The sequence below is a fragment of the Clostridium sp. N3C genome, assembly GCF_900095445.1.
GTDB lineage: Bacteria > Bacillota > Clostridia > Clostridiales > Clostridiaceae > Clostridium_AU.
Genome location: NZ_FMJL01000003.1, coordinates 57,672 through 115,342, shown reverse-complemented (window position 1 = coordinate 115,342; position 57,671 = coordinate 57,672). Strand labels below are relative to the sequence as shown.

Here is a 57,671-nt window from a genome sequence, read left to right as displayed (position 1 = left end):
GATTCACCTGAATATCTTAAATAAGATAATCCCAAATCATTTTTTACTTTTTTACATAGATCCTCTAATAAAATAGGATCTTTAAGATCTATCAACCTTCCTATACCAACTTTTTCATTATCTGGTATAACACAACTTTTTTCCATAACAATGCCTTTATTAAAACCCAAAAGCCTTACTATAAGATCATTTATCCCATCCTCTACTACATCTAGATTGGTATGACTAGCATAAATATTTATATTATTCTTAACTGCCATTCTAATTTTTTTCCCTAGCAAAGTTTCCTCTGTAATAGAGTTAGGCTTTCTAAATAGCAAGGGATGATGACTTAGTATAAGTTCACAGTTTTTCTCTTTTGCTTCTTCTATAACCTCTAAAGTACTGTCCAAACTCACTAAAACAGAAGTTATATCTGCATCCATATCTCCTACCATTAAACCAACATTATCATAACTTTCTTTTAGCTTTGTTGGTGCAAATTTTTCAATTACCTTTATCACTTCAGATAACTTTACAGACATGTTAACAGCTCCTTTAGCTTCTCATTTATATTAATAAGCTCCTCTTTTCGCTTATTAGCCCCCTCTGTATCTTCATTAATATTACAAAGGATTTTGTCATTACTATGTATTTTCTTGCCTAAGTACTCCTTGAGAAGACTATGCTTCTTTTCAATAAGAAGGGGACTGATTTCGTAATATATATCTTCTAAATACCTATTTGTCCCATCATAGCTTGCCTTAATTATTTCATAATATTTTCCTTCATCATAGCATAAATCCTCATCTATTATTTTATACCCATTTTCATAAAGATATTTTCTTAAAACCTTGCTATGTTGTACTGGTTGTAAAACTATTGACTCTAGCTTATGGGCTATAATTTCTTCCTCTTCAAGTATGGATATTATTAAATGTCCTCCCATACCAGCAATTACCGCTGTTTGCACCTCACCAGCCTTTAGTGTTGAAAGACCTGGCCCCTGCCTACATTCAATTTTATTTTCTAAACCGTAATATTTGATATTTTCTTCAGCTCTTTGTACCGGTCCCCTATTAATATCTGAAGCTATAGCTCTTTCACAAATTCCATTTATAAGAAGAAAAATAGGTATATACCCATGGTCAGTACCAATATCCGCCATGGTTTTACACCTATCCACCATGTTAGCAACTCTTGTCAATCTATCACTTATGTTCATATTACCACCTATTATTTAAAAAAGCTTTTAATCTATATATTTCCAAACCTGCTTAATATTCTAATTTGAATCACAAAAAATACCATAACAATAATTAAACTTATGTATATATACCTATAAGCGGTCTTTCTATCATATTTTGCACAGAAGTATGCAGCGTAATACATGCAGAATAATATCACCATGTTCATTACTCCATAGGCCATCTGCTTAAATACGAATTCCTTAACCGTTCCGTATTCTATAGGAATAAAAGCAGCATCAAAGGATAAGGGCATACTTACTGGTAAACTTCCTCTAAGATATAAAATGGCAGGTATAACTATCATTAAAACAATAATGAGAGCAACCATAGATAGGAGTATAAGGAACTTTTTATCCTTATGTAATTCCACCTTTGAATCTTCATTATATTCATCTATATAATTTGGAATGTTGCAATTTATTAAAGCTTCTTCGATAGGTTCAATTTGCTCTGGTGAAATAGCATAACACATTTTACTGGTTTTAAAAAACATAGTGCTTTTTTGGCAAGATACAAACATTCGCACTATACCAATCTTGTCTATAATATCCCTACCGTAAGAAAACTTACTATTTCCCATACCAGCTAGCTTTATTCCATGTATAGGCTCCTTAGATATCATATAGCCTTCTATATCTTTAAAATCCACATCAACTTTTTTCAAATTCCAAAAAGATTTAATAATAATGTGATTATCAATCAAGGTATATTTCATGGTCAAGTCTAAGAAAAAATAGTATAAGAAATACAAATCTACTATTACCAAAGTTACTAGCAAAATCGTACTCAATAAGTATGTATTCACAAAGAAAAATAGCAGACCTATTATTACATTTGTAATTAAAGCAATAGAAAACATATATAATGTAGCTATACCTCTTATGGGCTTAATATCCATATCTATATCACCCCTGTATATTCATTATAGCATAGGTTAACTACTTTAGAAACTCCAAAATGCTAACTCAATGAGTTAGCATTTTTATTGAAAGGTACTTTGAAATTTTAATCAAGATAGTCTTTTAATTTTTTACTTCTACTTGGGTGTCTAAGTTTTCTTAGTGCTTTAGCTTCTATCTGTCTTATTCTTTCTCTTGTTACATTAAACTCTTTACCTACTTCTTCGAGAGTTCTTGCTCTTCCATCATCTAAACCAAATCTTAATCTAAGTACTTTTTCTTCTCTAGGAGTAAGTGTATCTAGTACATTTATCAACTGCTCCTTTAACATTGTAAAAGCTGCAGCCTCTGCAGGAGCTGGAGCTTCATCATCCGGAATAAAGTCGCCCAAATGACTATCTTCTTCTTCTCCTATTGGAGTTTCTAAGGAAACTGGCTCTTGAGCAATTTTCATAATTTCTCGCACTTTGTCTACAGGCATTTCCATAATCTGCGCAATTTCTTCTGGCAGAGGTTCTCTACCTAATTCCTGTAACAATTGTCTTGAAACTCTAATAAGTTTATTTATAGTTTCAACCATATGCACTGGTATTCTAATAGTTCTAGCCTGATCAGCAATTGCTCTAGTTATTGCCTGTCTTATCCACCATGTAGCATAAGTACTAAACTTAAAGCCTTTTCTAAAATCAAACTTCTCTACTGCTTTTATTAATCCTAAATTTCCTTCTTGGATTAAATCCAAAAATAACATGCCTCTACCTACATAACGCTTAGCTATGCTTACAACCAATCTAAGATTAGCTTCTGCTAACTTCTTCTTAGCAGCTACATCTCCCTGTTCAATCCTAATAGCTAATTCTATTTCCTCTTCTGATGTTAACAAAGGTACCTTACCTATTTCTTTTAAATACATTCTTACGGGATCATCTATGGCTATACCTTCTGGTATGGATAAATCAAGATCCTCCTCGGTTACTTCCATGTCTCCCATATCCCCTATAACGTCTATCCCCATGGATTCTAAAACTTCATATATTTTTTCAATTTGTTCAGGGCTTAATTCAATCTCATCTAATTCATCCATGATTTCTTTATAAGTTAGTGAGCCATTCTTTTTTCCTTTATCAATAAGTTTCTTAACGATAGCCATTTTAGCATCTTTGTCTTTCATATTGTAACCTCCTTCCGCAGAACTACGACTTTTCCATTTTTCTTTTGATTTCTATTAGTTCCTGTGCCAGTTTTAAGGATTCTTCTATCATGCCCTTAGCTTCGCACTCTCTAATTTTTTCAATAATTTGCTTTTTTGAGTTTTCAAGTTGATATCTTTTAATTTCATCAATGTAATCTATAATAAGTTGCTTATTTTCATAATCATCTTCTATTAGTTCTAAATCACTTATTTCAACCCATTCCTTAGAACTTTCAGCATCATCGCATCTATCTTCTACATATTTATTAAGATCAGTTACTTCATTGTTTTTACCTTCTACTATTAAATCAAATATTTTTTTATGACCCTCCATTATAAACATATCTTTACTTAAATTCTCAATTATATACTTACAACATTCATCATTAATGCTCATCAATTTTAACAAATTTCTCTCCGCCTTGATATGAGCCGGTTCCACATATAATTTTTGTCCAAAAGATGGTATAGTATTCATACTATTAGCTTCATCGGAACCGTTATTTAATTGTCCTTTAAGCAAATCATAAATAGCCTGTTCTTTAATTCCTGTATCCTGAGAAATCTTTTTTATATAAACATCTTTTTCCACAGGATTCAATTCCGCTAATACATCTGTCACTTTTTTAATATACTTGATTACTTCCTCACTATCGTTAAAATTAACTCCCTCTGCTGCCTTTTTAATTTTGTAATCAAGCAAGGGCAAAGCATTGTCAATTAGCCTTAAAAAGGCTTCCTTTCCATTGGCTCGTATAAATTCATCAGGATCTTTTCCAGAAGGTATCGTTAATATCCTAACATCAAGCCCTTCCTTTCTTAAAACTTCCATTCCCCTAATAGTGGCAGCCTGGCCAGCACCATCTGCATCATAAGACATAATAATCTTATCTGCGTATCTTCTTAAAAGCTTTGCTTGCCTTTCAGTTAGTGCCGTTCCTAAGGATGCTACAACGTTGGTTATACCATATTGGTGCAGAGAAATACAGTCCATATATCCCTCCACGATAATAAAAGTTCTATCTTTGTTATTCTTTAATGCAAAATTAAGTCCATATAGATTTACGCCTTTTTGAAATATTAAGCTTTCAGGAGAATTAAGATATTTGGGCTTAGAATCATCCAGCACTCTTCCTCCAAAGCCTATAACCCTACCACTATAATCAAAAACTGGAAATATAACTCTATTTCTAAACCTATCATACATATTTCCCTTTTCGCTTTTAATTATGAGTCCTAGGTTTAACATATCAAGTTCAGTATAACCTTTTGCCTTAAGCGCATTATGCAAGCTATGCCAAGAATCTGGTGCAAATCCTAATCCAAATCTTTTCATAGTACTTACAGAGATACCCCTAGCCCTAAAATATTCTTGAGCCTTTTTACTCTTCACCAAATTGCTATAGAAGAATCTTGCTGCTTCTACATTTAGCTTGTAGAGCCTATTTTTTTCTTGTTCAAAAGCTCTTGTTTTGTCATCATCATACTCAATAGCTATATTTGCTCTGTCAGCCAAATATTTTACTGCTTCTATAAAGTCCATATTTCTATACTTCATTAAAAAGGTAAAGACATTACCGGTTTCACCACAACCAAAACACTTATAAATTTGTTTATCTGGCGAAACACTAAAAGAAGGGGTTTTTTCTTTATGAAAAGGACATAGCCCCATATAGTTTCTGCCACTTCTTTTAAGTCTTACAACTTCTGAAACTATATCGACCACATCATTTTCATTTTTAACTTTTTGGATTATTTCATCAGGTATCCTCAATGAAACCTTTCCCACCTATCTATTAAAATTAGGAACTAACCCACAAGTTTTATTATATTCGACACAAAAAGCTAGATTCCTTCTTTATAAATTATTTTTTATATTTCATAATTTCTGTTCGATTAATATTAATAAATAAAACCACATTGTATTATATTATTGCCATCAAATAATATCACTCAGATTATATCTTTCCCTCTAAATACTATAAAATATTCCTAATTTTTAGTATATAACTAATTTAGGAACATAAATATCGTTAAATAAGTACAGACAATAGTCATCACTCATTCCTGAAATATAATCTGCCACTCCTTGATGTAAGCCTTCTTCCTTGACAATTTTCTTATAAAAATCCGGCAACTTTTCAGGGTTTTTGTAAAAAAATTGAAATACTTGAGATAGAACAAATTTAGCTTTGTCTCTCTCTACCTTTAATGTGTGCCCCTTGTATATATTTTCGAATAAAAAACTTCTCAATGCTATGAATTCTTTTTCAATGTTATTACTAAGACCTACCTCAAAAATACCTTTCTCTATATTTTTTAGGGTGGTATAAATGCAATCTTTTACTAGGGTATCAATTCTTTTGCTGTGGGTATCTCCAAGTGTATTTATAATACTTGCTGGCAAGTCTTCTATTTTTAGCAGTCCTGCTCTTATGGAATCATCTATATCATGATTTACATATGCAATCTTATCGCTATACTTAACCACTTGCCCCTCTAAGGTGTAAGCCTTTTTACCTTTGCCGGAAAAGCCGCTATGATATAAAATTCCATCTAAAACCTCTGGTGTAAGATTTAACCCCAATCCACTGCCTTCCAGCTTTTTTAATACCCTTACACTGTTTTCATTATGTTTAAATCCATTGGGCAACAAGCTGTCAAGTACTTCTTCGCCATTATGAGCAAAGGCAACATGTCCAATATCATGACCTAGAGCTATAGCTTCTATAAGATCTTCATTTAATCCAATAGCTCTTCCTATAGTTTTCGCAATTTGTGCTACTTCTAAAGTGTGGGTAAGCCTAGTTCGATAATGGTCTCCCCAAGTTTTTATATAAACTTGAGTTTTATGCTTCAGACGCCTAAAGGATTTACTATGAATTATTCTATCTCTATCCACCATATAGTCAGTTCTAACTTCATCTTTTTCTTCTTCCCGTTCTCTAGGCCCCGCATTGCAAGAAAGTTGAGCAACCTTGCAACAAGATAATTTTTCAGCTTGTTCAATCCTCTCCCTTATGCTCATTAAACCACCTCAATTGAATATTCGCTAAAAAGGCTAAAAGTCCTCTTTTTTTTACATCAAAACTATTAACAACTTTATTTGTTAAAACCATTAATAATAACTATTATTCCTCTTTTGCATATATGAAATTTTCTATTAATAAGGACTTTTAATATTTTTCCACAAGATTATGTATATTACCATGAAAGCCATAATATCTTAATAATATAATCCTTTATAGGAGGTTTTTCTATGCCTAATGAAGCTCATTCATACAACTATAGCGACTTTTCTGAAGGCACTTTAAAAAGCCAAGTACTTACTCATTATGGCCTTCAAAGGGCTGAAATAGAGCAAATTAAGTTTAAAGATTCCATAAGACAACGAGCTGTATTTAAGGTTATGCATCTTAATGAAATCTACTGCCTAAAAAAAGTATATTTGAGCAAAGAAGAATTACTTTTTGTATATTCAGCTATAGAATGGCTTTATAGAAATGGTATAAATGTTCCAAGACTACTTCCTACAAAATCTAATAGTAGATTTGTAGAGTTCAATGGAATGCTATTTATTCTTACCCCTTGGATTGAAGGGACAAAATGCAGCTACGACATCCCAAATAATATATTTGACTCTATTTCATTATTAGCAGACATCCATAACAGTACAGAAAATTTCATACCTATTGAAGGAAGTGCCCCTAGAAAAGCTTGTGATAATTTAGGTATATCTATTCAAAAACACTTTAATCAATTACTTAACTGTTCCAACTTAGCCTTTAAGTACAAGGACCGTTTTTCGAAAACCTTTTTAAACAGCTTTGATAATAATTTATTACTTTCTAAGTTAGCAGTAAAGCTTTCATCTACTATAAATCAGAAAGACATGTATACTTGTTTATGTCATTTAGATTATGTTAATAAGAATATTATCTTCGATAGGGAAAATAAGATTTGGATTATAGATTTTGATAAATGCAAAGTTGATTATGCTATTCATGATATATCCTATTTCTTAAGAAGAATACTAAAAAGAGACAATACTAAATGGAATTTAGATCTTGCTATTAAAAGTTTAGAAATTTACGAAAGTAAAAGACCTCTTTGCATAGATGAATACAAGTACCTTCTTTCCTATCTTGCCTTTCCCCAAAAATATTGGAAAATTTCTAGAGATTATTATAACAATATAAAAAAGTGTAATAAGAAGGCCTTCCAAACTTTAATAAATAAAACCGTTGAAAAAACAGAATATCAGGTGCAATTTATAAGAGACTTTCAACAATACATAGAAAGTAAATTTCACACTAAACTACTATAGCTAATATGAGATTTGAGATTTGTAAATTTATAATCATATAAAAAGAGACTAAAGCCTTAGCTCTAGTCTCTAAATTGTTTAAATTACTTTCTTGGGTTCTTAACCTGTGCTTGTGCAGCAGCAAGTCTAGCAACTGGTACTCTGTATGGTGAGCAGGATACATAGTTTAATCCTACATTGTGGCAGAACTCAACAGATGATGGATCTCCACCGTGCTCTCCACAAATACCAAGCTTGATATCTGGTCTTGTAGACTTACCAAGTTTAGCTGCCATTTCAACTAGCTTACCAACACCAGTCTGGTCAAGCTTAGCAAATGGATCTTGTTCGTATATCTTCTTATCATAGTAGTAGTTCAAGAACTTGCTTGCGTCATCTCTTGAGAATCCGAATGTCATCTGAGTTAAGTCGTTAGTACCGAATGAGAAGAACTCTGCTTCCTTAGCGATTTCATCAGCAGTTACAGCAGCTCTTGGTATTTCGATCATTGTACCAACTTTGTACTCAATCTTCTTACCTTTTTCAGCCATAACAGCTTCAGCAGTATTAACAACTACATCCTTAACAAACTTAAGTTCTTTTACTTCTCCTACAAGAGGAATCATTATTTCAGGTACTACATTGTATTCTGGATGCTTTTCATTAACTGCTAATGCAGCTTCGATAACGGCTCTAGTCTGCATTTCAGCTATTTCTGGATATGATACAGCTAGACGGCATCCTCTGTGACCCATCATTGGGTTGAATTCATGTAATGATTCTACAGTAGCCTTCAAGTCTTCGAAAGTTAATCCCATTTCCTTAGCTAAAGCTGCTATTTCATCATCAGCATGTGGTAAGAATTCATGTAGTGGTGGATCCAAGAATCTGATAGTAACAGGTCTTCCTTCCATTGCCTCATAAAGACCGATAAAGTCTTCTCTCTGCATTGGAAGTAACTTAGCAAGAGCCTTTCTTCTTTGCTCTTCGTTCTTAGCAGCTATCATTTCTCTAACTGCTGGTATTCTGTCTTCAGCAAAGAACATATGCTCAGTTCTGCAAAGACCGATACCTTCTGCTCCAAACTTAACAGCAGTCTGTGCATCATGTGGTGTATCAGCATTTGTTCTAACCTTTAATGCTCTTATTTCATCAGCCCAAGCCATGAATGTTCCGAAGTATCCGGAGATTTCTGGCTCAACTGTAGCAATAGCTTCTCCATAAACATTTCCTGTAGTTCCATCTATAGAGATCCAATCATTTTCAGTGTATTTCTTTCCACCAACTTCAATGTATCTTTCTTCTTCGTTAACCTTTATGTCACCGCAACCAGCAACGCAGCATGCACCCATACCTCTAGCAACAACTGCAGCGTGAGAAGTCATACCACCTCTTACAGTTAGTATACCTTCAGCAGCAATCATACCTTCGATATCTTCTGGTGAAGTTTCTAATCTTACAAGAACAACCTTTTCACCAGCTTCATGTCTTTCCTTAGCTTCTTGAGCTGTAAATGCTATCTTACCAGCAGCTGCTCCTGGTGAAGCTGGAAGTCCCTTAGCTATAACTGTTGCTTTCTTTAATGCATCAGCATCAAATGTTGGGTGAAGTAATGTATCAAGTTGCTTTGGATCAACCTTTAAAATAGCTTCTTCCTTAGTGATTAGACCTTCTTCAACTAAGTCAACAGCTATCTTTAATGCAGCCTGAGCAGTTCTCTTACCATTTCTAGTCTGTAGGAAGTAAAGTTTACCTTCTTCAATTGTAAACTCCATATCCTGCATGTCTTTGTAGTGTTGTTCAAGCTTATTTACGATAGCCATGAATTCATCGTAAACAGCCTTATTTCTCTTTTCAAGAGTTGAGATATCTTCTGGAGTTCTGATACCAGCAACAACGTCTTCTCCTTGAGCATTCATTAAGTATTCAGCATAGATTTTCTTTTCTCCAGTGGATGGGTTTCTTGAGAAAGCAACACCTGTACCGGAATTTTCTCCCTTATTACCGAATACCATCTGCTGAACGTTAACAGCAGTTCCCCAGTTTGAAGGAATGTCATTTAATCTTCTGTAAACATTAGCTCTTGGGTTATCCCATGATCTAAATACAGCAGTTACAGCTTCTATTAACTGTACCTTAGGATCTGTTGGGAACTCTTCTCCCTTTTCCTTCTTGTATAATTCCTTAAACTGTTTTACTAATACCTTTAAGTCATCAGCAGTTAAGTCTGTATCTAACTTATATCCATTTTCCTCTTTCATTTTATCAAGAAGATCTTCGAATAATCTCTTCTCAACGCCCATAACAACGTCTGCAAACATTTGGATGAATCTTCTGTATGAGTCATAGGCAAATCTTGGATTGTTAGTTTTAGCAGCTAAAACTTCAACAGTTTCGTCATTTAATCCAAGGTTAAGGATTGTGTCCATCATACCTGGCATAGAAACTCTAGCACCAGATCTAACGGATACTAATAGTGGATCGTTAGTTCCACCAAATTCCTTTCCAGTGATTTTTTCTAGTTCTGCCATAGCAGCATAGATCTGATTTACAACTTCATCAGATATCTTCTTACCATCATCATAATACTTGTTACAAGCTTCTGTTGTAACTGTAAAACCTTGTGGAACTGGTATACCTAATTTTGTCATACCAGCAAGATTAGCACCTTTTCCGCCTAAAAGTTCCTTTTGATCTTCGGAACCTTCACTAAAAAGGTAAACATACTTCTTGTTTTCCATTATAACACTCCTCCGATATGTAATAATCTATATACTAACGGGACGTGTTTAGTCCCGGTTAGCTCAAACTTAACCTACTTATTTTGTCCCAGTGTCACAAATAATTTTGTTATATTGGTTTTTGATACTTTACCAACCACTTTATAGGTTTCTTTTGTACCATCAAACTCCCTTTTCACTACTGGTAAGCTATCTACTTCCCGATCAATAATTCGTTGTGCAGCTAAATAGGCACTATCTTCTTCTTCAATAAAGACTATATTAGGCATCCTTGTCATTATTATACCTACAGGAACTTTATGAATATCTGTATTTCCTATTGCTATTTTAAGAAAATCCTTTCTTGAAACTGCTCCTATAAGTAACCCCTTGTTTACTACAAACAAAGTACCTACATCATTCAAGAATAGATGAACTATAGCATCGTATATGGTAGCTTCTTCGCTTACAGTAACAGCCTTTGACATAATGTCCTTTACTTTTATGTTCATAATACAATCAAGTAAGGGATTCCCCGCTTGCTTTTCAGAATATATGTACCCTACCTTAGGTCTAGCTTCTAATATGCCGCTCATGGTCAAAACTGAAAGGTCTGATCGAAGAGCAGATCTTGTTAATCCTAACATAGTCGCTATAGCTTTGCTAGTAATAGGCCCATTATTCTTAACAATAGTAATTATTTGTTCCTGCCTAGGTGTATAATTAATAACTGGCACCTTCCTTTCAAAAGCCTTAGCCTCATAATTCCAAGAGAAAGTTATAAAAACACTTTCTCTTGGAAAGTTTTGTTAACAATTATCTAATTACTATTCTATTATATCACGTAATTGTGATTAATCTATAGTAATTATTGAATTTTAGGTAATTTAAATTTACCACCTTTAATTATATACAAATTAGTTTTGTTTGTCACTTTCTTCTTCATTGTTCTCTTCAACTTCTTCAAAATCCACAGTATATTTATAGACATTTTCTTCGGAAATATTATCATCCTTGATATTATTACCCTTATTCTTTAATTTCTCCATAATATCATCGGCTACATCGTTAATAACGCCCTTAACTTCTTCTGCTACCCCACCTAGCTTTTCTGAGAGATTTCCAATCTTATCCTTAACATCTCCCACTGTACTCTTTATATACTTATTTACTACTTCAACGGATCCATCCTCTTTAGTAATTTCTACTGTTACTTTGGTTACAACAGCACTAACTACACCTATAGCTAATAGTGGTGCAGATAGTATAGCTGTCAATCCAGTAACGGCTATACCTGCTGTAACCGGTAAATCTACTATAACATTATCATCTTTTTTAATTCTAATTCTAGTAACATTTCCCTTATTAATTATGTCCTTAATCCAATTTATAAATTCTTCTTTTGTTTGATAGAAGGCCCCTTTGTTCTTTTTCTTGTTTTCAATGTAAACCAATGCATCTACTACATCGCCATCGCTGGCTTCTAGAGCTTCTTTTGCTTCTGTATAAGAAACTCCTGTTCTTTCTTTTACTAAGTCTACTTTCTCAAGAGTAATATCGCTCATTATCTTCACTCTCCTTTATAAAATTAAGAATTTGTAGGCTTTTTGGTGCTCTAGAAAAGTTATTAGTAATAAAAATTTTGAGTAATTTTTCTAGTTCTTTTTTTATATCCTTAGGTATTGTTAATCTATATATATTTTCAATTGAAATGTTATTTAACACCTTTAAAACCTTATAGGCAGGTTTACTTATTTTAAAGCTCATGTCTTTAGGACATTCATAACAAACTCCACCATGATATTGTAAGCTGATATATTCACTTTGCTCTATCTTCTTCCTACATATGCTACAATTATCTAAATTTATTCCATATCCTGTAGCTTTTAATACATTTAATTCATAAACTCTAAGCAAAGTATCTATATCCACCGCTTGGGTATTAAGTAAGTACAAGGTGCTCACAAGAATTTTAAATAAGTAACTATTGCTTTCCTCATCTACAGTTGAAATATCTATTAGCTCACACAAATAAGAAGCGTAGGTTAAAAGATCTAAATCCTTCAAAAAACCTTGAAAAGATTCAATAATCTTTCCTTCAGTTAACACATACATACTTTTACCTTTGTATAAATTATACTCACCAAAACAAAAAGGTAGGGTAATAGAAAATAATTTACTTTTACTTTTTTTAGCCTCTTTTGCAATAGCAGATATCTTTCCAAGCTTATCAGAGTAAAGCCACACTATTTTATCATTTTCCTTATAATCAAGTTCCTTTAATACAACTGCTTTGCAACTAAATACCGACAGAAAATCATCCCCTAGTTAATCATTAAATGTAAAATTCTATTTCTTTAGATTATATCCTAAATCCTTTAAATATGCGGGATTATCTCTCCACTCTTTTCTAACTTTTACCCATATATTTAAGTTGACCTTTCTTCCTAAAAGCTTTTCTATATCTGCCTTTGCAGTCTTCTTTATTTTTGCAAGCATTTTTCCTTCTTTTCCAATGATAATGCCTTTATGAGAATCCTTCTCACAAAGCATATTCACCTCTATATTAATTTTGTTGTTTTCGTCCTTTTTAAAAGAAATTATCTCCACTGCAATGCCGTGAGGTACTTCCTCGCTCAAAGATCTTAAAGCCTTTTCTCTTATAATTTCAGAAATAATAAATCTTTCTTGCACATCTGCTACCATATCTTCAGGATAATACATTGGTCCCTCTGGTAGATTATCTACAATAAGATTAATTAGAGTATCCACATTTTTACCCTTCAATGCAGATATTGGTATAAACTCTTTAAAGTCAAAATAATCACCATAAGTTTGTAAAGTTTTAGCTACCCTTTCTGGGGTATTTTCATCTATTTTATTCAATACTAAGAAGACAGGTTTATTAATTCCTCTCAATTCTTCAAGAATCATAGAGTCCCCTTTTCCAATTTCAACATCGGGAGTGGTCAAAAACAGTATGAGATCTACATTTTTTAGTGACTCCTTAGCACTTTTAACCATAACCTCTCCAAGCTTATGTCGTGGTTTATGCAAACCAGGAGTATCCACAAAGATAATTTGATAATTTTCTTTAGTTAATATGGTATGTATATTATTTCTAGTAGTTTGAGGTTTATTAGAAACAATAACTAATTTTTCCCCCATTATCTTGTTTATTAAAGTAGACTTACCAACATTGGGCCTGCCTATAATTGTTACGTATCCTGATTTAAACATTAGTCTCTCTTCTCCTTATCCAGATCCCTTTTAGTAAAGGCTCCCGGTAAAATTTCTTTTAGTTTTACTATTATATATTCTTTTTCATTTTTCGCCAATATTATATCTATATTTTCATCTAATGCAAACTCCACAATAACTTGCCTACATATACCGCAAGGATAGGTAAAACTATTTAAATCTCCTACTATAGCCACAGCGGTAACAGTTTTACTTCCTTCAGATACCGCTTTAAATATAGCAGTTCTTTCAGCGCAATTTGTAGCACCATAGGAGGCATTTTCAATATTACAACCGGTGTAAATTTTACCATCCTGTGTTAAAACTGCAGCTCCTACATAAAAATTTGAATAAGGCGCATATGCTCTATTTCTAGCTTCTATAGCTTCTTTTATCAGTCTTTCGTAATCCATATAAACACCTCGTTGTTTAAATTATAGCACTAAATGAAATCTTTGCAACTTCTTATGAAACTAAGTAAATATCCTGAATATAAACAAAGTTAGTAGTGTTCCAAATAAAGCTCCTACTGTAACTTCCAGTATAGAATGAGTTTCTGAATCAACCCTGCTTTGTGCTACTATAAAGGCTAATAAGTAACTCAACATTATACATAATGGTTCCTCAGTAATCAAAGCAATAATAGTAGCTATAGAGAAAGAAATTGTGCTGTGTCCACTCGGCATACCACCTCGAAGAGGCGTTCCTTCTCCATAGATAGCCTTTACAACTATAGTAGCAATACACACTATTACTAATACTAATAAAATCATATAAGGATTAGACTGCTTTATTTTATTAATAACCACAAAAGTTATAACTGTAAGTTTATCCCAAAAGATTATATATCCTACGATAACTGCATTTATAGCTGTGACTAACACTGCCCCTGCAGCAGTATTTTTTGCAATCTTTGCTAATGGATGATAATAATTGGTGGTGGCATCTATGGCACTTTCTATTGCTGTATTTATTAGTTCCGCTGCAATTACCATAGTTATAGTAATAGCTATAATTAGCAATTCCATTTTGTTAAGATCATAAAAGAAACAAGCAGTCAATACGCACAAGGCCACAGCCATATGTATCCTCATATTTCTTTGTGTCCTTACTGCATATATTATTCCCTCAATGGCATAATTAAAACTATCTACAAGCTTTTTAATCTTCATAGCAACTCCTCATACATCAATCTCTATAAATATTAAACCTAGATAATATATATTCTTCTCTTTCTCTCATTCGCATCTTATCCTCTTCTTTTATATGATCATAACCTAAAAGGTGCAAAACAGAATGTATAACTAAATAGGAAATCTCCCTTTTAAATGAATGCCCATACTCAACACTTTGCTCCATTGCCCTTTCCAAAGAAAGAACGATATCACCTAGAACTAGCTCTCCATCATCCAACATACTTTCATGAAAGTTATTACTTCCATATATTTCTTTAAAAACCTTTCCCTCTGGATAATCTAAAAGCGGGAAAGACAATACATCCGTAACCTTATCTATTTTTCTATGTTTGCCATTAATGTCTTTAATTTCATCATTATTCACCAACAAGACACTAACCTGATAAGGATGATTTAATCCTTCTTCTCGTAAGGCAAAATCTATAACTTCTTTAAGGTTAATTTCTTCTTCCTCACTCCAATTAATTTTATTTTGCATGTTTTCAACGTATATCATTCTTGTCCTCCTCAGTTTTCAACATTCGTTTGTCTTCAGGGTATTCTATTCTTTGATGATACATACCGGTTAATGTTTTTAGAAAGACTTTCTTAATTTTTTCTAAATCTAAAAAGGTTAAATCGCAACCATTTAACTGTCCATCATTAAGCTTATCTTTAAAAATTTTATCAACCATATCCTTAACCCCTTCGCTAGAAAAATCCTTTAAGGATCTAACCGCTGCTTCGGTGCTGTCTGCTAACATTATGATAGCTGCTTCTTTGGATCTAGGGATTGGACCTGGGTATCTGAAATCCTCCTCTTTTATATCCTCTATATTTTCAGCTACATTTTTTGCAGTAATATAAAAATACTTAACCAGTGTATTTCCATGATGCTGCTCAATAATTTCTTGTATGCTAAGAGGTAGTTTATATTCCTTAGCCAGCTGCAATCCATCTTTAACGTGAGAAGTAATAATTAATGCACTTAAGTTTGCGGCTATTTTATCATGCGGATTTTCCGTCCCCATTTGATTTTCTTTAAAAAAGTATGGTCGCTTCATTTTGCCTATATCATGATAGTAAGCGCCTACTCTTGCTAAGGTAGAATTGGCTCCTACTTCCTCCGCCGCAACTTCTGCTAAATTTGCTACTAGTATACTATGATAATAGGTTCCTGGTGCTTCTACTAATAGTCTTCTTAATAAAGGCTGATTAGGATTTGCCAATTCTAAGAGCTTCATATCCGTTACAATATTAAAGGTAACTTCAAAGAAAGGCAAGAGTCCCACTGTCAAAACTACAGAGGTTAAGCTACCTACCGCTGCAAAACCACCTCTCTTTAATACTTCAACAAAATTATTACTTAATATAGATCCTATACTCAAGGTGCATATGACATTAACTACTAATATAAGTATAGTTGAATAAAAAATATTGTTCCTGTTTTGCACCTTCTTTAAAACTATAGCTCCTAAAACAGTATTAACTATAGCTAATATAATGGCTTCTACATTAAAGCCCAAGCTACAACTCAGTAATATTATATTTAAAGCATTTATTACTAGTGACACTTTATAGTTTACAAGTAGCGTCATTAAAAGCGGCCATGCAGTGAAAGGAATTAAAAATGGTGATGCTATACCAATTATTCTTGCTAAAATTAGAGAAAAGCAATTCAACCCATTTATTAATATTAAAATCTTATTTTCTCTATATATGGAATTAGAAAAACGATATATATAGTACCACTGCAATATCATTACGCTAAAAATAAGTACACTTAAGCTTAAATACAAACGCCATTGGATTAATGAATTATTGTTTAACAACCCTAATTCCTTTAAAACTTCTATTTGATTTTCTGTAACGGGCTCTCCATACTTAACTATCAGCTGATCTTTTTTTATTATCACCGGCTCAACATTTTTTAAAGCTTCACTCACTAGTTTTTCTGTTGCTTCTTCATCTATATAGAAATTTGGTTTAATAAAATTGTCACTTTCAACTATAGCTTTACCCAAGTTCTTCAAAGACTGTGATAAATTCGAATTATCCAACTTGTTTAATACATCATTAATAGCACTTTTTAACTCTTCATCCTTACTTTCTATATTACTATAGTCATAAACCTCACTTATGGCTGAAACTAAAGCACTTTGTAATTCTTTTTGCTTATCATCAGTAAGTTCTAATAATTCAATGTATAATTCATTAGGTAAATCTATATTGGTTTTATTTTTCAATTCATTAATTTTAGAATTATTATCAATGGTAGCTGATTGTAGCCCCTTAAGAGTTGTAAAAAGCAAATTTATATTTTCTGTGATTTTGTTTTTAACTTCATTATCCTTAGTATACTGTGGATTAATACTTTTTTTAATCTGTTCATACTTCTCTTCTGTAGCTATTTTATCTTGAACTTCTCTAGGTGCCTTAATATCTGCTTTAGCAATATCCCCAGCTTCTAAGGTATACTTAGGCGAAATTAAAGAGGTTATTAATGTGACAAACAGTACTATAAAAGTTAATATAAAAATAGTTATTTTATTTATGAAATTTAGTTTATCTCTTTTCTTCTTTTTTCTTACCTTCACCTTTTCACCTTCTCTTGCTTTTTAATTTATTCAACACTTTGCTCCTTTGCTATATCCATTTCCACCACAAAAACCATCCTAAGCTTTAAATATTCTTCATTCACTTCCTTATCCACTGTTTTATCTATAAGTTTAGCAGACTTATCAAAGGATTCCATAGTTTTTTTAAGAAATTCTTCGGAAGTTTTATCCGCAAGCTCTTGAGGATCTAAATTAAAGTAGATAGTTTTTATTTCATTATAAATTTCATATTTTATATGTCCCTTATCATCTAATATTCTATCATAGTTGGTAAATTTATTTAAACTCTTTTTAAGATAAATTTTTTTCCCTAAAACTTCTATGTATGCATTTTTAATTGTATTACCTGTCGGTTCTGAACGTTGACCACTAATTTGCATTTCTTTCTCATACTCATGAAAGGTCTTAGCAATCACTTTCCCCTCTGCATGTACTGGATAGGTAGCTCCCTCTTTACCTTGTTCTCCCTTAATAAGTACTTGTCCTTTCTTAACTATGTCTCCTGGTTCCACCACAGGTGTTCCAGCCGTTGAAAATATTTCTATAACTTGTCCGTCCATTGCGGCAACTATATCACCGCTTTCCTTAGCTTCCTCAATCTGTGGAGGTTCCACACGTTCTCCCACCGCTATTTTCAATGTTGCCCCCTCAATTCTAGCTCTAAAATACATTATATTATCACTATCTTTTAACATTTTATCCTCTAAAGCCTTAACATCAATCTTACTTTTTAAAATACCAGGTTTTATGCCATAACTATACAACTTCTGACGGATTTCATAGGGGCTTAAATACTTATCTGATTCTATTTCTATAGACCATATAAAAGTAGAAAGAAAGAGCATAACAGCTACAAAAAAAACACAGCCCCCTATTAGGGATAAGTGCCTTTTTACTAGTAATAAATAAAAAAGTACGCCTTTTCTTCCTAAAACAGTCACTCTAGCATCTGTTTTACTGCACAACTCCTTGATTTTATTATAATCCTTCCAATCAATGTCCATAATAATTGTGCTTATATCTATTCTAGTTATATTTCTTACTTTAATATCACTTTTCCAAAATAGGTTTATAATCCTTTCAGGAGCAATTGCTTGAATCTTAATTTTTACAACACCACTAGCATACTTTCCTAAACTCATAGCATATCCCTCTCATAATTGATTGTTTTAAATTTGCCACTTATGGTTATAGTGCTTCCACCTAAAAATAAGATCTCAAATTCCTCTCCTAAAATGGATATTAAACCTACATTTGAATTTATTCTTACTTCCTTATCACCAAAAAAAACTATCCCCTTATGATTTTCTATTGTAATTTCATTATTTCCTGTAACGCTTATCTTAGGTATATTCAACATTACATCTCTAGGCAAATCCAATTGGTTTGCAAGACTTTCCTTAGCCTTATTTATTTTGTCCTCCACAATTTCACCTCAAAAAATACTTTCATACTAATTTATGAATTATGGATAAAATAAATGACTATACAGTAAATTTAGGCATTATATATAATTATCATGGATAAGAGTTGAGATTTATATTAACCCAAAACTCGTTATGAAAATCCATAATAACATGAAAATTCCATAAACTCTAACAAGCCACACAGATTTTTTCACACCAAAACGCTTTACCGATTCAGGGTTAGCAAGTGGAAATATACACAATGTCACAAAGACTCCTGCTGAGGCTGCAATTAAAACAACCTTCCCTAGTTCCTTATGAATAGCTGTTAATATTAGGCCAAGAAAAATCATAATTACCATTGATATAACAGATATTAGGGCTGGTTTCTTTACTCTACTTACACTTTTCTCAAATTCAGCATAGTTGTTCTTGCATTGCTCATTACAGAAACTTTTCATATTATAGTAATTTCTTTCATTACTTATTACTTTACTACAATATAAACATCTCTTCTTATCTCATATATCAAACCACCTTCAAATAATATTTTATACTTATATAAAAGTTATAATTTACTATATTATATATACTTTTTATTATTTATCAAGGAACACAGGAAAATATTGCTATAATTCTAATAACCATACATTTGTAGAACGAAAAATTATATTCACAAAAAAGATAAGAAAGGAATATCCTTATGGATATTCCTTTTGTACATTGATTATTTGCTTAAATGCTCTTTAACTATGGTACTAACAACCTTGCCTTCAGCCCGGCCTTTTACTCTTTCCATGACTGCAGACATTAATCTTCCCATATCCTTCATGCTATTTGCCCCAACTTCTGTGGCTGTTACTCGTACTATTTCATATATTTCATCTTCACTTAGCTGCTGAGGAAGGTAACTTAGCAAAATCTCGATTTCAGCATTAGCCTTATCTACAAGATCTTGTCTGTTTCCTTTTTCAAATTCGATAATGGCTTCTCGCCTTTGTTTTACTTCCTTAGCTAAAATTTCAATGATAGTATCATCATCAACACTAGCAGCGCCTTGGTTTTTTTCAACCTGTAATATAGCTGCTCTAGCACTGCTAATAGTGTCTGCTCTAAATTTGTCCTTAGCCTTTAAAGCTTGCTTCCAATCTTCCTGAAGTCTATCTTTAAGTGGCATATCGGTCCCTTCTTTCAAAGAGTTCTATTTAAATTTTCTTTTTCTTGCAGCTTCAGATTTCTTCTTTCTCCTTACACTTGGCTTTTCATAATGCTCTCTTTTTCTAACCTCAGAAAGAACACCAGCCCTTGCGCATTTTCTCTTGAATCTTCTTAATGCACTTTCAAGAGTTTCGTTTTCTCCAACTTTAATTTCTGACATCTATTATCCCTCCCTCCGCTAGCTATATCTTATTAAATAATAAAATCAGCCTTTGGGTACAAATAACACAGTGAATATTATACCTTATATCCTGACAAACTGTCAAGAATTTCATTAACTTTGCACCCTTAATAAATTTCTTTCTTGTTAGCCTGGAGGCCAGTTCAAGGATCTTCCACCTATTAGATGATAATGCAAATGCATTACAGTCTGGCCAGCCTTTTCACCACAGTTGCTAACAACTCTATAACCATCTTCAGCAATACCAAGTTTTTTTGCTATTTCCTTAGCTGCAAGAAATATTTCTCCTATTATACATGCATCTTTTTCTTCTAAATCATTTATACTACTAATATGTTTCCTCGGTATAATAAGTATATGCACCGGTGCTGCTGGATTTATGTCCTTAAAGGCAATTACATTTTCATTTTCAAATACTTTTTCAGAAGGAATTTCTCCATTAATTATTTTACAAAAAATACAGTTTGTCAACAAAGTCACCTCCTCTTTACCATATTATAACTCTACCAATTCTCCATATGCAAATTCTTCTTCAACCTTTACCAATTTTGTTTTGATTATTTTACCAACTACTTCATCATTTTCAAAGGCTGTTACCACCTTAATATAATTAGGAGTATAGCCCTCATAATACCCTTCACCCTTTGAGGATTTTTGTTCATATAGAACTCCCATCTCTTTTCCAATAAAGTTTTCTATGAAGTTTCTTTCGTTTTCGTTATTTAAACTTATAAGCTCAGAGCTTCTTCTTTCCTTTTCAGCAGGAGTTATATCATCTTTAAGCTTAGCTGCTGCAGTACCTTTTCTTGGACTATACTTAAATACATGAGTTTTGCTCAACTTAATATTTTTTAAGAAATTATATGTTTCTTCAAATTCCTCTTCTGTTTCCCCTGGAAAACCTACAATTACATCTGTAGTTATAGATACATCCGGAATTCGTCTTCTTAATTCAGTTACTATATTTAAATATTCCTCCGCAGTATAGCGTCTATTCATCCTCTTCAAAGTAGTATTGCATCCACTTTGCATAGATAAATGAAAATGAGGACATAGCTTTTCAAGCTTGCTTATTCTATCCATAACACCTTCAGTAAAAAAGGTTGGATCTATAGATCCGATTCGTATTCTCTCAATACCTGGTATTTCATTAATTTTTTCTAATATATCTACTAAAGTTATATTTCCATCTAAATCTACACCATAAGAAGCTATATGTATTCCTGACAAAATAATTTCCTTAAAGCCATGGCTAGCAAGTTCCTTTACTTCTTCAATAACCTTCTCTGGATTTTTACTACATACACTACCACGGGCATAAGGGATTAAACAATAGGCGCAAAATCTATTGCAACCATCTTGAATTTTTAAAAATGCCCTTGTTCTATCCTGATAAGTTTCTATACTAAGATCTTCAAAAACTTTGTTTCTTAGTACATCCTTTACCTGAACTATTTTACTTTTTTCATCTCTAGCTCTATTTACCCAATATACTATATCGCCCTTATTTCTACTGCCTAAAACTACATCTACACCCTCTATGGAAGAAACCTCCTCAGGTGCCACTTGTGAATAGCATCCTACCACTGCTATTACAGCATCATTATTAAGCCTTCTAGCACGCCCTATCATCTGCCTAGACTTTTTATCTCCCATATTTGTAACAGTACAGGTATTTATGACATAAACATCTGCAACATCATCAAATTTTACTACTTGATATCCATCTTTTATAAATTTTTCAGCCATGGCTTCAGATTCATACTGATTAACTCTGCAGCCCAAGGTGGCAAACGCTACCTTCATTCTTTCACTCCTCCTAAGTCCCCCAATTCGTATTGCAATAAAGCAGCAGTTACAATACCTGCTGTCTCTGTTCTTAAAATTCTAGGTCCTAAGGTTACAATATGTGCTCCTATAGCTTCCATAGACTTAATTTCCTCTTCTTCAAAGCCACCTTCAGGTCCTATTATTATAGCAACAGTTTTAATTTCATTCTTAATATTTTTGCACATTTTCTTAATACCATAGTGTTCTTTATTTTCATAAGGCACTACAATTAAGTCATACTCTTTTAGATTTTTAATAAGATCGCCAAAAATCATAGGTCCCTTTACTTCTGGAATTAGAGTCCTCTTACATTGCTTGCAAGCTTCCAATGCAATTCTCTTCCATCTATCCGTTTTTTTAAATTCACTAATCTCATTTTTAACCACTACTCTTTCAGTTATGATAGGAATAATGGAATTCACTCCAATTTCTGTAGCCTTCTGAACTATATAATCCATTTTTGAAGACTTAGGCAGACCTTGATACAAATCTATTTGTATATTGCTTTCTGCATTATGCTCAACAGTCTCCAATAAATCAACGGTAACAGAACTTTTATTGATATCAGAGATGCTTCCTAAATACTCTTGACCTTGGGAATTATTAATTATGATTTTATCACCAACCTGCAATCTTAATACCTTATATATATGTTTAACATCATCACCTTCGATAATAGCTTTTTTTCCTATTATATTATTAGGTGTTACGAAAAACTTATGCATAACCAATCTCCTTATAGATATTCAGAAACTATGCAAACCCATTCTCCATCATATAGGGTTTCCTTAATAGCAAAACCTGAACTTTTTAATTTTTCAACTACCATACTTTCTCTTTCCTTAATTATTCCTGAAGCTATAAAAATGCCACCTTTTTTCAAGCATTCCTTCACCTGATCCACAAGAACAATAATAATCTCTGCAAGTATATTAGCTACTACTAAGTCTCCTTTACCTTCTACTACATCCATTAAATTACCTTCAAGTATTTCTATGTTATTTAAATTGTTTAAAGCTACATTTTCTTTAGCAGAATCTACAGCTACAGGATCTAAATCCACACCTACTACATGATTTGCTCCCATCTTTGCTGCAGCAATAGCTAAAATTCCAGAACCAGTACCAATATCAAAGACAGTGGTATCAGCCTTTACATACTTTTCTAAAGCTAATATACACATCCTTGTTGTTTCATGGGTACCTGTACCAAAAGCCATACCTGGATCCAACTCAACAAGCAGTTCATTTTCAGAAACTTGATATTCTTCCCAAACAGGCTTTATAACTATTTTTCCTCCTATTTTTGTAGGCTTGTAATACTTTTTCCAGTTGTTAGCCCAGTCTTCTTCCTTTACCAATTGGCAGGTTACAGTACCTTCTCCCACATCTATTCCCATATCAATTAACTCTTGAACTTTTTCTTTAACATAGGATAGAAGCTCTTCCTCGCTTTCACTTTCATTAAAATAACCTCTAACCACCGCAGCTTTGCCACCATATTCTAAAATATTTATATCTGCAAAATCCCAGGTTAGCGGTCCTTGTTCCCTATTAAGTATATCGTTAGGATCCTCCACTGATACACCCTTTACATCCATACCATAAAAAATACCGCTTATTGGCTCTATGGCTTCACTCTTTGTAACTACCTTAACTTCATACCATCTGCCGCTCATTTTTTCCCCTCCTAAGTAATGCTTCTCATCTATAAATAAAATACTATCATATTTATCTAAGTTTTATCTATAGTTAATTATTTTAAACATAAAAGATGGATAAAAGTTCAGAGAAAATCTCTGAACTTTAACATACTAATTAAAATCTCTATTTATCTTTCCCAAATATTTTCCCTTTAAAAATACTACCTTTTTTTGTTTCCTTAGTTTGATCCCATTGTTCTCCACTGGCCTCCATAAATAGCTTCAGCGCTTCCACTTGTTTTTCGTTTAGTGACTTAGGCACATCCACTATTATATTAACATATTGATCTCCTCTACCAGATGAATTAACTCTAGGTACACCCTTACCTTTTAATCTAAAAATGGTACCTGGTTGAGTTCCTGCAGGAACACTATACTTAACATCTCCATCAACGGTAGGCACTTTTAATTCTGTTCCTAAGGCAGCTTGTGCGAAACTAATATGAGCGTCAATATAAATATCCACACCTTTTCTTTTAAATACTGGGTGAGAGGCAACTTTTAATCCTATATATAAGTCTCCTGGAGGTCCTCCATTAACGCCATGTTCTCCTTGTCCTCTCAATGGAATGATATTATCATTATCAACACCAGCAGGTATATTAACCTTTATCTTTCTGTGCTTTCTTTCCTTACCTTTACCTTTACATGTAGGACATGGATCATTGATGATTTTTCCTTTTCCTCCACACTTATCGCAATGTGATGTAGTTACAAAGCTTCCCAATGGAGTAGCTCTCTGTATCCTTATTTGACCTGTACCACCACATCTATCACAGCTAATAGGGCTTGTTCCAGGTTTCGCTCCATTACCGCCACAGGTTTCACAAGTTTCATGACGGGTTACGTTAATCTCTTTTTCAACCCCAAATACCGCTTCTTCAAAAGTAAGCTTAAGGGTCATTTCTATATCATCACCCTTTTGAGGTGCATCTTTCCTTCTCCTACCTGAAAATCCTCCTCCAAAGAAGCTTTCAAAAATATCTCCAAAGCCCATATCAGAAAAATCAAAACCGCCAAAACCATCGAAACCGCCTTGGAAGTCTGCAGTACCAAATTGATCGTACCTAGCCCTTTTTTCTGGATCTGATAATACTTGATAGGCTTCGTTAATCTCTTTAAATTTTTCCTCAGCCTCTTTATTTCCCTTATTCTTATCGGGATGGTATTGGATTGCTAACTTTCTAAAAGCTTTTTTAATCTCATCATCACTGGCACCCTTTGATAATCCTAGTATTTCATAGTAATCTTTATTTGCCATCCGCATTTCACCACCTAATACAATCTCAACCTATTCATTATATACTTAAATCTAAAATAGGGAAAGGGTATTTTCGCCCTCTCCCCTTAGTAGATTTTTATATTACTTATTTGTCATCTACTTTGAAATCTGCATCCACAACATTATCTTCCTGAGATGCTGAATTTCCTGCATTATTTGCAGCGCCTCCCATGTTGTTTGGATCAAAACCTTGAGCACTAGGATCTGCATTAGCGTATAACTTTGAAGATATTGCATAGAATTCTTGAGTTAATTCTTCTGTAGCCTTCTTTATAGCCTCTACATTATCGCCATCTTTAACAGACTTAAGAGCTTGTAACTTACTTTCGATCTTAGCTTTGTCTTCTGCAGATACCTTATCACCAAGTTCATTTAATGTTTTTTCTGTCTGATATACTATCTGATCAGCATTATTCTTAGCTTCGATAGCTTCTTTTCTCTTTTTATCTTCTTCAGCATATCTTTCTGCTTCCTTAACAGCTCTATCAATTTCTTCATCACTTAGATTTGTAGAAGCAGTTATAGTAATGTTAGCTTCTTTTCCTGTTCCCTTATCCTTAGCAGAAACGTTAACTATACCGTTAGCATCTATATCAAAAGTTACTTCAATCTGTGGAACTCCTCTTGGAGCTGGAGCTATACCAGATAATGTGAATCTTCCAAGAGTCTTATTATCTGCAGCCATTTGTCTTTCACCCTGAACTACATGTATTTCAACGGATGTCTGACCATCTGCAGCAGTGGAGAATATCTGGCTCTTTCTTGTAGGAATTGTAGTATTTCTTGGAATTAATGGAGTTGCAATTCCTCCCATAGTTTCAATACCAAGAGTTAATGGAGTTACATCTAGAAGAAGAATGTCCTTTACATCTCCAGTTAAAACACCAGCCTGAATAGCTGCACCTACTGCTACACATTCATCTGGATTTACACCCTTTGAAGGTTCTTTTCCAGTAAAGTTCTTAACAGCTTCCTGTACTGCTGGAATTCTAGTAGAACCACCAACCAATATTACCTTATCTATATCATTTATAGTTAATTTAGCATCATCTAAAGCCTTTCTCATTGGCTCAATTGTTGCTTCTACTAAGTCATGAGTAAGTTCATTAAATTTAGCTCTTGTTAAATTCATATCTATATGCTTAGGACCAGTAGCATCTGCTGTTATGAATGGAAGATTTATGTTAGTCTGCATTGAGGATGATAATTCAATCTTGGCCTTTTCTGCAGCTTCTTTTAATCTTTGTAATGCCATTTTATCATTTCTTAACTCTATACCAGTGTCAGCCTTGAAGGTATCAGCTATATAGTCCATAATTCTCTGGTCAAAGTCGTCTCCTCCAAGTTTTGTGTTACCATTAGTAGCCTTTACTTCAAATACACCGTCACCTAATTCTAAGATAGAAACGTCAAAAGTACCTCCACCAAGGTCATAAACAAAGATTTTTTGGCTTGAATCTGTTTTATCTAATCCATAAGCAAGAGATGCTGCTGTAGGTTCATTTATTATTCTTAATACTTCTAATCCTGCAATTTTACCAGCGTCTTTTGTAGCCTGTCTTTGGCTGTCGTTAAAATATGCTGGAACAGTTATAACCGCTTGAGTTACAGGCTCTCCTAAATAAGCTTCTGCATCTGCTTTAATCTTTTGAAGAATCATAGCAGAAATTTCTTGAGGTGTATATTCCTTACCATCAATATTTACCTTATGGTCTGTTCCCATATATCTCTTTATTGATATTATAGTCTTATCTGGATTTGTTATAGCCTGTCTTTTAGCTACTTGACCAACTAATCTTTCACCATTAGCCTGGAAAGAAACAACGGATGGTGTAGTTCTAGAACCTTCTGCGTTTGCTATAACTACCGGTTCTCCACCTTCCATAACTGCTACACATGAGTTAGTAGTTCCTAAATCAATACCTATTACTTTTCCCATTTAATTTTTCCTCCTTAAACTCTACAAAAATTCAATTTCTTAAAGCTTATTTAACCTAAATTTATGTTGTCATTCTATAATTTCAAGCCATTAATTTGCTACTTTAACCATACTATGTCTGATAACTTTGTCTCCCCTCATGTAGCCTTTTTGGAATACTTCAGCAATAACATTTTTTCCATAGTTTTCATCTTCTATATGCATCATAGCATCATGTAAATTAGGATCAAATTCTCCATCTGTAGGTATTTCTGTTACCCCTAATTTTTCTAGAGCATCTTTGAACTGTCTTAAGGTCATTTCTATACCTTTTTTCATATCCTCAAGGCTACCATCTGCAATAAGAGCTCTTTCTAAGTTATCTGCCACAGGTAATATATTCTTTAATACGTCAATGCAAGCATCGGTGTAAATTCCCTCTTTTTCTTTAGCAGTTCTTTTTCTAAAGTTTTCATATTCAGCAGTAGTTCGAATCAATCTATCCTTAAGAGTTTCTAATTCATTAGAAACTCTAGTTAGATCATCTTTAAGCTTTTTATTTTCTTCCTCTAGCTTCTTGCAGCACTGAGTTTCATCAGATTTTACTTCCTCTTCATTTATAGCCTCAAATTCTTGATCTTCTCTCACTTCTGCCTCAGTTACAGTTTCATTTTCATTTTCATTATTCATATCCTTATTGTCAGTTGACTCATCAACAGTTACCTTTTCTTCCCCTTCATATTTGACTTTTTTAGTCATACCGCACCTCCATTTTTACTACATTTATGTAGTATACTTCACCAATTATCATAATGTTTTAAGTTCTCATTCAAAAGTTCAATAACTTTATTTAATAAGGAAATAACCTTTGAATACTGCATTCGAGTAGGACCAATAATTCCAATGGATCCTAAAATTTTTCCATCTTTTCCATAGGCTTTAGAAATAATACTGTAATCTTTAGCCTCTGGAATATAGTTTTCTTCTCCTATACTAACCTTTGTATCTATAGAATCAGAAATTAATTTATTAACTATCTCTTTATTATCTAAAAAAGATATAAACTCCTTAGCCCTATTTATATCATTATATTCAGGGTACTTTAGTATATTTGTTTCTCCTTCTGTTAACACTTCGCAACTGTCCTCATTTAAGCAATCATAAAGAGGTGGAATAATTGCATTAAATATATCATCATATCCTTTAAGATCATTTTTTATATTATTGATAACTTCAAGATTTATATCCTCTATGGTCAAATTTCTCAATCTAGTATTAAGCATATTATTCAATCTAATAAGTATATCTGAACTAACAGGACCTTTCACTTTTATCATACTATTCTTAATTATTCCACTATCAGTAACAATAACCAATAACATATTGTTATTATCAATATTAACTAATTGGATTGCCCTTAGGTAACTTTTCTTAACGGATGGAGTTTTAACTACACAAGTTAGTTGTGTCAATCTTGATAATACTACACTTGCTTGCCTAATTACTTTTTCCACTTCAAATAAAGCAGCATTAAGCAACATATTCTTTATAAACAAGTCTTCTTCTGCAGTAAGCTCATGGGTTTTCATTAATTTATCCACAAATAGCCTATAACCTTTATCAGAAGGTTTTCTCCCAGAAGAAGTATAAAGTTGTTCAATATACCCCATCTCTTCTAAATCAGCCATTTCATTTCTTATAGTGGCTGAACTTACTCCCAAATCATATTTGCGAGCGATGGTTCTAGAACCTACAGGTTCACCGGTATTAATATAGTCACTGATAATAGCCTGTAGTATTTTTAGTTTTCTATCATCAATTTCCATATGCTCACCTCTTTGTTAGCACTCAATAACGATGAGTGCTAATCACTACGTTTTAAAAATACCATTATCATTTTTCTTTGTCAACTATATATTGAAATTATTATATAGAAGTTTAATATAAATATAGTGATTTATAAATTAAAACCTTCCATAATCTCATTTTTTCTTTAAATTATTATGCTTTATAGAAATTTATAACATTTTTCAATTTTTATCTAAAATAAATTCACACATTATACTGTTAGATATGCCTAAGGCTTTAGGATTTATTGAAATATGCCTATCTTTATACTCTAGATAATTTATCTTTATAAATTTGGTAATTACCTCTCCATATAAATCCCATAAAGATAAACCAAATCTATTATAAAACTCATCCTCAGACACCCCTTCTAACATTCTTAAACCCATAAACATAAATTCTTCTATATCATCTTCTTTTGTATTCTTATAACTTTCAACCACTGAAAGGCCTAATTCATTTACCGTTCTAATATATTTTTTAATATTTTCTTCATTTCTATACCTTATTCCATCCACATATCCATGAGCTGCAAGGCCGCAAGCTACATACTCCTCTGTCTTCCAATATTTAATATTATGCTTACATTGGAAACCATCCTTTGAGAAATTTGAAATCTCATATTGCTTATATCCCTTTTGCTCAAGAAGTTTTACTGCTTCGTCATACATTTCTCTCTCTAAGTCTTCATCAGGAAGTTTAAGTCGACCTTTTTCATATAATTTACCAAAGGGCGTATTCTCCTCCACAATTAAGCTATAGCAGGAAATATGTTCTGGATTAAGCTTAGAAAGCTCCTCTACAGTTTCTTTCAAATCACTTAACCTTTGATCAGGAAGTCCAAACATAATATCTACATTAATATTATCAATACCCTGTGACCTCACCATATTAAAGCAATCTATAAATTCATCTCTTGTGTGAATTCTACCTATACTTTTTAACAGATTATCTTGCCAAGCTTGAAGTCCTATGCTTATTCTATTAACACCTAATTTTTTCAGCATTTTAAGCTTGTCAATATCAATAGTACCTGGATTACATTCCACTGTAAATTCAGCCTTATCACTAATATTTAGTTCTTTTAAGCAATTTCCAATTAATTCCCATGCCTCTAAACACAAATAGGTGGGAGTTCCCCCACCTATAAAAACTGTTTCTATATTTTTGCCTTTACCGGCTAAAAGTATTTCTTTGCAGAGAGCATGGGTGTAATCTATCATCATATTTTCCTTACCACTGAAAGAGCAAAAATCACAATACATGCATTTACTCTTACAAAATGGTATGTGTATATATAAGCCTACACCCATAATTTTATCCTCCTATTCTACCTTTAAAACAGCCATGAAAGCTTCTTGAGGCACTTCTACAGAACCAACCTGCCTCATTCTCTTCTTTCCTTCCTTCTGCTTTTCTAGTAGTTTTTTCTTTCTAGTAATATCTCCTCCGTAACATTTAGCTAACACGTCTTTTCTCATAGCTTTAACAGTCTCTCTTGCTATAATTTTAGAGCCTATAGCTGCTTGAATAGGAATTTCAAACATCTGCCTTGGTATTAATTCCTTTAGCTTTTCTGTCATATTTCTACCCTTAGTGTAAGCTCTGTCTGCTGGTACAATCATTGATAGAGCATCAACTATATCACCATTTAGTAATATATCAAGCTTAACAAGCTTTGTTTCCTTATATCCTTTAAACTCATAATCTAAGGAAGCATAACCTCTAGTCCTAGATTTTAAAGTATCGAAAAAGTCGTATATAATTTCGTTAAGAGGTAATTCATAGTTTACCACCGCTCTAGTGGCCTCTATATAGTTCATATCAATATAAGTTCCTCTTCTATTTTGACATAGTTCCATTACAGCTCCTACATAATCAGAAGGTGTAATTATTGAAGCCTTAACCATTGGCTCTTCCATAGATTGTATTTCTGAAGGTTCGGGTAAATTTGTAGGATTAGTTATTTCAATTACTTCTCCATTAGTTTTTGTTACCTTATAAATAACAGAAGGGGCAGTGGTTATAATATCAATATTATATTCCCTCTCTATTCTCTCTTGAATTATTTCCATATGAAGAAGTCCTAAAAATCCACATCTAAAACCAAAACCTAAAGCTAAGGAAGTTTCTGGTTCAAATTGCAAGGCTGCGTCATTTAATTGTAGTTTTTCAAGAGCATCTCTCAACTCTTCATAGTCCGCACCATCTACAGGATATATACCACTATATACCATTGGAACTGCAGGTCTGTATCCTGGTAAAGGTTCTTCTGCAGGATTATAAAATTCAGTAATGGTATCTCCAACCCTTGCATCTCTTACATTTTTTATTGAAGCAGTTATATATCCAACATCTCCTGCCCTTAATTCTTGCATAGGCATAAAACCAGGTGCAAAAACTCCTAATTCTGTAACTTCATAAGACTTGCCAGTAGCCATTAGCTTGATCTTAGTTCCAGGCTTAACAGTACCTTCTTTAACTGCTACGTAGCAAACAACACCTTTATAGCTGTCATAGTAAGAATCAAATATCAAAGCTCTCAAAGGCGCATTTTCATCACCTTCTGGCGATGGCAATTTCTCTACTATGCTTTCTAAAACTTGATCTATGTTTAAACCGGACTTTGCAGATATCATTGGTGCATCTTCTGCATCCAGACCTATGATATCTTCGATTTCTTGTTTTACCTCCTCCGGTCTAGCACTAGGTAAATCAATTTTATTTATTACCGGAATAATTTCCAAGTCATGATCTAAGGCTAAATAGCAATTAGCTAATGTCTGTGCTTGAATACCTTGAGTAGCATCTACTACTAATATGGCTCCTTCACAAGCAGCCAAACTTCTTGAAACCTCATAGTTAAAGTCTACATGTCCTGGTGTATCTATTAAGTTTAATATGTATTCTTTTCCATCTTTGCTCTTATATACCAATCTAGCAGCCTGAGCTTTAATAGTTATTCCTCTCTCTTTTTCCAATTCCATATTGTCTAGTACTTGATTTTCCATCTCTCTTTCAGTTAGAGTACCTGTTTTCTCTAACAATCTATCTGCTAATGTTGATTTTCCATGATCTATATGTGCTATAATGCAAAAGTTTCTTATATGTTTCTGTCTATCGCTCTTCATCTTATATTTCCCAAAACTTTCTCTTGGGAAATCTTCACCCCCATTATTGAAATAGCATTAGTATATATGTAACTACTCAAGTTCAAAATCTGCTTTAAATGGATTAGTTCATATTATCCTATAAAGACTATTCTTGCCTAAATCAAGTTAAATTATATCATAGACACCTTAGTTGCTGTCAATAACAAGTGATTTTCCTTCAAGCTTCCTAGATTTCTTACTGTTGCTGGGAGCTAACCTTAGTTTCTTCTTTCTTTCCATTAAAAATACTTTTATTTATGTAAATAACTTTATTACCGATGGAAAACCTAAGATCAAAGGGCTCTGCAGTATAATACATCCTTAATTGTACTCCCCTTTTATTATCAAGAGTAATCTCTGCATAGGCATCTGCCCTATGATCACTATCTGAATAAACATTTTTATATGTTTCTTCATCGTATGCCTTACCATTTATTCTGTTAATTTCTATATTTACTTTTAAAATTCCTATTAATACAACAATTAGACTTAACCATAACACTATTGTATATTTTCTACCTATCAAAATAAAAGAACACCCCCTAGTATATTAACCACCTATAAGGATGCTCTTATTTCTTAATTTTTATTCAATTATAAAACATTAATTTCAACTTTTAGCAATTGACCAAGGCTATTTTTGCTTACTTAAATACTCAGCTATAATTCTAGCTGTATACTTGGCGGAATTTTTAGCCTCTTGGTGGGTATTTATATTTGCTCCCACTTCTATAAGAATTGCATTACCACTTTTATCTTGATTAAAATACTTATTCCCGTAATTATAGTAATAAGTTCCTCTGCAAAAACCAGGAAATAAATTATCGCTTATTTTTATAAGTTCATTTACAAGGGCTTGATTTTTACTAAAAGATGGATTCTTTTTTGTTAGCACAAACATTATTTTAGCTACACTTTCTCCATTCATGGTTATTGTAACACTGTTTTTGCTGTAAACAGCATCTCTATGCATGTCTATAATCAAGTCAAAATCCTTATATTGATTCAAATAATTTTCTAAGGTTATCCTTGAATTGCTATAGGATTTATTGATATTAGAATCATGTACAGTTTTATCATGTATAACAGAAATACCATAATTATTTTCTAATTCCGCCTTTACATCTTCACCTATGTCCACAATGTTTTTACTTTGATCTGAATTATAATTGCCATTAGGAGAAAATGACTCTGTAGTATGGGTGTGATAAATTAAAACCCTTGGTTTTGCCGGGTCTAAATTTTGTTTTAAAGCTGGATTAGTCACATCCACTATATTGCCGGAGTTTCCCCTAGAGACACTGTTATTTACTACTTCATTGGAACTTGCAGTAATTTGTCCTTCTGATAAATTAAAAGGACTTATTGCATAAGTTGGGTCAACTGTGGAAGTTCCTATATTTTCATTAATAGAAATAGTTTTAAAAAAGGAAATCTCTCTAGCCAATATAGATATAGGATTACTCATATCTATCCCTAACAGCTTTAAAACCTCTCCCTGTATAGTGATATTGTTTTCCGCCAATGCTTCTTCTTCAAAGGTTGTTACCTCAATCACAGGCATAGAATGATTAATTACCTGAGCATAAAGTACACTGTTGTATCTTCTGTTATTAGCATTATTTAAAAAAAGTACTTTAAAACCATACACAGTTACAACAATCAATATAAATAGTGATATTACTGTAGCAATAAAAACTTTAGAATTGTTGTTCTGCTTTATGGTTCCCCCATATAACATAAACCTCACCACTTTCTTTAGTAAATCTACTTAAATATATTAATAGGTGAGTTTATATATGCCTATATAAAGGAGATAATTAACATATTTTATTTAAAGCTAAATTTTAGAGCTACCAACCAAGTAGATCTTTATCTCGATTAATAGCTCTAAAAGAGATTTTCACTTATTTTTCTTCCCAGCTTTTAACTCTTTAGTGTAATTTATCCTATTTTTAATTTAAAAATTTATTAATATCATCTAAATCCAAAGCAGGTTGCAATGCTATATTAATACCATTAGCTAAAATAACAGATAAGGAGTCTATAACCATATCAACTTCCTTTGGAGTAACCATAAGATTTCCTACATAAGGATCTAATACTTCTCTAATCATTCTTCCCTTTTCATTTTTATCAATGGACTGTAGCATTTCATAAAATTTACTACCTGGAGTTGATTCCTTAATCATAGCATCTAACACCATATCTATAGTGTCATTAGCCATAGTGGCAGCGTCCACAACTGTAGGAACACCTATAGCTAAAGTTCGTATACCTAAAGTTCTTTCACTTATCTCCATTCTCTTATTTCCTACTCCAGAACCTGGTGATATTCCAGTATTACCAATTTGTATAGTTCTATTTACTCTTTCCATTTTTCTTGAAGCTAAGGCATCTATACATATTATTAAATTAGGTTTAATTTTCTCTACTACACCCTTTATAATTTCGTAAGTTTCTATACCAGTAATACCTAATACTCCTGGAGCTATTGCACAAACTGGCCTTATACCTTCATCAATACTATCAGGAACCAACTCTTTCAAGTGCCTTGTTATCATTAATTTCGATACTACTTTAGGTCCCAAAGCATCGGGGGTAACATTCCAATTACCTAATCCTACCACTAATGTAGTCATGCTATCTTCCAGCTTAATCATACCTTCAAGAGCCTGAGCCATAGCTCTGCTAACTTCATCTCTTGCTTCTCCATCATAGTGAGCAAATTCCGGTAAATCTAAAGTTATATATGTACCTTTAGGCTTTCCCATATTACGTTCACCAATTTCATTGGTTATTGTTACATCTGTTACCCTAACATCTCCAATTGAATACTCTTTATATTCTACCCCTTGAGGATTTCCATTGCTCTCTTCATTATATATCTCTCTAGCTTCTACTGCTAAGTCAGTACGTATGTTTCTCATATGTCCACCTCTTTCTTTAATTAAATATGACATTTAAAAATAGAATTTATGTGCTTTTACCTATATTTATTGTTTGAAATTAAGAATAATTTATTCCATTCTTTCGAGAGATAAAAATTAGAATATGATCTTTAAAAATAGTTAATAAAAAATTATGAATATGGATAAATTATGCTTGAAGTGATGAATTATTAATGTTATAATATCATTTGTTGAATAACGACTCGTGCAGAGTTTTCCCCAAAACTGCTGAGACCCTATTATATCAAAGGGGGTGAAGATAAATGGCAAATATTAAATCAGCTCAAAAAAGAATAAGAGTTATAGAAGCTAAGACACTAAGAAATAAAATGATTAAATCAGCTTTAAAGACTAAAATCAAAAAGTTCGAAGCTGCTGTTGTTGCAAAGAATGCTGATGAGGCTAAGGCAGCTTACATAGAAGCTTCTAAAGCTTTAGATATGGCTGCTTCAAAGGGAGTAATCCACAAAAACAAGGCAGCAAATAAAAAGTCAAAACTTGCTTTAAAATTAAATGCATTAAATGCATAATAATAAACCGGTATTTCTACCGGTTTCTTATTTTTTCACTAAATTCTAACCGTATTTATTAGTAGCATTTCCATTTCAATCTTTTTATCACTTTGACTGCTTTTTAGAGCCTTTTCTGTATCTAAGCACATCTTCATACAGGCCCTTATTTGATTTAGACTAAACTTTCTGCTCTGATTAATTAACTTTTCACATACATAGGGATGAAGCTTTAGCTCCTTAACTAGAATGTCCTTATTTTTTCCTTCCTCGATACCTAGTTTTATACTATACAAGAGCTTAAATTGTCTTTCTATCATAAATAATACTCCTGTTACACTTTCACCCTTAAATAGTAGCTCATTAAGAATATTTATTGCCTTTTCAGGTTTTCTTTGAGATACAAAATCTACTAAATCAAATATATCATCATTATTGCTTTGGGGTAGTAAATCAATTATGTCCTGTTTAGTAATTTCCCTTCCTTCAGTATAGTCTAGTAGCTTATTTATTTCATTGTTTATTATCTCCATATTATTATCTACATGATCACAAAAGAACTGTAATAAAACCTTATTAATTGTTCTTTGTCTTTCTTGAAATATATCTGCCACCTTTTTATATAACCTGTTACCCTTTAATTTATCTACCTGAACTAAAGTAGCAACCTTTGAAAACTTTTTAATATTATTACTAGCCTTTTCCCTATCATCACTAAATACATAATACATTAATAAAATAGTGTAAGGAGGTAAAGTAGATAGATAATTATAAAAGTCTTCCACTTTCTTCTTGCTTTCTCTATCATCCCTTGCTCCTAAAAAATCCGCTCTAAATACTATAACTACCTTTTTTTCACTCATAAAGGGTAAGGTCTCACAAGCATTCATAACTTCATCGAACTGTACCTTCATGCCATCAAATTTAACCAAATTCAAATCTCTAAAAATCTCATCCACCACAGTATTAGCTACTTTATTTACTGCATCTTTAATAAGGTTTTCATCAGGACCATAAAGTATGTAACAACCATTCAAATCTTTTTTCTTTAAAAGATGCTCAAAACTATCTAAATCCATTTGCATTTTCATCTTCCTTTTTAATCTATTATAGGTTTATCAAAAAATAATATAATAGTATACAAGTTATCATAATATTGATAGGATTCTTTTTCATATGGTAAATATATTATATCATATGTATTATAACTTATTGCAGGTATATTTTCTTTGGTAAAAACTATACTCAAAGGCCTATCACCATTAAAATATGTAAGATAAATTTTGCTATTGTCACAAGATAGATCAAGCTGCTTATGTCCATGAGAATATTGAGCTTTATACAAATCCTCTATTTTCCATACATTAAACTTCTTTTTTAATAAGATTTCATCCGTATTTATCTTTTTCTTATCTAAAAACAGTACAGAATTAAAGCCACTACGATATATAATCCCACGACTACTTCCTAATTTTACATACTGAAATTTAGGCATAACTGAAAAATTATATACCATGCAAAAGACTATAGAAAACATAGGTAGCCATAAAAATTTCTTGTAACCTTTTTTGTAAAGATAGTAACTAACATATATAATAATTAAAACCCAAGCCTCTACCTTACCCATATATAAAACTCCAGTAGAAACCTTCAACAAGAACCATTTACATCCCTCAATAGCTGAATAAGATACCTTTATAGCAAAAGATAAGATCTTAAAAATATAATCAATATTAAAAAATAGCAAAGAAAAATTTCCTAACAACATCAACAAAGAATATATTGGCACAAGAAATATATTTCCCTGTATTGATGCAGTGCTAACTGAATTAAAAACAACCATACATAAAGGTAATGTAAAAACTTGTGCACTTAGGGTAAGGCTAATGGATTCATTTAATTTAAGGGGCAACCTATATAGAGCTTTTTCAAATCTCTTGTAAAAAACAAATATCCCTAATACAGATAAAAAGGATAGAAGAGTTCCTAAATCTAAAGCATTGGCAGGATTCATAAAAACCACAATAATAGCAGCCATACTTAGAGATGAAAATGGTTCATAATTCCTATAAACTTTTTTGGATAGCTTAAAAACTATAATCATAATTAAGGATCTAAAGGTAGATGAAGCTCCACCTGTAAATATACAATACATTACAGAGATAATTATTGAACCTCCAAAGCCTAAAAAATGCTCACAGATTTTATAAATTAATGCCATATGCAGTCCAGAAACACTAATTACATGAATCACTCCTAAATTGCTCATATCACTTTTTACTTCTGAACTAAGATAGTTATCATGACCAAAGGAAGCAGCCATAACTTCACCAGCCGCTTTTTCTTCTAATTCTTCTTTAAATTTATCATATAACTTCTCTTTAAACTCATATATTTTAGTAACATAATCAGACTCTATTTTATTAATTTTACTAATATCTATTTCTCCAATTATCCCCCTATCGTATTGTGATATTCTTTTGAAAGTGCCAGTAACCTGAATACACTGTCCTAATTTACAGTCTGTCAAATTTCCTTTTAGTACAACCTTTCTTCCTTTATAACTCCCAATGGAATATATACCTTCAGTACCTTGAAAACGCAACTTACATACTGACGGTGGTTCATATTTATAATAAGTATAATATCTTGCAAAACCTATTAAGAGAAATATAGGTAAAATATATACTAAAGGGCTTTCATTTGTTATTATCATAATAATTAAAAAAGATGCAGCTAATACTGCACCTAAAAAATTGTAATTCAATATAAGCAATGCAGAATAAGATCCAATTAATAGGGCAAAGCAATAATAAATCAAAGGCTTTTTATCAATCATTTCTGTTTTTATTTAAAAAATCCGGAGCACTAGCAGGTTCTAATTTGAAATCTCTGTCATAGTCCATATCCACAGTGACTTGTATTCGTCTAGTTTGTTGGTTGTAATCAATATCTGCAACTACCGGAATTCCGTCCCTTCCCTTAAATCTAAAATAATTTTCTACTAGGTCTTGAACATTTTCCTTGTTTATTTCATCGTAGCTTAAAAAGAAATCTTTTTCGTGTATAACCAAATTCACCGTGTTACTATCATTACTAACTATTTCGTAAATATCATTATACATACTGCCACCTCCATAGTAGTATTTTACCCTCTATAAAATACTTTAAACTGGATTTTATTTTACATTTTCCAATGTTAATTCAGCTTCTTCAGAATTATCCACTATTTCAAAACCATCCTCTTTGTATATTAAAAATGTATCGCTATCGCTCTTAAATAAATATAATACTTTAAGTAAATCTTCCATACTTTTAAAGAGATTAAGTATTAAAATTACTCCACCTAACCATCCTGGTATAAGTTTCGAAAAAATTGTTATAGAAGTAATCGGAAACAATAATATTATCAGAAAATTAGTTCTGTGTATTGGTACTTTAGATACTTCTTGAGCTCTAAGAAAAATTCCATTCCAAATATATTTAACCTTACCACCAAAAAACTTAAGCCAAATACCATGACACCATTCATGAAGCATGTTTATTGGAATCATAAGAATTATAAAAAATAATAATACGTCGGCAATTAAATTATTAGTAATTGTCCAAATTAAATTATTATATAGCAAATTAAACAAAAGCATATTTACATAGTTTCTCATAAAATAGTAAATCATATAAGACATCGAAAAACATATAGCCTTTGTTTTGAAAGTACGTTTAAATTCCATTTCCTACACCTCCTAGATAAATTATTAACCACATTTCTATTTGGTATACATTTATTTTTCATTTATACAATATTTTTCTAATTTTAATCTACGGTTATTTTCTCCTTCATATTTTCAAAGGTTTTTTCCCCTATACCATTGATATTCTTTAATTCTTCTATGCTATTAAAGTATCCATTTTCTTCTCTATAATCTAAAATTTTTTGTGCTGTCACTGGTCCTACACCAGGTATTTTCTCTAACTCATTCTTATCTGCTGTATTAATGTTAATAAGATCATTATCCTGATCACTACTAGTATTCATTAAAATATCAGGATTATCTACATTAGGTATTATTACACGCTCTTCATCCTTCAACTTCTTAGCTAAACTTGGAGCTCTATCAGTATCAGCCTTATCTGTTAAGCCTCCAGCTTCTTTAATTAAATCTTCTATTCTGCTACCAAGTTTCATAGCATAAACTCCAGGTTTCTTAACTTCACCCTTTATTTCTACCTTAATTATTTTTTCGCTAATATTTAAATTATCAATATCTGTACTTGTTTTATTGTTGTCAACTACCGCCTTACTTTCCACAAACATATTATCGTAATCTTCCGCTCTATTATCTTTCATATAACCTATAACTGCAAATATAAGAAAAATGCCAGCTATTATAAGGGACCCAATTATTTTGCTTTTTTTATTCAAAATATAACCCCTCTCTATTTAATCTTTTTAACTTTAAACTATTTGTTAATTATTAACACACACACTGCAAAATATTACACATAATATATTTTTAATTTCTATAAAAAATAAAGGCTTCTCGCAGATAAAGTACGAGAAACCTTTTAATTCTATACTAATATTTACAAATCAAATTTAATATAATTATTATTTTCTAATGAATAAATCCTTTTTATTTTAAAGCCCTTATCAAGCTTTTCATATCCTCCGGTAAATCACTGCTCAAGTTTATTAGTTCTTTTGTTCTTGGATGAAAAAAGCTCAAGTGACTAGCATGTAAAGCCTGCCTATTAATTAATATTTCTTCATCATTACCATATAAAGTATCTCCTATAATAGGGTTACCTAAATGGCTAAGATGTACTCTTATTTGATGAGTTCTACCGGTTTCCAATCGCAGCTTTACAACATCAGCCTTACTCAAGGACTCAACTACTTCATAATGAGTTATACTTTCTTGACCTCTAGGATCCACCACTCGCTTAATTGAATCTTCAGTAGGTCTATATATAGGTGCATTAATAGTACCTTTACTTTCTTTTAGATTTCCCCAAACTACAGCGGTATATCCTTTTATTAAAGTATTTTTTTCCATTTCCTTTGCTAAAAACATATGAGAGTATTGATTTTTAGCTACGATAATAAGTCCAGAGGTATCCCTATCAAGTCTGCTCACCAATCTTACTATACAGTTTTCTCCTTTGCTTCTAAAGTGATATAAAACACCATTAGCAAGTGTTCCACTTGGATGGCTCCTAGTTGGATGTACTACTGTAAAAGGAGGCTTGTTAATTACTAGTATATCTTCATCTTCATATACTATATCTAAATCCATTTCTTCTGGTTCTATATTTTGATCTTCCTCCTTAGATAGCTCAATTTTAATAGTATCTCCAGCTTCTAGGATGTGATTTAACTTTACTCTCTGATCTTTTATCCTTATCCTCCCATCCACTGCAGCCCCTCTTATTAGTCTTGTAGATAAACCAATATGATTTTTTAAATAATCTCTAAGCTTTCTACCATTATCTTCTTCTTTTATCTCAAACTCTAATACACTAGCCATTTTAAATAACTCCTTAATTTAGCATCACTGTAACTTCTTCATTTTGCTTTTCATCGTAAATAAAGTAGGATAATCCATCTATATCTTGAAGATCTCCCTTTAAGGTAGCAAATTCTATCTTATAAGGGTCAATATTTTTTAAACACAAACCATATTTTAATATATCTTGTGCACTCATATTAGTCTCTATATAATCCGGCAAAGTAGTCAGCAACTGTGGTAAATTTAACACTATGGACGGATCCCTTAACTTATCCATAACTTTACTTAGAAATTCATGTTGATTTGCTATCCTATCTAAATCTCCCATAGCCAATCCACTGCCATCATTATTCTTTCTCCATCGAAAATACTGCTCAGCACCTTCCCCATCTAAATGAACAATTTCTCCCTTATTAAAATGAATGTGAAGATTTTGAGCATAATCATCATAATGCATATCCTGCTTTATCTTCATATCAAGGCCACCTATTGCATCTATAAAGTTTCTAAATCCTTTATAGTTAACCTTACCATAATAATTAATCTTCACCTCTAATAGTTGCTCTACAGCCTCAATAGTCCAAGGAACTCCACCATAAACATGAGCTGCATTAATTTTCTCATTTTTACCGTTTATATTTATTAAAGTATCTCTAGGTATAGAAATTATGTTTACTTTATCATCTTTGCATGTATAATGTAGTAACATAAGGGTATCCGTTCTACTATTGCTGCCATTGCCCTCGTCTACTCCCATAATTAATATATTGACTGGTTTACTGTCATCCTCTACTTCATAAGGTTTTACACTTTTGTCCCTATTGAATTTATTCAAATATACATATAATCTTGATCCTATATATACTACAGCAGTAATGAATATTATTAAAAAGCAGGAACCATAAAAAAACAGGTTGCTGGAAGTCTTTTTATTCATTAGAGCTTCCCCCTGAAAGTTGTAGTAAAAAATAATTCCTTGCTTCTACAGTATTAGGGTGAAGAAGCTGACCTCTATCAATAATATGTTTTATAGTATTTTCTAAAGACATTAACATGGCCTTATCTAAATTTATGAAACTTTCCTCTCTTAAGGCCTCTACACCAGGAAAATCACGAGAAGGTTCTATATAATCCGCAATATAGATTATTTTCTCCAATAAAGACATCCTTTCCCTTCCCGTCGTATGGTAGGTTACTGCATCATAAATAGAACTATCGCCTATGCCCATTTCATATTTAGCAATTATAGCAGCAACTCTTCCATGTAGTAACTGAGGTGCTTGCATTTCAACTTTATCTGGAATATAGCCATTATTCTTTACCAATTTAATAAGGGCTAAATCTTCCATGTTCTTTGCACAATCATGTAATAAGGCTGCAAGGGAAGCTTTCTCCTCATTTTCCCCATAAGTTCTTGCCAATTTCACTGCAGTATCTCTAACCCCAAGAACATGATTATATCTTTTAGGGGATAATTTATCCTGTATGTAATTTATTATTTCAGCCTCTTTCCACATAAACAAAACCTCTCTTTTATTGATATAATCCATGCTGCTCAATTATTTCATATACTCCCTCTGGTAAAAAGGAAGATGCATCCTTTTTTTCTTTAACAGCGGATCTTATATAAGTGGAGGAAACTTCTAAAAGTAAGAAATCTAAAAAGATAATACTAGTATCATACTTTTCCTCCACCGCCTTCTTTTGTTTACGGATATCGTCGTCATTATAACCTGGTCTATTAAAAACAACAAATTTACAAGCCTTCATTATTCTATCTACATTCTTCCACTTATCTAAAGAAAAAAGGCAGTCGCAACCGGATATAAAGTACCATTCTGTATTTTTCTCTTTTTCCTTAAAATACTCCATGGTCTCATAGGTATAACTATATCCATTTTTCTTTATTTCATAATCACTTATTTCAAAATTATTCTTGCCCTTGATAGCTGCCTCCACCATTTTATAACGAAGCTTGGAAGGAGTAACATCCTTTCCTTCCTTATGGGGGGGCATTCCACTTGGCATAAAGATAACCTTATCTAAGCCCAAATACTGCTGAGCCTTCGTAGCAATATACATATGGCCCACATGAATGGGATCAAAGGTGCCGCCTATTATGCCCTTTTTTAACATCTTCCTCCCTCCCATAAATTAAGGAAGTTCTATTCTCGGCTTTTTTGATGATTTTCTATACAAAACTATTTTATTGCCTATAGCCTGAACTCCTTCACAGCCTAATTCTTCACAAATAATATCACTGGCTTCTCTTGCATCAAAACCACTGTTATTAAGCACTGTCAATTTGATTAATTCCCTAGCTTCTAAGGCATCATCTATTTGCTTTAAAAAGGGTTCTTCTATACCGTTTTTTCCCAATTGAAATATTGGCTCCATTGTATTAGCCAAAGATCTTAAATAGCTTCTTTGTTTTGATGTAAGCATTACAATACCTCCACGTTGCAAACTATAATAAAAATTCAAACTCAAAATCATTTAGTCGTACTATATCTCCATCTTGAATTCCCATCTCAAGCAATTCATCTATAATTCCTTTATTTTTCAGCACCTTATGGAAATACTTTAAAGAATCAGGATCATTTACATTAACAGCTAAAAGAAGTCTGTCTACAAAGCTTCCTTCTATTACAAAAATACCTTCTTCTTCTTGTCTTATAGTGTACGTAAATTTCTTTTCCTCAGGAACAAATCTTTCTTCTTCGCTGATTTCTAGTTCTCTAACCGGTATCTTACTCAAAGCTTCCGCTGCAGCCTTCATCAATTCATCTACACCCTGTCTGCTAGCTGCAGATATTTTGAATATTTGAGTATACCCCATTTCATTTAGCTTAGCCTTAAAGTTTTCAAATACAGATTCATCATAAAGCATATCGCACTTATTGGCTGCAATGATTTGAGGTCTATCCCATAATTTCACACTATATTTCTTTAATTCTTCATTTATTTTTATAAAATCTTCAACAGGATCACGACCTTCAAGGCCTGAAATATCCACTACATGGATCAGCAATCTAGTTCTCTCTATATGTCTTAGGAAATCTAAACCTAAGCCTACACCTTCAGCAGCTCCTTCAATAATTCCAGGAATATCTGCCATTACAAAGCTAAAGCCACCAGGTACACTTACTACTCCTAAATTAGGTTTTAAAGTAGTAAAGTGATAGTTAGCAATCTTAGGCTGTGCCTTTGAAACCACTGATAGCAATGTTGACTTTCCTACATTAGGGAATCCCAACAAACCTACATCCGCTAAGAGCTTTAATTCTAACTCAATCCATCTTTCTTCCCCAGGCATTCCTGGTTCTGCAAAGTTTGGTGCCTGTCTAGTAGGCGTAGCAAATTTAGCATTACCTTTACCGCCTTTTCCTCCCCTGGCTACCACATAAGAATCTCCACTATGAGACAAATCTGCCATGATCTTATTGGTCTCTACATCTCTAATAATAGTTCCCATAGGAACCTTTATATATAGAGTTTCTCCATCTTTACCGTATCTTTTAGAACCAGATCCATTAACCCCGTTTTCCGCTAAATATTTTCTTTTGTATTTAAAATCTAAAAGGGTTGTCATATTAGGATCCGCTACTAAAACAACATCTCCGCCTCTACCACCATCTCCTCCATCTGGTCCACCTAGAGGCACATATTTTTCTCTTCTAAAGGACACTGCACCATGTCCTCCATCGCCAGATTTTACGAAAATTTTCGCTTTATCAATGAACATACTCATCCTCATCATCCTCTTATCAATATGTATTTTGAAGCTTGTCATTATTTTAAAAAAAGCACCCTCGCGGGTGCCTTTTTATTCTGCAATTGCTTCTTCAACATCTACAGGATATACGCTTGCTTTTTTCTTGTTTCTGCCTAGTCTTTCATATTTAACTACGCCGTCAATCTTAGCATAAAGTGTATCATCCTTACCTATGCCAACGTTAGTTCCAGGATGTATCCTAGTACCTCTCTGTCTAACCAATATGTTACCAGCTAAAACGAATTGTCCATCAGCGGACTTAACGCCCAATCTTTTAGCTTCACTGTCTCTACCGTTTCTGGAGCTACCTACTCCTTTTTTGTGAGCACATAACTGAAGGTTAATTATCAACATACATTTACACCTCCTCTACGGACACTTTTATATATTTACCGTAATTAACTTCTAAACTTTTAAGTCCTACAAGCATTGTTTCTAAAAGCACACTGCACTTATCAATTTCTTGAGAACCTAATTGAGAAATATCCAATTGTATATTTCCCTCTTCTGCTACATATGGAGCTTTTAATTTAAGCACTTCCGTAACACCTAAAATAGTTACTTGAGCTAAATTAGAAACTACTCCACATACAAGATCATCATAAACAACTTCGTCTCCTTCATAATATTCAGCGTGTCCGCTTACTTTAAAGGAAACTAACTTACTATCTTTTTTTATAAATCTTATATCAATCATAATTAAGCTTCAATCTTTTCGATAAGTAATCTAGTGTATGGTTGTCTATGTCCTTGCTTTCTTCTATAGTCCTTCTTTGGCTTATACTTGAAAACTATAATCTTCTTAGCCTTATCCTGAGCAACAACCTTTGCAACAACCTTTGCTCCTTCAACAACAGGCTTTCCAACTACTAATTCTCCATCAGCCTTGGAAACTGCAAGAACATCTGTTAATTCAACTGTTGAATTAACTTCAGCGTTCAATTTTTCAACGTTAAGATAGTCTCCTTCTTGAACTCTGTATTGTTTTCCACCAGTCTTTACTACTGCGTACATTAAAACACCTCCTCTATCCAGTCTCGCCATTACAGGTACATGGAGTTAACCATGTTTTAGCAAAACCCTATCTGTGCGGTCTACAAAAGCCATTGTATCACATGGATCATATTTTGTAAAGAAAAAAGTAAAAACTTAAACTGATCTGTCAAAGAACGCTAATTAATTAAGTATTTTTGTACCTCTTCTATTTGCTTCTTAAAAATCATAGGTTCTACTTTAAAGTTTTCAAATTCCCCATCAATGAATTTCAAATAAATCCTCTTACCTTCAGCTTCTATACTATTAAGAAAGCCTTGAGAACTTTCCTCTACAAACCTTCTATAATAGCTGTTTAACATAATAAGTATATCTTTTATTTTACTATCGTTATCTACCCTTAGCATTTCATTTTTTATAAGCATGCAAACATAGGAGAACTTTAGCTTTCTACCATGTCCTTTACACTGTTTACACTCTTCCAAAATATAGTTTTCTATAGGTAATGCTTTTCTTCTTCTGGCAATTTGCACAAGACCTAACTGAGTAAAAGGATATATTATAGTTTTATTTTTATCATCTTCAAAACCCTTATGCAATTCTTCCAATACTTTATTTTTATGGCTTTCTTTTTGCATATCTATAAAATCTATTAGAATAATTCCACTTAAATTCCTAAGCCTAATTTGTCTAGCACAAGTTTTAGCAGCTTCAAGATTGGTCTCCAAAGCTGTTAGCTCCCGAAGGTTACTTCCTACATTTTTGCCACTGTTTACATCAATAACATACATGGCTTCTGTATTTTGAATAACTATATAGCCACCACAGCTTAGGTTTACTCTCTCGTTTTTTAAATGGCTTATCTCCTTCTCTATACCATAAAAATCAAACAAGGACCTATGACCTTCATAGAGCTGAACCTCTGTGCTTATATCTTTCTTATCTATTACATATTCCTTAATAGCTTCAAAATCTTCCTTTGAATCTACTATAATTTTTGACACTAATCCATCTAGATTATCTCTAAGCACTTTCCCAATGGTACCTCCACCATTGTATAAAAGTCCAGGTTTAATCTTATAGCTGCTTTCCTCAATAATTCGCTTATATTGCCTGTATAATTTATCTATCTCTTGATTTATTTCATCTAAAGATACTTGCTCTGCAGCAGTTCTTATCTTAATTCCTATATCACTAGGCTTCTTAATCCCTTCCCTAATTTCTTTTATGTATTCTTGAGAGCTTATTTTTGAAGAAAAACTTATACTACAGTTATCTGTTAATAAGACACAATATCTTCCTGGAATAGAAAAGGCCGATGTGACCTTAGCTCCTTTTTGCCCTAGCTCCTCCTTTACTACTTCTACTATTAACTCCTGCCCTTTTTTAATATTTCTTTTCTCAAATTTACCTTCGAGATATAAATAAGCATTTTTTTCTAAACCGATATCTAAAAAAGCACTTTTTAGAGCAGGAATGATATTTTTTACTACAGCTTTATAAATTTGCCCAGGATAAGGAGCGTGTCTTTCTTCCTCTATAAAACAATCTGATAAACTACCACTATTTTTAATAGCTACCCTTAGTATTTCTTTTCGGCGTTCTATAAATATTTCTTTCAAATTTAACACCTCTATAGTTATAGAGAAGCTGTTTGTTCTCAATTTTCAGCTTCTCCTCTGATATTTTTATTGAAAATATGAATCTATAGAAACATATTTACCTTTTTTTAAAGTATAGATTTCCTGTCTCTCAACTTCTACAAAACTATTTTCCTTTACTCCTCTAGTATTAGCTTTTATGTAAGAACTTAATAAGTCTGGAGAAAGATTTTCTTTGCTACCACAGGCTAGCATGGCTTCAATCACTATGCTGCTACCTTCAATATTAAACTTAAACTCTTTTACCATTCTTTTAATATCTACTTCCTTTTCGCCCTTCTTGCCTTTCTTTATAGTAATCCATTCTTCCTTATTAAGTAGATTTTCTATATCTTCGTAACCCTTCTCTACATCATCATAATTTATCTTAATTTTATAAAGAGCACATTCTATTATTGAAGCAACCTGGGGAATCTTTTTACCATCAGGAAAAGCATCCGGTACTTTTATAGCCTGAAAAAATTTGATAGCTGGAGGAGCACTGTTATTTAACTTATTTATCATAAGCTCTTCATTAAGCTCCTCAGTAAATACCACATCCAAATACTCTCCCTTTGAATACACCCCCACAGATAGAGGCTGGGCGATAGATAAATTCATATGGGGATTAAAGCCTTTAGAATACTCTACTGGAAGGCCTGCCCGTCTAAATACCCTATGGATAGTCCTCATTAAATCTAAATGGGATATAAACTTTATATCACTTTCTTTAGCGAACTTTATTACATACCGCACCTTGGAAACACTTCCCTTCTTTAAAGTTAACATTTATGCCACAAAGCTTACAGCCTAATCTGCAATCTGGTGTTAACTCCATATTTTTAGCTCTTTCATTTTCCTTGATCAAGAAGTCCTTATCTACACCTATGTCAATGAAATCCCAAGGAAGTATTTCACTATATTCTCTTTCCCTATAAGCATAAAAATCACCATCAACACCACATTCCTTAAAGGCTTCCATCCATAGATCAAAATTGAAGTATTCTGACCATCCATCAAATCTAGCGCCCTTTTCATAGGCCTTAATCAGAACATCGCAAAGTCTTCTATCTCCTCTAGCAAATATAGCTTCCAGACAACTTACCATGGAATCATGCCAATTATAAGTTATTGCCCTATCTTTAATATTTGATCTTATAGCTTGAATTTTTTCCTTTACCACATCCATCTTATCTTGGGCAGCCCATTGGAAAGGAGTAAAGGGTTTTGGAACGAAAATAGATGTGCTTATAGTAACCTTTAAACCCTTGTGTCTAACTTCTTTAGGCACCTTAAAATATTCTCTAACTACCTTTTCTCCAAGTTCTGCAATGCCTATTACATCTTCTATAGTTTCATAAGGCAGTCCTATCATAAAATAAAGCTTTATTGTAGACCAACCGGATTCAAAGGCATTTTTCACAGCGGTCATCAAATCTTCCTCTGTAACACACTTATTAATTACATCTCTCATCCTTTGACTTCCAGCTTCTGGCGCAAAGGTAAGACCTGTTTTTTTAACCTTTTGAATCTCCTTGATTAAATCCACTGAAAAAGCATCGATTCTTATGGAAGGTAGGGAAACAGAAACCTTATCTTCCTTATGCTTTTCAATTAATGAGAACACTAAATTTTGAATATCAGAGTAGTCGCATATGCTTAAAGATGTTAAGGACAACTCATCATATCCAGTGGACTTTAATAGCGCCTCTGCTTGCTCTATTAGCTTTGGCACTCTTTTCTCTCTAACTGGTCTGTATATCATACCTGCTTGACAAAATCTACATCCTCTTGTGCATCCTCTAGAGGTTTCTAGCATTATCCTATCATGAACTATTTCTGAGTAAGGCACTATCATTGCCTCTGGATAAGGATTATTATTAATATCTGGCATAAATCGTTTTACAATCCTAGATGGTACATCCTCATATTTAGGTTTAAAGGATTTTATAGTTCCATCTTCCTTGTACTCTACCTCATAGAGAGATGGTACATAAACTCCTCTAATCTTACACATTGCTCTTAAAATTTCACTCTTACTATACTTGCCCTTCATGCTTTTATAAAGATCTAGAATTTCATTTATTGATTCTTCTCCTTCACCAATTTGAAAAACATCTCCAATGTCATAAAGGGGTTCTGGATTGTAGGCACAGGGACCTCCAAGGATAACTATAGGGTCCTCTTCTTTTCTTTCCGATGCCCTAACTGCTAAACCTGCCATATTCAACATATTAAGTATGTTAGTATAACTCATTTCATATTGCAAAGTAAAACCAATAAAATCAAAGTTATTTATAGGATCTTTACTTTCTAAAGCATAAAGTGGCACCTCATTTTCTCTCATAAGTTTTTCCATATCCGGCCAAGGTGCAAAAACTCTTTCACAATAAGTATCATCTCTTTCATTCATAACGTGATAGAGAATTTTCATTCCCAAATGTGACATTCCAACCTCATATACATCAGGGAAACACATAGCAAATCTTATATCTACCTTTTTTGGATCTTTTATTATACTATTTAGTTCCCCGCCGATATATCTAGCAGGTTTTTCAACTCTGAAAAGTATATCATCATTAATCTTATTCATGTTACATCCTCCTAAGGCACAATTAGACAATAGTTTCATTCTACCATAAAGACAAAAAATAAAAAAGTGGCTTCCACATGAGTTATTAGCAAATTTTCAACTCATATGTCAGCCACCTTAAGTATTCTCATCACGATACTTTATAAATTCTTCTATGGTAATATTTCCATAGGTTTTTAAGCCTTGTACTATTTCTTCTTCATATATTACATCCATGACCCTCATATCTTCATCCAGTACCGTAAAAACATTATATTTATTTTTATCCATAATGCTAAGAAGATTTATTAATTCTCCCTTGTAGTATACAGATATATTTTTATTCTCCATATACTTAGTACTAATAAATCTATTCTTCTTCCTAATGATGTCACTCATTATGATATACACTATTCTTTCTCGTTCTTTGTAGGAGGAAATTATCACAAATACTCCAATTATAGCAAAATTGTACTCGGGAGTTTTTAGAGTTAAAGAAATAAAAAATGCACCTAAAATGCAGTAACCAAGTACCATACTTACCTTCACCGTTATTTCATTAGCCCGCCTATATATTATTTTCATACATAAACAATCCCTCAAAACTCTCCCCCCGTCTAGAGGAAAAGCAGGAATAAGGTTAAAGATTCCCAAAGATAAGTTACTCTTTATGAGAAAACTTATGGTATCACCAGGATAAATAGTACTAATATAATATAAAATAGCTGCTAATAAAAGATTAAATAAGGGGCCTGACAATGAAATTAGCAAATCTTCAAAGGGAGTAGCCTCATCTAAATCTTTAAGCCTAAGCACTGCTCCTATTGGCAGTATTTTTATGTCAAAGCCCGAAAATCCAAAAGCAACAGCGGTTAAATAATGAACGATTTCATGGAGAATAACAAGTATGAAAGAAACCAAAAGTTCTCCTCGAAAGCCTATAACTATTAATAGGAATATATAGGGAATAAAAAACTTATTTAATTTTATCATTTATGTCTCCTAAAATATTGCTAAGACTCACTTGAAAACTTTAGGTACTCTTGAGGATCCTTGTTATCTGCCATATATATCAACTCAAAATGCAAATGTGGAGTTTCAAATTCACTGTCACTACCACTGGTTGCTATGACCTCCCCAGCTTTTACCGACTTTCCTACTTCTACTTTCATCTCCTTTAAATTTGCATACTTTGTTTCAACTCCTAATCCATGATCTATAATTATATACTTTCCATATTCCTCATTTTCGCCCAAATATTTTACAGTGCCATCAGCACAACTTTTAATTTCTGTATCTACCGGTACCTCTATATCTATACCATAGTGAAAAGTTTTCTTATTAGTAACGTTGTCAACACTGTCACCATAAGGACGAATAATCTTACCTTTAACAGGTTCAACAAAGGAGTTTCCTATGGTATCTTTTATAGTAGATTCACCGGTAATACCAGATTTTATAGTCTCTATGTAATTATTTATAGTTTCACTTATTTGCTCCATATTCAAACTTGTAATATTAGTATATATCTCATTATAATCATAACTATAATCAACCATAAACTTGCAATACCTGTAAAATTCTATAGTCCAAGGTAATTTAACTAATTTGCAAAATAAGATAATTGATAGTAAACAGAAAACTCCAACCAGATCCCTTAATAATCGCTTTAAAAGCTTACTATTACTATTTTGAACGGAGTTACTTTTTGGATAGTAATTTGTCCTTCTATTAGTAGAATGCTTATTATTTACCAGAGAACTATAATAGGATTGATACTGTGACCTATAACTTCCCATCTTATCCTCCATAATTAACATTATCACTTTAACTATTAACTTATTTACATTATAGAAAAACTATAAATCTTTAGTTTTTTAATCCACGGCTAAATTAAATTTTCATGATGGAAGCCTTTAGCATTACAATTATATATATTATTTTTACATAAGATTTATGCTTTTTCTTTCAAACAAAAAAATCGACTAACGTCGATTTTTCTCTGATATTAAAAATTAATTTTTATTTTCTCTTAATCTTAATGCCTGAACAAAGATTTCTGCTGATCCTACATTGGTGGCTAATGGTATACAATGCACATCACATAATCTTAACAAGGCAGTAACATCCGGTTCATGAGGTTGGGCTGTAAGTGGATCTCTTAGGAACATAATCATATCTATTTCACCTTCTGCTACTTTACCACCTATTTGCTGATCTCCACCTAAAGGTCCAGATAAAAACCTATGTACCTTAAGACCTACTATTTCAGAAATCAACTTACCAGTGGTACCGGTAGCAAAGAGTTCATGTTCTTTAAAAACATCCTTGTACCTTTTTACAAACTCAATCATATCATCTTTCTTTTTATCATGTGCTATTAATGCAATCCTCATAATTTCCTCCTTTGTTTATTAAAAATTGATTTTTTTCTTTCGCATACCAATATTTAACACCAAACCTAAAGCTATGAAATTCGTTAAAAGGGAACTTCCTCCATAACTCATAAAAGGAAGGGTTATACCAGTTATAGGTAGTATACCTATAGTCATACCTATATTTTGAATTACTGAAAAGAGAAAAGATGAAAAAATCCCTACACAAATGACATTTCCAAATATATCTTTACTCCTTCTTGCTATCTTTATTATTTTGAAAAGTAGAGTAAAATATAAAATTAGCAAAAATATACCTCCAATTAACCCCCACTTTTCTCCTACTATAGCAAATATAAAATCCGTATAGGATTCTGGTACAAATTGAGATACAAAACCTGTTACTGCTTTTTCACCAATTTTAGAACCATTTCCAGTTATGCCACCGGACCCTATACCGATTTTTGACTGTATAAGTTGAAGTCCATCTCCTAGTTCATCTGATTCAGGGTTTAAAAATACAGTCAATCTTTTTTTCCAATAAGCACGCATAAGGCCTGAATTCCAAACCCCTGCTATTAAAATTACTATACCAATCAATCCACTTACAATCACCTTTACATTAAGTCCAGACATAAAATAAATTCCCAAAACTATAAAAAAGCAAACCATTGTCATTCCCATATCCGGTTGAACAACTATAAGCACAATAGGAATTAGAGCATAAAAGGTTAAAGTGAAAAAGTTTCTTACATTATTGATATTCCCTTCCATATCTTCTAGCTTCTTAGCCAGCATTATTATCATTCCAAGCTTTGCAAACTCAGAAGGCTGTATAGCTCTACTTCCAATACTAATCCATGAAGATGCACCATTTACAGCTTTACTAGTGAGATCATTATATATAAGCAATACTACACCTGCCCAATAAATTAACGGTGCATAATTAGAAAGTATGGTGTAGTCTATAATGACAACTATATACATAACTGTGAGACCAACTAACAACCATAAAAGCTGGAGCTTTACATAATAGAAACCAAGCTTACCTCCAGTAGCATTATATATATTAATACAGCCAAAAAGAACTATTAGAACAGCCACAAATACAATTCCAAAATCAAAATGTTTAATTAATTTTTTATTTAAAGTAAATCTATCAAGCATATCTCACCCTCCAATACCATAAATTATATCAATTTATATATAAAAAAGCTACGTATAATATTACAATTTAAAATTGAAAAAGTGCGGAATTTTTCCGCACTTTTCCCAAAAATTTATTTTATCTTTCCTTAGCCTTTCTAATTGGAATATTTGCTACTAAAGCAGGTAAATTTCCCTCTTCATCATCTGTCCTAGTTAAAGCAATTTCAACTTCTGAATTATCAATCTCTACATATTTTGAAATTACCTCTAATATTTCCCTTCTAATAGATTCCAAAACCTCCGGTGAAAGTGATGATCTATCGTTGATTAATATCAATCTTAGTCTATCCTTTGCCACATCTTTTGATGACTTGTTCCCCCCAAAAAATTTCATTAAATTCATATACCCTAACCTCCTATTTTAAAGAGCTTCTTGAAAGCATGTAATAGACCGCCACCTTCTCCCTCTAAATTCATAAGAGGAACTTGTTCTCCTGTAATTCTTCTAGCTATATTTTTGAAGGCCTGACCAGCAAATGCTTTATCATCTAAAACTATAGGTTCACCTTTATTAGTTGAAATTGTTATATTTCTATCATCTGGAACAACACCTAATAACTTAATTGATAAAATATCATTAATGTCCTCAATATTAAGCATTTCACCTTTCTTTGCCATATCTACATTCAATCTATTAATTAATAGTTGATGATCTTCTATACCTTTTGCATCCAATTTTCCGATAACTCTGTCTGCATCTCTTACAGAAGTTACTTCTGGATTAACTACGATAATAGCCCTATCAGCACCAATTACTGCATTTTCAAAACCTTGCTCTATACCTGCTGGACAATCAATTAATACATAATCAAATTCTTCCTTTAATTCTTTAATTAAAATTAACATGTCTTCAGCCTTTATATCGTTCTTATCTCTAGTTTGAGCTGTTGGAAGCAAGAAAAGATTGTTAAATCTCTTATCCTTTATCATAGCTTGTTTAAGTCTGCATCTATTTTCAATTACGTCAATTAAAGTGTATACTATTCTATTTTCCAAACCCATTAATACATCTAAATTTCTTAGACCTGTATCACCATCAACTACAACTACTTTTTTCCCCATAGCTGCTAAGGCTGTTCCTATATTTGCAGTAGTAGTTGTCTTTCCTACTCCACCCTTACCGGATGTTATTACTATTGATTCTCCCATTTTACTACCTCCGTGCTATAAAAATTTATTTGGTAAATAAGGTTCTACAATAATTGAACCGTCCTTAATCTTAGCCACTTCCGGAAATTGAGGCTTTTCATTATCTTCTGGAGCCCTTGTTACCAAAGTTCCAATCTGTAGTATTTCTGGTTGCAATGAAAATGCTGCCACAAAAGCTCTGCTATCTCCACCCATACCAGCACGTACATAACCTTTTAAATTACCTAACACTATCACATTTCCTGCGGCTTGTATTTCCGATCCTGGATTTACATCTCCTATTATCACCAAGTTGCCAGGATATTCAATTCTCTGACCACTTCTTATGGTTTTTCTTACAAACTTAGTTCTTCCTTCATAGATTCCTGTAAAAGTTTTAGGTTTAGGTTCTTCATATTCTTCAAAAATACATTCTTTAATATCAAAATCTCTTAGAAGGACATTCCTAAGTCTTACAGCATCTCGTTCATTGATTCTTTTCAATTCTGTAGTTATTTTCAACGTTGAGCCTTTATAAAATCTTCTACCCCTAGAAAGCTTTTCTACGAGTGCTTCCAGCATATCATCGAAATTTCTGAATTTATCCATATCAATTACTGTAACTAAGCCTTCACGATTACCTTTTATTAATATCCTGTCCTCCATAGAAAAAACCTCCAAATGAACAATAAGCACAACAAATATATACTTCAATAAACACTGATTAAATTCCTTCTTAAATTTCAAATAATTTTATATATCTTCTAAAATTCTAACAAAAAAATCGAGGAAATTCAACGTAATATGAATCTCCTCGATTTTTTATCTAAATACCTTATGGATTCAAAGTATAATCAAATTTAGGCTGATAGCCTGGGTATTGTTTTAACTCTTCACTAAAGTATGCTTCATAAATAGCCCTTGCTACATCAGCTACATAGCCACCGTGACCAGCATCAAAAATTACTACACAAACAGCTATTTCTGGATCATCATAAGGAGCAAAGCCTACATATAATCCATAGGATGTTCTACCTACAGACTCCTGAATACCATCTTCCTTATAAGTAGCTGATCCTGTTTTACCGGCAGTCTTAATTGGAAAGTTTACGAAGGAGCTAGAAGCGGTACCAGATTCGTCTGTAACTAAGCTCATCCCTTCTTTTATTGCTTCTAAATTTGCTTCTTTCAATTGAATTTGGTCTAAAACCTCAGGTTTAGTCTCATAAACCACCTGACCAGAGGCATCTACAAATTTATCTACCAAATGAACTTTATATCTTGTTCCACCATTGGCCAAAGTTGCTATATAGCTAGCTAACTGAACCGGTGTAAAATTATTAGTACCTTGACCTATAGCCGCATTAAGTATGTTACCAGGTGTAGTTATTTGAGTAATAACATCGAAGGTAACATAAGTAGAAATAGCCTCTGCCATGTTTTTAGCATCACTTTCCTTATATTTACCACGATTTTCTTCCGGTTGAGCATTTATCAAATTTTGAAATAAAGGAACTAGATCTGCTTTTAGCTTTTCATATATGGAGTAAGAATTCTCAATAGTATAATCTCCATTTATATATTCTGCAATCCTTGCCTTTAAATCCTCTTTAGCCTTTGCTAATTCATCACTATCCTCTTCATTCTTATTAATATCAATAGGGGTAAAAGTGATGGTAAGTCCACTTGCCTGATATACACCTGCATTAAGTTTTTCTGCTATATTATATTTTGAGTAAAATGCATATTCTTTTTTATTATATTCATTATTATAAGTTTGACCAAAGGATTCCGCTATTTCCAGTCCTGTACTTTGTTTAACATTTGATTTTGGATCAGATCCTAATCCAAATTTCCAAGCATACTTTGCAATAGCATCTAAACCATTTTTTTCATATAGCTTGTATCCAGTTGCATAATAGTAATAGTTACAGGATTTCTGTAATGCTGTCTTTACATTTACATTGCCATGATGTGAATGACAATGCCAAGTTGTGGAACCTAATTTATACTCATAATTATCATAAATTATCTCGTTTGCAGTTGCTATACCTTCCTCTAAAACCGCAACGGATGTCATTGGTTTAAAGGTTGACCCAGGAGGTACTAAAGCAGTAGTAGCATAATTATAAAACGGTTTTGGATACACATCATATTTATCTCTTCTTATAATAGTGTTACCATCTGAAGATTCTATTGGAAATAATTTATCTACAGTGATACCATACTTATTTAACTGCATTCTTTTAATATATTCTTTTCCAAAGGACTCTAAGTCCGGTTGAAAAAACTGCTTACTCAACTCATTAGTTAATTTTCCTGGTATTGAGAACAAATTAGGATCATATCCTGGTAAGCTTGCCATAGCTAAAACCCCACCAGTTTTAACATCTAATACTACTGCAGCACCTCTTGTAGCATTACCAGTGTCCATTGTTCCGCCAGCTTCTGAGTGATATCGTTCTGTAGTTTGCAATGCAGTCATTCTATCCTGCAAAGCTCTTTCTGTTACCGCTTGAAGTTTACTATCCACAGTTAACACCAGATCTTGACCTGGATAAGGTTCAAGCTTAAATAACTCTTCTGTTTTTCGACCTTCTTTATTAACTCTTATGGTAGTTCCACCCTTGGTACCTTTAAGTCTGTCTTCAAAAGCACTTTCTAGACCCGCAATACCAACATAATCAGAGCTTACATCATAGCCTTTTTCTTCATATTTTTCTGCATTTGTACCACTTATTTTGGAGATGTACCCCAAAAAGTTAGAACCTAAAGAACCATTAGGATAATACCTTATAGGCTGCAAAGAAACATCAATACCTGGTAAAGTATTTTTTACTTGTTCAAAAAGAAAGGCTGTTTTTTTAGTCATATTTGCAGATATAGTAACTGGCTTATACCCGCTATAACTTTGAAGATAAATTGCATCCTTAACTACCATAAATTTTCTAACTTCATTTACATCAAATTTATCTAGCACCATTTTACCAATATCTTTATTGGTAATTTCACCATTATTTCTTCTTTGAAATAAGACTTTTTCCTCATCTTTACTTAGATTAAGAAGTTTATATATATCATACTTTACAATTA

General features: G+C 32.5%; 60 protein-coding genes (2 of these 60 cut by a window edge). 2 read left to right on the top strand and 58 right to left on the bottom strand.

Features of this window, described 5'->3' with window-relative positions:
* The 6 genes from N3C_RS02270 to N3C_RS02245 all read right to left on the bottom strand — a co-directional run.
* Positions 1 to 524, bottom strand: the 5' portion of a protein-coding gene (locus N3C_RS02270) for a Nif3-like dinuclear metal center hexameric protein (protein WP_074364454.1). Its footprint begins 292 nt before the window's first position; 524 of the gene's 816 nt are visible here — the first part of the coding sequence; the start codon lies at positions 522 to 524; its stop codon lies off the left edge, out of view.
* On the bottom strand, positions 515 to 1,204 hold the full coding sequence (locus N3C_RS02265; RefSeq protein WP_074364453.1) for a tRNA (adenine(22)-N(1))-methyltransferase: 690 nt from the start codon (positions 1,202 to 1,204) through the stop codon (positions 515 to 517). The genes N3C_RS02270 and N3C_RS02265 overlap by 10 nt, the downstream gene beginning before the upstream one ends.
* A gap of 32 nt (positions 1,205 to 1,236) precedes the next feature.
* Positions 1,237 to 2,127, bottom strand: coding sequence for a PH domain-containing protein (locus N3C_RS02260; protein WP_074364452.1), 891 nt, complete (start codon positions 2,125 to 2,127; stop codon positions 1,237 to 1,239).
* Positions 2,128 to 2,234: 107 nt separating this feature from the next.
* Complete coding sequence (gene rpoD, locus N3C_RS02255; RefSeq protein WP_074364451.1) at positions 2,235 to 3,299, bottom strand: RNA polymerase sigma factor RpoD; 1,065 nt, start codon at positions 3,297 to 3,299, stop codon at positions 2,235 to 2,237.
* Between the two features lie 22 nt (positions 3,300 to 3,321).
* Positions 3,322 to 5,109: a DNA primase gene (dnaG, locus tag N3C_RS02250; protein ID WP_441294405.1), complete on the bottom strand. Its 1,788-nt coding sequence runs from the start codon at positions 5,107 to 5,109 to the stop codon at positions 3,322 to 3,324.
* 210 nt (positions 5,110 to 5,319) lie between these two features.
* Positions 5,320 to 6,348, bottom strand: coding sequence for a deoxyguanosinetriphosphate triphosphohydrolase (locus N3C_RS02245; RefSeq protein WP_074364449.1), 1,029 nt, complete (start codon positions 6,346 to 6,348; stop codon positions 5,320 to 5,322).
* A 231-nt stretch (positions 6,349 to 6,579) separates the two neighbouring features.
* On the opposite strand from N3C_RS02245, the gene N3C_RS02240 reads away from it, so the two are divergent.
* The gene (locus N3C_RS02240; protein ID WP_074364448.1) at positions 6,580 to 7,647 is read left to right on the top strand and encodes a CotS family spore coat protein; all 1,068 of its coding nucleotides are present in this window, start codon (positions 6,580 to 6,582) and stop codon (positions 7,645 to 7,647) included.
* An 83-nt stretch (positions 7,648 to 7,730) separates the two neighbouring features.
* Here N3C_RS02240 and ppdK read toward each other — a convergent pair whose 3' ends face one another.
* The 27 genes from ppdK to gpr form a co-directional block, all read right to left on the bottom strand.
* Positions 7,731 to 10,367: a pyruvate, phosphate dikinase gene (gene ppdK, locus N3C_RS02235; RefSeq protein ID WP_074364447.1), complete on the bottom strand. Its 2,637-nt coding sequence runs from the start codon at positions 10,365 to 10,367 to the stop codon at positions 7,731 to 7,733.
* Positions 10,368 to 10,441: 74 nt separating this feature from the next.
* Positions 10,442 to 11,083, bottom strand: a complete 642-nt coding sequence (locus tag N3C_RS02230) for a transcriptional regulator CcpN (RefSeq protein WP_074364446.1) — start codon at positions 11,081 to 11,083, stop codon at positions 10,442 to 10,444.
* Between the two features lie 180 nt (positions 11,084 to 11,263).
* Positions 11,264 to 11,911: a DUF4342 domain-containing protein gene (locus N3C_RS02225; protein ID WP_074364445.1), complete on the bottom strand. Its 648-nt coding sequence runs from the start codon at positions 11,909 to 11,911 to the stop codon at positions 11,264 to 11,266.
* Positions 11,892 to 12,659, bottom strand: a complete 768-nt coding sequence (gene recO, locus N3C_RS02220; RefSeq protein WP_074364444.1) for a DNA repair protein RecO — start codon at positions 12,657 to 12,659, stop codon at positions 11,892 to 11,894. Before recO ends, N3C_RS02225 begins: the two co-directional genes overlap by 20 nt.
* Before the next feature lie 36 nt (positions 12,660 to 12,695).
* Entirely contained in the window at positions 12,696 to 13,586 is an 891-nt protein-coding gene (era, locus tag N3C_RS02215; protein WP_074364443.1) for a GTPase Era, read from the bottom strand.
* Positions 13,586 to 13,999, bottom strand: a complete 414-nt coding sequence (locus N3C_RS02210; RefSeq protein ID WP_074364442.1) for a cytidine deaminase — start codon at positions 13,997 to 13,999, stop codon at positions 13,586 to 13,588. The genes era and N3C_RS02210 overlap by 1 nt, the downstream gene beginning before the upstream one ends.
* A 60-nt stretch (positions 14,000 to 14,059) precedes the next feature.
* Complete coding sequence (locus N3C_RS02205; RefSeq protein ID WP_074364441.1) at positions 14,060 to 14,758, bottom strand: diacylglycerol kinase; 699 nt, start codon at positions 14,756 to 14,758, stop codon at positions 14,060 to 14,062.
* A gap of 16 nt (positions 14,759 to 14,774) precedes the next feature.
* Positions 14,775 to 15,278 carry an rRNA maturation RNase YbeY gene (ybeY, locus tag N3C_RS02200; RefSeq protein ID WP_074364440.1) on the bottom strand — a complete coding sequence of 168 codons (504 nt, stop codon included), beginning with the start codon at positions 15,276 to 15,278 and terminating at the stop codon, positions 14,775 to 14,777.
* Positions 15,265 to 17,358, bottom strand: a complete 2,094-nt coding sequence (locus tag N3C_RS02195; RefSeq protein WP_074364439.1) for an HD family phosphohydrolase — start codon at positions 17,356 to 17,358, stop codon at positions 15,265 to 15,267. Before N3C_RS02195 ends, ybeY begins: the two co-directional genes overlap by 14 nt.
* A 26-nt stretch (positions 17,359 to 17,384) precedes the next feature.
* Complete coding sequence (yqfD, locus tag N3C_RS02190) at positions 17,385 to 18,521, bottom strand: sporulation protein YqfD (RefSeq protein WP_074364438.1); 1,137 nt, start codon at positions 18,519 to 18,521, stop codon at positions 17,385 to 17,387.
* The gene (yqfC, locus tag N3C_RS02185; protein ID WP_074364437.1) at positions 18,518 to 18,805 is read right to left on the bottom strand and encodes a sporulation protein YqfC; all 288 of its coding nucleotides are present in this window, start codon (positions 18,803 to 18,805) and stop codon (positions 18,518 to 18,520) included. The genes yqfD and yqfC overlap by 4 nt, the downstream gene beginning before the upstream one ends.
* A 111-nt stretch (positions 18,806 to 18,916) precedes the next feature.
* Positions 18,917 to 19,246, bottom strand: coding sequence for a hypothetical protein (locus tag N3C_RS02180; RefSeq protein WP_074364436.1), 330 nt, complete (start codon positions 19,244 to 19,246; stop codon positions 18,917 to 18,919).
* A 266-nt stretch (positions 19,247 to 19,512) separates the two neighbouring features.
* A complete protein-coding gene (locus tag N3C_RS02175) occupies positions 19,513 to 19,962 on the bottom strand; it encodes a GatB/YqeY domain-containing protein (RefSeq protein ID WP_074364435.1) in 450 nt (149 codons plus the stop codon).
* Between the two features lie 24 nt (positions 19,963 to 19,986).
* Entirely contained in the window at positions 19,987 to 20,163 is a 177-nt protein-coding gene (gene rpsU / locus N3C_RS02170) for a 30S ribosomal protein S21 (RefSeq protein WP_074364434.1), read from the bottom strand.
* A 147-nt stretch (positions 20,164 to 20,310) separates the two neighbouring features.
* Positions 20,311 to 20,655 carry a histidine triad nucleotide-binding protein gene (locus N3C_RS02165; protein WP_074364433.1) on the bottom strand — a complete coding sequence of 115 codons (345 nt, stop codon included), beginning with the start codon at positions 20,653 to 20,655 and terminating at the stop codon, positions 20,311 to 20,313.
* A gap of 24 nt (positions 20,656 to 20,679) precedes the next feature.
* Entirely contained in the window at positions 20,680 to 21,990 is a 1,311-nt protein-coding gene (mtaB, locus tag N3C_RS02160) for a tRNA (N(6)-L-threonylcarbamoyladenosine(37)-C(2))-methylthiotransferase MtaB (protein ID WP_074364432.1), read from the bottom strand.
* Positions 21,987 to 22,739 (bottom strand): 16S rRNA (uracil(1498)-N(3))-methyltransferase, encoded by a 753-nt coding sequence (locus N3C_RS02155; protein ID WP_074364431.1) that lies wholly within the window; start codon positions 22,737 to 22,739, stop codon positions 21,987 to 21,989. The genes mtaB and N3C_RS02155 overlap by 4 nt, the downstream gene beginning before the upstream one ends.
* Before the next feature lie 11 nt (positions 22,740 to 22,750).
* Entirely contained in the window at positions 22,751 to 23,692 is a 942-nt protein-coding gene (gene prmA / locus N3C_RS02150; RefSeq protein ID WP_074364430.1) for a 50S ribosomal protein L11 methyltransferase, read from the bottom strand.
* Between the two features lie 148 nt (positions 23,693 to 23,840).
* Entirely contained in the window at positions 23,841 to 24,977 is a 1,137-nt protein-coding gene (gene dnaJ, locus N3C_RS02145) for a molecular chaperone DnaJ (protein WP_074364429.1), read from the bottom strand.
* 106 nt (positions 24,978 to 25,083) lie between these two features.
* The gene (dnaK, locus tag N3C_RS02140; RefSeq protein ID WP_074364428.1) at positions 25,084 to 26,937 is read right to left on the bottom strand and encodes a molecular chaperone DnaK; all 1,854 of its coding nucleotides are present in this window, start codon (positions 26,935 to 26,937) and stop codon (positions 25,084 to 25,086) included.
* Positions 26,938 to 27,027: 90 nt separating this feature from the next.
* A complete protein-coding gene (gene grpE, locus N3C_RS02135) occupies positions 27,028 to 27,675 on the bottom strand; it encodes a nucleotide exchange factor GrpE (protein WP_074364427.1) in 648 nt (215 codons plus the stop codon).
* 38 nt (positions 27,676 to 27,713) lie between these two features.
* Positions 27,714 to 28,742: a heat-inducible transcriptional repressor HrcA gene (gene hrcA / locus N3C_RS02130; protein WP_074364426.1), complete on the bottom strand. Its 1,029-nt coding sequence runs from the start codon at positions 28,740 to 28,742 to the stop codon at positions 27,714 to 27,716.
* 204 nt (positions 28,743 to 28,946) lie between these two features.
* Entirely contained in the window at positions 28,947 to 30,077 is a 1,131-nt protein-coding gene (gene hemW, locus N3C_RS02125; RefSeq protein WP_074364425.1) for a radical SAM family heme chaperone HemW, read from the bottom strand.
* A 12-nt stretch (positions 30,078 to 30,089) separates the two neighbouring features.
* Positions 30,090 to 31,895, bottom strand: coding sequence for a translation elongation factor 4 (gene lepA / locus N3C_RS02120; protein ID WP_074364424.1), 1,806 nt, complete (start codon positions 31,893 to 31,895; stop codon positions 30,090 to 30,092).
* Positions 31,896 to 32,112: 217 nt separating this feature from the next.
* The gene (locus N3C_RS02115) at positions 32,113 to 32,442 is read right to left on the bottom strand and encodes a hypothetical protein (RefSeq protein ID WP_074364423.1); all 330 of its coding nucleotides are present in this window, start codon (positions 32,440 to 32,442) and stop codon (positions 32,113 to 32,115) included.
* A gap of 108 nt (positions 32,443 to 32,550) precedes the next feature.
* Positions 32,551 to 33,657, bottom strand: a complete 1,107-nt coding sequence (locus tag N3C_RS02110; protein ID WP_074364422.1) for a stage II sporulation protein P — start codon at positions 33,655 to 33,657, stop codon at positions 32,551 to 32,553.
* Between the two features lie 214 nt (positions 33,658 to 33,871).
* Complete coding sequence (gene gpr / locus N3C_RS02105; RefSeq protein ID WP_074364421.1) at positions 33,872 to 34,846, bottom strand: GPR endopeptidase; 975 nt, start codon at positions 34,844 to 34,846, stop codon at positions 33,872 to 33,874.
* A gap of 284 nt (positions 34,847 to 35,130) precedes the next feature.
* Here gpr and rpsT point away from each other — a divergent pair, with 284 nt between their 5' ends.
* A complete protein-coding gene (rpsT, locus tag N3C_RS02100; RefSeq protein WP_074364420.1) occupies positions 35,131 to 35,397 on the top strand; it encodes a 30S ribosomal protein S20 in 267 nt (88 codons plus the stop codon).
* A 38-nt stretch (positions 35,398 to 35,435) separates the two neighbouring features.
* On the opposite strand, the gene holA is transcribed toward rpsT, so the two are convergent.
* The 25 genes from holA to N3C_RS01975 all read right to left on the bottom strand — a co-directional run.
* On the bottom strand, positions 35,436 to 36,461 hold the full coding sequence (holA, locus tag N3C_RS02095) for a DNA polymerase III subunit delta (RefSeq protein ID WP_242944027.1): 1,026 nt from the start codon (positions 36,459 to 36,461) through the stop codon (positions 35,436 to 35,438).
* Positions 36,462 to 36,475: 14 nt separating this feature from the next.
* Positions 36,476 to 38,215 carry a ComEC/Rec2 family competence protein gene (locus N3C_RS02090; RefSeq protein ID WP_074364418.1) on the bottom strand — a complete coding sequence of 580 codons (1,740 nt, stop codon included), beginning with the start codon at positions 38,213 to 38,215 and terminating at the stop codon, positions 36,476 to 36,478.
* A complete protein-coding gene (locus N3C_RS02085) occupies positions 38,208 to 38,501 on the bottom strand; it encodes a hypothetical protein (protein ID WP_074364417.1) in 294 nt (97 codons plus the stop codon). The genes N3C_RS02090 and N3C_RS02085 overlap by 8 nt, the downstream gene beginning before the upstream one ends.
* Positions 38,502 to 38,555: 54 nt before the next feature.
* Positions 38,556 to 39,107: a DUF3267 domain-containing protein gene (locus N3C_RS02080; protein WP_074364416.1), complete on the bottom strand. Its 552-nt coding sequence runs from the start codon at positions 39,105 to 39,107 to the stop codon at positions 38,556 to 38,558.
* Between the two features lie 83 nt (positions 39,108 to 39,190).
* Positions 39,191 to 39,799: a helix-hairpin-helix domain-containing protein gene (locus N3C_RS02075; protein ID WP_074364415.1), complete on the bottom strand. Its 609-nt coding sequence runs from the start codon at positions 39,797 to 39,799 to the stop codon at positions 39,191 to 39,193.
* Between the two features lie 211 nt (positions 39,800 to 40,010).
* Positions 40,011 to 40,904, bottom strand: coding sequence for an RluA family pseudouridine synthase (locus N3C_RS02070; RefSeq protein WP_074364414.1), 894 nt, complete (start codon positions 40,902 to 40,904; stop codon positions 40,011 to 40,013).
* Positions 40,905 to 40,917: 13 nt separating this feature from the next.
* Complete coding sequence (locus tag N3C_RS02065; RefSeq protein WP_074364413.1) at positions 40,918 to 41,823, bottom strand: LCP family protein; 906 nt, start codon at positions 41,821 to 41,823, stop codon at positions 40,918 to 40,920.
* Positions 41,816 to 42,403 (bottom strand): bis(5'-nucleosyl)-tetraphosphatase (symmetrical) YqeK, encoded by a 588-nt coding sequence (gene yqeK / locus N3C_RS02060; RefSeq protein ID WP_074364478.1) that lies wholly within the window; start codon positions 42,401 to 42,403, stop codon positions 41,816 to 41,818. Before yqeK ends, N3C_RS02065 begins: the two co-directional genes overlap by 8 nt.
* Positions 42,404 to 42,419: 16 nt before the next feature.
* Entirely contained in the window at positions 42,420 to 43,022 is a 603-nt protein-coding gene (gene nadD, locus N3C_RS02055) for a nicotinate-nucleotide adenylyltransferase (protein ID WP_074364412.1), read from the bottom strand.
* An 18-nt stretch (positions 43,023 to 43,040) separates the two neighbouring features.
* Positions 43,041 to 43,331, bottom strand: coding sequence for a ribosome assembly RNA-binding protein YhbY (gene yhbY, locus N3C_RS02050; protein ID WP_074364411.1), 291 nt, complete (start codon positions 43,329 to 43,331; stop codon positions 43,041 to 43,043).
* A 22-nt stretch (positions 43,332 to 43,353) separates the two neighbouring features.
* Positions 43,354 to 44,631, bottom strand: coding sequence for a GTPase ObgE (obgE, locus tag N3C_RS02045; protein WP_074364477.1), 1,278 nt, complete (start codon positions 44,629 to 44,631; stop codon positions 43,354 to 43,356).
* An 81-nt stretch (positions 44,632 to 44,712) separates the two neighbouring features.
* Complete coding sequence (gene rpmA / locus N3C_RS02040) at positions 44,713 to 45,015, bottom strand: 50S ribosomal protein L27 (RefSeq protein WP_074364410.1); 303 nt, start codon at positions 45,013 to 45,015, stop codon at positions 44,713 to 44,715.
* Positions 45,016 to 45,019: 4 nt separating this feature from the next.
* A complete protein-coding gene (locus N3C_RS02035) occupies positions 45,020 to 45,358 on the bottom strand; it encodes a ribosomal-processing cysteine protease Prp (protein ID WP_074364409.1) in 339 nt (112 codons plus the stop codon).
* A 2-nt stretch (positions 45,359 to 45,360) separates the two neighbouring features.
* Positions 45,361 to 45,675 (bottom strand): 50S ribosomal protein L21, encoded by a 315-nt coding sequence (rplU, locus tag N3C_RS02030; RefSeq protein ID WP_074364408.1) that lies wholly within the window; start codon positions 45,673 to 45,675, stop codon positions 45,361 to 45,363.
* A 158-nt stretch (positions 45,676 to 45,833) separates the two neighbouring features.
* A complete protein-coding gene (locus tag N3C_RS02025; RefSeq protein WP_074364476.1) occupies positions 45,834 to 47,276 on the bottom strand; it encodes an Rne/Rng family ribonuclease in 1,443 nt (480 codons plus the stop codon).
* Positions 47,277 to 47,342: 66 nt separating this feature from the next.
* A complete protein-coding gene (locus N3C_RS02020) occupies positions 47,343 to 48,050 on the bottom strand; it encodes a TIGR03936 family radical SAM-associated protein (protein ID WP_074364475.1) in 708 nt (235 codons plus the stop codon).
* Positions 48,025 to 49,887, bottom strand: a complete 1,863-nt coding sequence (locus N3C_RS02015; protein WP_074364407.1) for a TIGR03960 family B12-binding radical SAM protein — start codon at positions 49,885 to 49,887, stop codon at positions 48,025 to 48,027. The genes N3C_RS02020 and N3C_RS02015 overlap by 26 nt, the downstream gene beginning before the upstream one ends.
* Positions 49,888 to 50,004: 117 nt before the next feature.
* A complete protein-coding gene (locus N3C_RS02010) occupies positions 50,005 to 50,859 on the bottom strand; it encodes a M50 family metallopeptidase (RefSeq protein ID WP_074364406.1) in 855 nt (284 codons plus the stop codon).
* 20 nt (positions 50,860 to 50,879) lie between these two features.
* Positions 50,880 to 51,665: a M23 family metallopeptidase gene (locus N3C_RS02005; RefSeq protein ID WP_074364405.1), complete on the bottom strand. Its 786-nt coding sequence runs from the start codon at positions 51,663 to 51,665 to the stop codon at positions 50,880 to 50,882.
* A gap of 216 nt (positions 51,666 to 51,881) precedes the next feature.
* Positions 51,882 to 52,262, bottom strand: a complete 381-nt coding sequence (mgsA, locus tag N3C_RS02000) for a methylglyoxal synthase (RefSeq protein ID WP_074364404.1) — start codon at positions 52,260 to 52,262, stop codon at positions 51,882 to 51,884.
* A gap of 18 nt (positions 52,263 to 52,280) precedes the next feature.
* Positions 52,281 to 53,408, bottom strand: a complete 1,128-nt coding sequence (gene rodA, locus N3C_RS01995; RefSeq protein ID WP_074364403.1) for a rod shape-determining protein RodA — start codon at positions 53,406 to 53,408, stop codon at positions 52,281 to 52,283.
* A 118-nt stretch (positions 53,409 to 53,526) separates the two neighbouring features.
* Entirely contained in the window at positions 53,527 to 53,793 is a 267-nt protein-coding gene (gene minE / locus N3C_RS01990; RefSeq protein WP_074364402.1) for a cell division topological specificity factor MinE, read from the bottom strand.
* Positions 53,794 to 53,798: 5 nt separating this feature from the next.
* Complete coding sequence (minD, locus tag N3C_RS01985; RefSeq protein ID WP_074364401.1) at positions 53,799 to 54,599, bottom strand: septum site-determining protein MinD; 801 nt, start codon at positions 54,597 to 54,599, stop codon at positions 53,799 to 53,801.
* Positions 54,600 to 54,614: 15 nt separating this feature from the next.
* Positions 54,615 to 55,244 carry a septum site-determining protein MinC gene (gene minC, locus N3C_RS01980; protein ID WP_074364400.1) on the bottom strand — a complete coding sequence of 210 codons (630 nt, stop codon included), beginning with the start codon at positions 55,242 to 55,244 and terminating at the stop codon, positions 54,615 to 54,617.
* Positions 55,245 to 55,413: 169 nt separating this feature from the next.
* Positions 55,414 to 57,671, bottom strand: the 3' portion of a protein-coding gene (locus N3C_RS01975) for a penicillin-binding transpeptidase domain-containing protein (RefSeq protein ID WP_074364399.1). It continues 580 nt past the right edge of the window; 2,258 of the gene's 2,838 nt are visible here — the last part of the coding sequence; its start codon lies beyond the right edge, outside the window; its stop codon occupies positions 55,414 to 55,416.

Coding starts and splice junctions, on each gene's coding strand:
- N3C_RS02205 (WP_074364441.1), bottom strand. CDS start 14,758: ATGAAGATTAAAAAGCTTGTAGATAGTTTTAATTATGCCATTGAGGGA.
- ppdK (WP_074364447.1), bottom strand. CDS start 10,367: ATGGAAAACAAGAAGTATGTTTACCTTTTTAGTGAAGGTTCCGAAGAT.
- yhbY (WP_074364411.1), bottom strand. CDS start 43,331: ATGCTTACATCAAAACAAAGAAGCTATTTAAGATCTTTGGCTAATACA.
- ybeY (WP_074364440.1), bottom strand. CDS start 15,278: ATGATATACGTTGAAAACATGCAAAATAAAATTAATTGGAGTGAGGAA.
- N3C_RS02080 (WP_074364416.1), bottom strand. CDS start 39,107: ATGGAATTTAAACGTACTTTCAAAACAAAGGCTATATGTTTTTCGATG.
- prmA (WP_074364430.1), bottom strand. CDS start 23,692: ATGAGCGGCAGATGGTATGAAGTTAAGGTAGTTACAAAGAGTGAAGCC.
- dnaK (WP_074364428.1), bottom strand. CDS start 26,937: ATGGGAAAAGTAATAGGTATTGATTTAGGAACTACTAACTCATGTGTA.
- minE (WP_074364402.1), bottom strand. CDS start 53,793: ATGAATTTAATGAAATTTTTTGGGGGGAACAAGTCATCAAAAGATGTG.
- rpsU (WP_074364434.1), bottom strand. CDS start 20,163: ATGTCAGAAATTAAAGTTGGAGAAAACGAAACTCTTGAAAGTGCATTA.
- N3C_RS02070 (WP_074364414.1), bottom strand. CDS start 40,904: ATGGCTAGTGTATTAGAGTTTGAGATAAAAGAAGAAGATAATGGTAGA.
- N3C_RS02110 (WP_074364422.1), bottom strand. CDS start 33,657: ATGTTATATGGGGGAACCATAAAGCAGAACAACAATTCTAAAGTTTTT.
- N3C_RS02010 (WP_074364406.1), bottom strand. CDS start 50,859: ATGATAAAATTAAATAAGTTTTTTATTCCCTATATATTCCTATTAATA.
- N3C_RS02265 (WP_074364453.1), bottom strand. CDS start 1,204: ATGAACATAAGTGATAGATTGACAAGAGTTGCTAACATGGTGGATAGG.
- rodA (WP_074364403.1), bottom strand. CDS start 53,408: ATGCTTGATAGATTTACTTTAAATAAAAAATTAATTAAACATTTTGAT.
- N3C_RS02090 (WP_074364418.1), bottom strand. CDS start 38,215: ATGATTGATAAAAAGCCTTTGATTTATTATTGCTTTGCCCTATTAATT.
- lepA (WP_074364424.1), bottom strand. CDS start 31,895: ATGAAGAGCGATAGACAGAAACATATAAGAAACTTTTGCATTATAGCA.
- rpsT (WP_074364420.1), top strand. CDS start 35,131: ATGGCAAATATTAAATCAGCTCAAAAAAGAATAAGAGTTATAGAAGCT.
- N3C_RS02225 (WP_074364445.1), bottom strand. CDS start 11,911: ATGAGCGATATTACTCTTGAGAAAGTAGACTTAGTAAAAGAAAGAACA.
- minC (WP_074364400.1), bottom strand. CDS start 55,244: ATGGAGGACAGGATATTAATAAAAGGTAATCGTGAAGGCTTAGTTACA.
- rpmA (WP_074364410.1), bottom strand. CDS start 45,015: ATGTTGATAATTAACCTTCAGTTATGTGCTCACAAAAAAGGAGTAGGT.
- gpr (WP_074364421.1), bottom strand. CDS start 34,846: ATGAGAAACATACGTACTGACTTAGCAGTAGAAGCTAGAGAGATATAT.
- rplU (WP_074364408.1), bottom strand. CDS start 45,675: ATGTACGCAGTAGTAAAGACTGGTGGAAAACAATACAGAGTTCAAGAA.
- mtaB (WP_074364432.1), bottom strand. CDS start 21,990: ATGAAGGTAGCGTTTGCCACCTTGGGCTGCAGAGTTAATCAGTATGAA.
- yqeK (WP_074364478.1), bottom strand. CDS start 42,403: ATGTGGAAAGAGGCTGAAATAATAAATTACATACAGGATAAATTATCC.
- N3C_RS02065 (WP_074364413.1), bottom strand. CDS start 41,823: ATGAATAAAAAGACTTCCAGCAACCTGTTTTTTTATGGTTCCTGCTTT.
- mgsA (WP_074364404.1), bottom strand. CDS start 52,262: ATGAGGATTGCATTAATAGCACATGATAAAAAGAAAGATGATATGATT.
- N3C_RS02210 (WP_074364442.1), bottom strand. CDS start 13,999: ATGGATTACGAAAGACTGATAAAAGAAGCTATAGAAGCTAGAAATAGA.
- N3C_RS02260 (WP_074364452.1), bottom strand. CDS start 2,127: ATGGATATTAAGCCCATAAGAGGTATAGCTACATTATATATGTTTTCT.
- N3C_RS02240 (WP_074364448.1), top strand. CDS start 6,580: ATGCCTAATGAAGCTCATTCATACAACTATAGCGACTTTTCTGAAGGC.
- hrcA (WP_074364426.1), bottom strand. CDS start 28,742: ATGGAAATTGATGATAGAAAACTAAAAATACTACAGGCTATTATCAGT.
- N3C_RS02175 (WP_074364435.1), bottom strand. CDS start 19,962: ATGCCACTTAAAGATAGACTTCAGGAAGATTGGAAGCAAGCTTTAAAG.
- N3C_RS02180 (WP_074364436.1), bottom strand. CDS start 19,246: ATGAAAAGTTTCTGTAATGAGCAATGCAAGAACAACTATGCTGAATTT.
- nadD (WP_074364412.1), bottom strand. CDS start 43,022: ATGTTAAAAAAGGGCATAATAGGCGGCACCTTTGATCCCATTCATGTG.
- hemW (WP_074364425.1), bottom strand. CDS start 30,077: ATGGGTGTAGGCTTATATATACACATACCATTTTGTAAGAGTAAATGC.
- grpE (WP_074364427.1), bottom strand. CDS start 27,675: ATGACTAAAAAAGTCAAATATGAAGGGGAAGAAAAGGTAACTGTTGAT.
- obgE (WP_074364477.1), bottom strand. CDS start 44,631: ATGTTCATTGATAAAGCGAAAATTTTCGTAAAATCTGGCGATGGAGGA.
- N3C_RS02015 (WP_074364407.1), bottom strand. CDS start 49,887: ATGAATAAGATTAATGATGATATACTTTTCAGAGTTGAAAAACCTGCT.
- minD (WP_074364401.1), bottom strand. CDS start 54,599: ATGGGAGAATCAATAGTAATAACATCCGGTAAGGGTGGAGTAGGAAAG.
- N3C_RS02035 (WP_074364409.1), bottom strand. CDS start 45,358: ATGATTGATATAAGATTTATAAAAAAAGATAGTAAGTTAGTTTCCTTT.
- N3C_RS02245 (WP_074364449.1), bottom strand. CDS start 6,348: ATGAGCATAAGGGAGAGGATTGAACAAGCTGAAAAATTATCTTGTTGC.
- yqfD (WP_074364438.1), bottom strand. CDS start 18,521: ATGAGTTTAGGAAAGTATGCTAGTGGTGTTGTAAAAATTAAGATTCAA.
- era (WP_074364443.1), bottom strand. CDS start 13,586: ATGTTTAAATCAGGATACGTAACAATTATAGGCAGGCCCAATGTTGGT.
- holA (WP_242944027.1), bottom strand. CDS start 36,461: ATGCAAATGGATTTAGATAGTTTTGAGCATCTTTTAAAGAAAAAAGAT.
- N3C_RS02155 (WP_074364431.1), bottom strand. CDS start 22,739: ATGCATAAGTTTTTCGTAACACCTAATAATATAATAGGAAAAAAAGCT.
- N3C_RS02085 (WP_074364417.1), bottom strand. CDS start 38,501: ATGTATAATGATATTTACGAAATAGTTAGTAATGATAGTAACACGGTG.
- rpoD (WP_074364451.1), bottom strand. CDS start 3,299: ATGAAAGACAAAGATGCTAAAATGGCTATCGTTAAGAAACTTATTGAT.
- dnaJ (WP_074364429.1), bottom strand. CDS start 24,977: ATGGCAAATAAAGATTACTATGAAATACTAGGATTATCAAAGGGTGCC.
- N3C_RS02005 (WP_074364405.1), bottom strand. CDS start 51,665: ATGGGAAGTTATAGGTCACAGTATCAATCCTATTATAGTTCTCTGGTA.